Source organism: Micromonospora sp. GCM10011541 (genome assembly GCF_042650725.1).
Lineage (GTDB): Bacteria > Actinomycetota > Actinomycetes > Mycobacteriales > Micromonosporaceae > Micromonospora > Micromonospora sicca.
This window is the reverse complement of sequence record NZ_JBHSBP010000077.1, coordinates 56,457-114,127: the sequence shown is the minus strand read 5'-3', so window position 1 is coordinate 114,127 and position 57,671 is coordinate 56,457. Positions and strand designations below refer to the sequence as shown.

The window sequence follows — 57,671 nt, the reverse complement described above, 5'->3', positions numbered from 1 at the left end:
TGTAATCAGCCGCGTCGCCGAGGGGCATCACCCGGACGGTCCACTGGGGAGGGGTCAGAGACCGGGCCGGAAGCTCTGCCGGATCATCAGGAAATATGTCGCGTCGACCTGCCAGTCGAACTCCTTTGTCAGCCATGAGACGGTGTACGCGCGGCCCGGCGCGACGGTCAGCAGCAGCCGGGCGGTGTGCACCTTGTCGCCGGCCGCGGTGACCCAGCCGCACTCCCAGAGCGCGCCGCCCCGGAACATGTCGATCGGCCCGATCTCGACCCGCCGGTAGTCGGCCAGCCCGCCGTCGCCGGTGAGCCGCCGCTCCTCCGCCCGCCAGTACGCCACCGGGTCGGCCGGCGCCGCCGTCGCGCCCACGCTCAGCAGCCGGGACCCCGCGGGCTCCCGGAAGCAGGTCACCCCGCCGTCGGTCCAGCGCAGCCAGTCCACCGGCACGGCGATCCGGAACCCGGTCGGGTCGACGTACCAGGTCCAGGCGGGAAGCAGGTCGAAGCGCTCCCCGGCCGGGGCGGGCGCGGAGCGGACCGGGGTGGCCCCGGCCGGCGGAGCGGTGGCGCAGGCGAAGCCCGCCGGCCGCGCCGCCGGGCTGCCGGCGGCCGTCCCGGCGACCGGCGGCCGGTCCTCCGGCAGGCGCAGCACCAGCGCCGTGCCGGCCGCGGCGAGCAGGGCCACCGCCGCCCCGAGCGCGGCCCACCGCCGCCGTACGCCCCGCACCGCCCGCCAGAGCGGACCCGCCCGGCCCGCCGTCCGACCTGCCGTGCCTGCGCGCTCCCTCGCCCGCCCGGGCCGTCCGGCGCCCGGCGTCCGCCCCGGCCGACCGGCGCCCTCCGGCACCCGACGCGGCTCGTTCGGGCCGTCCGCCGTCCCCGGTGGAGCGTCCGGGACGGTCGCAGCCGCGCGCAGCAGCGGCTCCACCTCGGCCGCCGTCAGCCGGCGCCACGGTTCCCGCTGCAACAGCCCCGCCAGCGCCGGCCGCAGCGGGCCGGCCCGGCGCATCGGGTCGGGCGGATCGGTGGCCAGGGCACTCAGCGTCGCCATCGCGCTGGCCCGGGCGTACGGGGACCGCCCCTCCACCGCCGCGTAGAGCGTCGCCCCGAGCGACCACAGGTCGGTACGCGGGTCGGAGATCCCGTCCCGGGCCCGCTCCGGGGCGACGAAGTGCGGTGAGCCGAGCACCATCCCGGGCCCGGTCATCGCCCCGTCCCCGCCGACGAACGTGGCCAGCCCGAAGTCGGTCAGCACCACCCGGCCGTCGTGGGCGACGAGGACGTTGTGCGGCTTGACGTCGCGGTGCAGCACGCCGGCGGCGTGTGCGGCGCGCAGCGCGGCCAGCACCGCCAGCCCGATCTCGGCGGTCCGCCGGGGCGGCAGCGGGCCATCGGTGTCCAGCAGCTCCTGCAGCGAACGGGACGGCACGTACTCCATGACGATCCAGGGGCTGCCCCGGTCGTGCACCACGTCGTAGATGCGGACCACGTTCGGGTGGTTCAGCCGGGCGGCGGTACGCGCCTCGCGCAGCGTCCGCAGCCGCAACTCGTCCCGTTCCGATTCGGTCAGCCAGCCGGGTGGGACGACCTCCTTCACCGCCACGTCCCGGTGCAGCATCTCGTCGCGGGCCCGCCAGACCCGGCCCATGCCACCGGACCCGACCTGGTCGAGCAGCCGGTAACGCCCGGCGACCAGCAACTGCAGCACCTCGGCGCCCCCTCGGCCACTCCCCGTACACGATAGTCAGCGGTCGGTGTTTTCTCATCCGTGGTGGGCGAGCGGCAGGCGGTCAGCCCGGCGAGCCGGTCGGGCCGGCTGGAAGCTCTGCCGGACGCGGGTCAGGTCGGCGCCCGCCGCGGCCCAGTCACCGTCCAGGGTGGTCCAGCCGAACGTCCAGGCGCCGGCCTTCGCCCGGAGGAGCCGCAGGGCGTGCAGGTTCTCCCCGTTCGGCGCGGGTGAGTCGGGACGCGGTCAGCGCGCTGCACCTCGCAGGTGAACGCCACGTACCAGCGTCCGCCGTCACGGCGCACCGTCGCGGACAGGATCCGCGCCGCGCCCGCCTCGATGTGGCGGGCCAGCGCAGCCCGCTCCTGCGACGGCGTCAGGTCCAGGGCGAACCGGTACGCCTGCATGGTCTTCACGCCGACGCATCTGCGGCGGTGGCGGCTTCAACCGCGCGGTTCACCGCCACCTCGCGGTGCGGCATCTCGTCCCGGGCGAGCCGGACCCGCCCCATTCCGCCGCGGCCGACCAGCTCGAGCAGGCGGTACCGGCCGGCGATCACTACCTGCTGCACGGTTCTCCTCACCGCTGGTCGACGTCCACCATAGCCAACGGATCGGATCCGACCTGTCGGTCGTCAGGGCCGCGCCGGGTCAGCTGGCGGCCCCGGTCAGCAGATTTCCATCCGGGATGGCGACGGCGGGCCGGCCACCGGCCAGCAGGGCGGCGGCCCGCCGGGCCTGGAACGCCCCGTGCTCCCGGCGGGCGGCCGCGTAGCTGGTCGCGGTGTGCGCGGCGATGGTCGACCAGCCGTACCGCTCGGCGACCATGGTGCGGGCGCGGCGGGCGACCCGGCGGGCGAAGACCTCGTCGCCGAGGAGTTGGCCGACCGCGCCGGCGAGCGCGCCGGGGTCGCTGTGCGGGAAGGTCACCCCGGTGACGCCGGGCTCGACGATCTCGGCCAGCCCGCCGGTGCTCGCCACCGCGAGGGGGGCTCCGGCGGCCGCCGCCTCCAGGGCGATCATGCCGAACGGTTCGTAGAGGCTGGGGATCACGGTCGCGTCGGTCGCGGCGAGCACCGCTGGCAGCTGGGTGGCGTCCATGAAGCCCGCGAAGCGCACGGTGTCGCCGAGGTGCAGCCGCCGCGCCTCGGCGGCCAGCTCCTCCCGGTACGGCCCGTCCCCGGCGATGACCACCCGCAGCCCCGGGTGCCGGTCCCGCAGGTACGGCACCGCGTGCACCAGGTGCTGCACGCCCTTCTCGTAGACCAGCCGGCCGGCGTACCCGATCAGCGGGCCGTCGCCGGCGTAGCGGGCCCGGGCGGAGGCGACCGTCCGCGGGCGGGCGTGCCAGGCCCGGTGGTCGACCCCGTTGGGGACCACGTCGATCCGCCCGGTCGGCACGTCGAAGAGCCGGGCCACCTGGTCCCGCATGTAACCGGAGCAGGCGATCACCCGGGCCGAGGCGTTGCTCAGCCAGTGTTCGACGCCGTGGATGGTGCGGTTCAGCTCCGCCGGCAGCCAGCCCTGGTGCCGGCCGGCCTCGGTGGCGTGGATGGTGGTGACGAGCGGCAGGTCGAGGTGTTCGGCGAGGGTGACCGCGGAGTGCGCGACCAGCCAGTCGTGGGCGTGGATCACGTCGTACCCGCCGGACCCGGCGGCCCGCAGGGCGGTGCGGGTGAGGGTGTGGTTGAACGCCATCGTCCAGGCCAGCAGGGAGCCGGTGGCGAGCGGGAAGGCGACCGGGTCCTCGGCGGCCCGGAGGATCCGGACGCCGTCGGCGTACTCCTCCAGCGGGGCGCCCTCGGCGTGCCGGGTGACCACGGTGACCTCGTGTCCGGCGGCGGCCAGAGCGACGGAGAGGGCGTGCACGTGGCGGCCGAGTCCACCGACGAGCACGGGCGGGTATTCCCAGGAGAGGATCAGCACCCGCTGGTGCCGGGCCGGGTGGATGTCGATCACGTCGGCGTCAGGTGACATGCTGCCCCCTTTGAGTTGTTCCCGCACCGCGCGGCGGCGGGCACCACACCGGGTGCCGGCCGTCTCGGGTGGGTCGGGGCCAATCCTGCCGACCGGTCGATAACCAGCGGAGACGCGCTGGTTGCCGGTGTGTAACGCGTGCCTATCCGGCCCGCCGGACGCGCAACAGCTCGGCGACCGACCACGCCTGGAACGGGCAGCCGGTCGCGCCGTGCGGGGCGAGGGCGTCGGCCGTCTCGCTCACCGATCCCAGCCCGTACTCGCCCAGATGCCCCTCGAGTCCGACCAGAAGATCGTCGGTGGGCAGCCCGGCCCGCCGGTACGCGTCGACCAGCGGCCCGATCAGCCACGGCCACACGGTGCCCTGGTGGTAGGCCCCGTCCCGCTCCGCCGGACCGCCCCGGTGCCGGCCGACGAAACCCGGTGAGTCGGGGGAGAGGCTGCGCGGCCCGAGCGGGGTGACCAGCGCGGCGGTGATCGGGCGCAGCGTCGCCTCGTCCGGCTCCAGCGGGGCGTACGGCAGCGACCAGGCGAGCAGCTGGTTCGGGCGGAGCAGGTCGTCGTCGTGGTGCGGGGCCCCGCCCAGCGGGTACGCCGGGGCGGGCGCGTCCACCACGTCGTGCAGCCAGCCCACCGGCGCCGGGAACCGCTTCCGGAACGCCGTGGTCGCCTTCGTGTGCAGCCCCCACAGCGCGGTGGCGTCCCGGCCGACCAGCTCGGTCAGCTCGGCCAGACCGGCCAGCCCGTTCACCCAGAGCGCGTTGACCTCCACCGGCTTGCCGGTACGCGGCGTCACCGGCACCCCGTACACCCGGGCGTCCATCCAGGTCAGCGCGGTGTCCGGCGGGCCGCCCTGGGTGAGCAGCCCGTCGGCCGGGTCGACCGCGATGCCGTACCGGGTGCCGGCCAGGTGCGCCTCGACCACGGCGTGCAGCGCGGGCAGCAGCTCTTCGGCGAGGTCGGTGTCGCCGGTGGCGGTGACGTGCCGGCTCACCGCGTGCAGGAACCACAGCGTCGCGTCGACCGTGTTGTACTCCACCCGGCCGGTGTCGGCGGTGTTCGCCAGCATCCCCTCGGACAGCGTCGCCGCGTACGCCCGCAACAGCTCCCGCCCCTCGTCGGCCCGGTTGGTGTGGAGGAACAGCCCCTCGTACGAGGTCATGGTGTCCCGTGACCAGGCGCCGAACCACGGGTAGCCGGCGACCACGTCGGGGCCGGCGGCCGTGCGCACCACGAACGCGTCGGCGGCCAGGGCGAGGGTCGCCGCCGCCGGGTCGGCCGGCTTCGCCGCCCCCACCACCTCCCGGTTGCGCCGCCGCGCCGCCTCGACCAGCGCGGTCGCCGCGGGCGGGTGGTCGGTCAGGTCGTCGGCCCAGGCCAGCACCGACACCGTGTCGCCCGGGCGGTCCAGCGCGCCGGCGAAGCGGCCCGCGTACCAGAGGTCCTCGTCCGGGTTGAGCCCGCGGGCCGCCTCCTCGCGGTGGCGCACCCCCAGCCACCACTGCCCCTCAGGCGCCCAGTCCGGCCCGACCAGCCGGAACGCCCCCTCGACCACCGCCCCGCCGGCGGCCGGCTCCAGCCGGGGCGTCGGGCCGTCGGCCCGCCGCTCGCCGTGCGCGTCCCGCCAGGTGCAGGCCGCCGCCAGGTCCAGCCGGACCGGGCCGCCCGACACCAGCCGGTGCACCACCGCCACGCAGGACCGGCCGTACGCCATGGCGATCTCCCGCTCGATCACCACGTCGCCGATCCGCCAGCGCCAGCGCGGCACCCCGTCGACCAGGGCGAACTGCTCCAGCAGCTCGAAGCCGCGCGGGTCGACGTCGCCGGAGGCCCACTCGTGCGCGCCGAGGCGCACCCGCGCCCCCGACGGTAGGGTGACCGCCGGGTCGAGGCTGACCAGCCCCATCCGGCGGGTCGCCGGCGTTTCCCCGGCCGCCACCAGCAGCCCGTGGTAGCGGCGGGTGCGCAGCCCGCTGACCGTGCCCATGGCATAGCCGCCCCGCCCGTCGGTGAGCAGCCACTCCCGGGTCGACCCGGCGTCGAGGTCGCCGCAGACCTGCGGACCGAAGCGAATCTCGATCATCTTTCCTCCACCCGGGGCGGCGTGCCGCACGCCACGACGAGAATGGCCGCTGTGGTGAAGTACCCCGGCGGCGTCGAAGATGTGCAGGTGATCACTGACCGTCCGACCTCCGCTGCCCCCGACCCCGAGCGGCTCCGGCTCGCCCAGGCCGATGCCGGCGAGCAGGACTGGCGCGCATGGGGTCCCTATCTGTCCGAGCGGGCGTGGGGGACGGTACGGGAGGACTACAGCGAACACGGCACGGCGTGGGACTACTTCCCCCACGATCACGCGCGGTCCCGAGCCTACCGGTGGAACGAGGACGGCATGGCCGGCGTCTGCGACGACCGGCAGACATTCTGCTTCGCCCTCGCCCTCTGGAACGGGAAGGACCCGATCCTCAAGGAGCGGATGTTCGGCCTCGGCGGCGACGGGGGCAACCACGGCGAGGACGTGAAGGAGTACTGGTGGTACGAGGACTCCACCCCCACCCACTCCTTCATGCGCTGGCGCTACCACTACCCGCAGGCCGCCTTCCCGTACGACGAGCTGGTGGCGGTCAACGCGCTGCGCGGCCGGGACGACACCGAGTACGAGCTGGTCGACACCGGGATCTTCGACGACGACCGGTACTGGGCGGTGACCGTCGACTACGCCAAGGCGTCCCCGAGCGACATGTGCATCCTGGTGACGGTGGCCAACCGGGGCGACCGGGCCGAGCGGCTGCACGTGCTGCCCACGCTGTGGTTCCGCAACACCTGGGCGTGGGGGCTGCCCGGCGGCGACCGGGTGCCGAAGCTGGTGGGTGACGGCGCCCGGCTGGTCGGCGAGCACTGGGTGCTCGGCCAGGTCCTGCTGGAGGGCGACGGCGCGCCGACCCCGCTGCTCTGCGACAACGACACCAACGCCGAGCGGCTCTGGGGACTGCCGGGCCGGTCGGCGTACCCGAAGGACGGGATCAACGACCACGTGGTGGCCGGCGCGGCCACGGTCAACCCGGACCGGGAGGGGACCAAGGGCGCGCTGCACTACGTGTTCGACGTGCCGGCCGGGGGCCAGCGGCAGATCCGGCTGCGGCTGACCAGGACCGCTCCGCCGCCGGCATCCGCCCCGCCGCCGCCGGCCGAGCTGGGCGACGGTTTCGACGCGGTGCTCTGGGCCCGGCGGGCCGAGGCGAACCGGTTCTTCGACAGCGTCGTCCCGGCCGCCGCGAGCGCCGACGAGGCGCTGGTGGCCCGGCAGGCCATCGCCGGGCTGATGTGGGGCAAGCAGTTCTACCACTTCGACGTCAAGCGGTGGCTGGCGGGCGACCCCGGCTCCACGCCACCGCCGGCCGGTCGGCGGCACGGGCGCAACAGCCACTGGTGGCACATGACCAGCTTCGACGTGATCTCCATGCCGGACCCGTGGGAGTACCCCTGGTACGCGGCCTGGGACCTGGCCTTCCACTGCGTCACCATCGCCCGGGTCGACCCCGGCTTCGCGAAGGAGCAGCTGCTGCTCCTGCTGCGTGAGTGGTACCTGCACCCCAACGGGCAGATCCCGGCGTACGAGTGGGCGTTCGGCGACGTGAACCCGCCGGTGCACGCCTGGGCGGCGCTGAAGGTCTTCGAGATCGACGGCTCCCGCGACCACGAGTTCCTCGCCCGGGTGATGCACAAGCTGCTGCTCAACTTCACCTGGTGGGTGAACCGCAAGGACACCGGCGGCAACAACGTCTTCGAGGGCGGCTTCCTCGGGCTGGACAACGTCGGCCCGTTCGACCGCTCCGCCGCGCTGCCGGTGGCCGGGGTGCTTGAGCAGTCCGACGGCACCGGCTGGATGGCCATGTACGCGCTGAACCTGCTCGACATGGCCATCGTGCTGGCCGAGCACGACCGGGCGTACGTGGACACCGCGACGAAGTTCTTCGAGCACTTCGCGTACATCGCCGCGGCCGCGTACGACCAGGGGCTCTGGGACGACGAGGACGCCTTCTTCTACGACGTGCTGCGGCTGGCCGACGGCAGCCAGGTGCCGCTGAAGGTCCGCTCGGTGGTCGGGCTGCTGCCGCTCGCGGCGACCACCCGGCTCACCGCGAAGACCCTGCACCGGCTGCCCGAGCTGGGTGCCCGGCTGCGCTGGTTCCTCACCAACCGCCCCGAGTACGCCGACGTGATCGGCGCCCGCCGGCTCGGCCCGGACGGGCGGCAGCAGCGGCTGCTCTCCATGGTCGGTCCGGACCAGGTGGTCCGGCTGCTCGCCCGGATGCTGGACACCGACGAGTTCCTCTCCGAGTACGGCCTGCGTACGCTCAGCCGCGCCCACCTGGACAAGCCGTTCACGGTGACCCTCGGCGGCCAGGAGTTCAGCGTCGGCTACGAGCCGGCCGAGTCGACCAGCGGCCTGTTCGGCGGCAACTCCAACTGGCGCGGCCCGATCTGGATGCCGACCAACTTCCTGTTGATCAGCGCGCTGCGCGACTACGCGGCCTTCTTCGGCGACGACCTCCAGGTCGAGTACCCGACCCGGTCCGGCCGCAAGTGCACCCTCGACGAGATCGCCGACGACCTCTCCGCGCGGCTGATCTCGCTGTTCACCCGGGACGGCTGGGGCCGGCGGCCGATCTACGGCGCCGCCCAGCTCTTCCAGACCCACCCGGACTGGCGGGACCTGATCTGCTTCCCGGAGTACTTCCACGGCGACAACGGCGCCGGGCTGGGGGCCTGGCACCAGACCGGCTGGACGGCGCTGGTCGCCGACCTGATCCTCACCCGGCGCCGCTGAGCCGGGGCGCGACGGCCGCCCGGCCGCCGCGCCCCGCCCGCTCAGGGCAGCGGGAAGAAGGCCACCCGCGCGTGGTACTCGCCGGCCACCATGGTGGTGTCGCTGCCGACGAAGAGGCCCCGGTCGGTGGCGTACAGCTCGCCGGTGCCGACGCCCCGGTCCTTCGTCGGGTTCCAGGCGAGGGCCCGGCCGGTGACCGGGTGGATCGCGCCGATGCCGGGGCGGGAGACCGCACCGGCGCCGGCCGAGTTGCGGCCGAGCGGGTTGTCCAGCCAGCGCTGGTGCCCGCCGACGTAGACCGCGGAGCCGGTGATCGCCACCGAGAGCAGGGTGTCCCCGCCGGTGTAGTTCACCCAGGTCGGCTGCTTGCCGCCGGTCTCCGCGCCGAACTCGAAGCGGGAGGCCGCGTCGCAGAGTGTGCCCGGGAACGCGGCGCCGGTGGTGACCGCGACGAACCAGGAGCCGTCCGGCGAGATGTCCACCCCCCGCAGATAGGTGGGCATGCTCGCCGCGCACTGCGGCTGGTACCGGGTGGTCGTCCACCCGGAGAGGGTGACGCCGGCGGCGGTCAGCCCCGCCACGGCGAGCTGGTGGCGGGGCTGGCCGGCGACCGAGCTGAAGTTGCCCACGAAGACCAGCCGGCTGCCGTCCGCGGAGACGTCCAGCGCCTCGACCTTCACCGGCGCGGTGACCCCGCTGGTGGTGACCCGCGGCCCCTCCAGGCGCAGGTTCACCGTCGGGTCGGCGGCGCCGGTGGTCGCGTTCAGCGCGGCCAGGCCTCGGCGGGTCACCCCGGCCACGGTCTGGAACGCGCCGCCCACGATCAGCCGACCGCCGACCAGCCGCATGTCGTTGACCTGGTTGTTGAGCGCGGCCGGGGCGAAGCCGGCGACCCGGGCCCCGGTGGCCACGTCGAGCCGGGCCACCCGCGGTGCGGCCACCCCGTTCACCGTCGTGAACGCTCCGCCGATGTAGAGCGACCGGCCGTCGGCCGACGCGGCGAGCGCCTTCACGGTCCCGTTGACCACGGGCCGGAAGGTGGTGTCGATCCGGCCCGTGGTGGCGTCGAAGGCCACCAGCCGGGGCATGGCGAGCTGCGCGGTGTTGTTCGCGTTGCGGACCTTGGTGAAGGACCCGGCGAGATACACCCGGTTGCCGATCTGGAGGATCCGGTAGACGGTGCCGTCGAGCGCGTGCGGCGTCCAGTTCGCCGGGTCGGCGCTGACCACGGTGGCGTGCGTGGCGTTGACCGCGTGGGCCGGGGTCGCGGGAAGGGCGCTGCCGGCCGCGACGAGCGCGGCGAGCACTCCGGTGGCCGCTCTCCGGCGACGCCGGCGCCGGCCCTCCGGCCGGCCCCGGGTCTGGTGTGGATGATCACGAGAGGTCGTCATGGCCGAAGCATGCCGCGCCCAGCCGGGTACGCGCAGTCGGGTTCCCGCCGTCCGCGCCTCGGCGTTCGGCCACTTCGCACCGGCCGTCCGGCCGGCCCGGTGATCCTTCCCGCCCGCCCGGCACCGTCCGCGCGCCGCGCCGGAAACTGGGCTGTCCCGGCCGCCCGGGGCGCAGTAGCGTGTCCCGGTCCAGCACACGGAAGGGGAACGCGATGCGGCAGCGCCGGGAGGCGACGGTGCTCATCTTCGACGCCGACGACACGCTCTGGGAGAACAACGTCCTCTTCGAGCGGGTGATCGACGACTTCCTCGCCTGGCTGGACCACCCCACGCTGGACCGGACCGAGATCCGGGCCGTGCTCGACGACATCGAGCGGGCCAACGCGGTGGCGCACGGGTACGGCAGCAAGGTCTTCCTGCGCAGCCTGGGGGACTGCCTGGAGCGGCTGCGGGAGCGGCCGGCCACGGAGCGGGAGCGCCGGGAGCTGGACGAGCTGGCCGCGGCGCTGGTCGGGCACACCGTCGAGCTGATGCCGGGGGTCGCGGAGACGCTGGACGACCTCGCCACCCGCCACGAGCTGCTGCTGCTCACCAAGGGGGAACGGGAGGAGCAGCAGCGCAAGCTCGACGCCTCGGGTCTGCTGCGCCACTTCCGGGCCGCGCACATCGTCCGGGAGAAGGACGTCGACACGTACCGCTGGCTGGTCGCCGAGCACGGGTTCGACCCGGCCGACGGGTGGATGATCGGGAACTCCCCGCGGTCGGACATCCTGCCGGCCCGGGCCGCCGGCCTGAACGCGGTGTTCATCCCCAACGAGAACACCTGGGTGCTGGAGCACGACGAGCTGGACCCGACCGACACCGGGGTGGTCCGGCTGGCCGCCTTCCCCGACCTGCTCCGGCATTTCTGATCCGCCGGTAACGTCCGGGTCGTGCCGCTGACGTTCCCCTCGCACCTGGCTCCGGTGCTGCCGTTGAAGCTGTGGCGCCCGCACTGGTTCGACGGGGTGGCGCTGGCCACCGGCGCGGTGTCGCCGGACGTGGCCTACCTGTTCACCGGCACCCGGTACGACCTCGGGCTGCGGACCCACACGCTGGGCGGGCTGCTCTGGTGGTGCCTGCCGGTGGCGCTCGGCTACACCTGGATCGTCCGCCGGACGATCGCCGGGATCGCGGTGCACCTGCCCGGCGAGCGGGCCTTCGCCTGGCGGGATCATGCCGCGCTCGGCGGTGTCCGGCATCCCTGGCAGGTCACGGTCTGCTCGGCGCTGATCGGCGCGGCCAGCCACGTCGCCTGGGACCGGGTCACCCACAGCGACCGCTGGCTGCGCGCCCTCGGCGTGGACTGGCACGCGCTCACCGGCATGTACTGGTGGTTCTTCGCCGACCTGCTCAGCACTCTGGTCGGCGCGGTCGTCGTGGTCGGCCTGGCGCTGCGCGCCGCCAGCCGGCATGAGATCTTTGACGGCGTACGACCGCCGGCGCCACCGGCGCGCCCCACGGTCTTCTGGGGGGTGGCGCTGATCGTCACGGCCGTCGGCGCGGCGGTGCTGCCGGCGCTGCCGTATCCGACGATGCCGGCCCCCGGTGGGGTACGACTGCTGCATCTGGGCGCGCTCGCGCTGATCGCCGGGGCCGTGGCAGCGGGCCGGTCCGAGGCTCGACGGGCCGGTGGGCGGACCGGTCGCTTCGATGAGAAACAGCGACAATCCGGCTGACCCTGTTACGTCGACATGCCGTATTTCAACGTTGGTATCAATCACATTCTCGCGGGCCCGCAAAAGCTTGTCCGACCTGCGGCGGGATGCCTAACCTGGGCCCGCGTTCACGGCTCTTCGGGGTGAGTCGGGGACGCGCCGAAGTCCGGTAGTTGGGCACCGTGGAGCTGAGTGCATGCGGGCCGGCTCGCCGTGTTGAGCCCGGCGTTGGCGGCGTGCCACGCCTGCCGCGCTCGCAACGGCGAATTCCGCTACCACGCCGGACGGCTGGGGGTCAGGACCGGGGAGTTGCGGACCCGGTCCTGACCCGTCCCCGGCGCCGGCTGCCATGATCAGCGGCATGACCGCGGAATCCCGTACCCGTGCACCGGTCGCCAACCGGGCCCACCTGCTGACCACGCTGCCGTGCGACAGCACCCAGGTCGTCATCGTCACCGACGACGACCGGAGCCCGAGCCACGCCACCCTGGAGACGTTGGTCAGGACGGGCGACCGGTGGGAGCGGGTGTCCGAGCTGCCCGCCCGGATCGGCCGCGACGGGTTCAGCGACCGGCACGTGGAGGGGGTACCCACCACCCCCACCGGCGTCTTCGCCTTCGGACCGACTATGTACGGCATCTCGCCGGACCCGGGCGTCCGCTACCCGTACCACCGGGTCGCGCCGGACGACTGGTGGAACGCCGCCCCCGAATCGCCGGCGTACAACACCTTCCAGCACACCGACCGGAATCCGGGCGGGGAGAGCGAGGCGCTCTGGCGGGAGGCGCCGGCCTACACCCACTTCGCGGTGATCACGTACAACATGCCGCCGACCGTCCCGGCGCCGGTGCCGTACGCGGGCAGCGGCATCTTCCTCCACGAGTTCTCCAGACCCGGTGGCAACGCCACGGCCGGCTGTGTGAGCCTCGCCCACGAGAACCTCGCCGGAGTGCTGCGCTGGCTCGATCCGGCCGCGTCGCCGCATATCGTGCTCGCCCCCCGGCAGTGGCTCGAGCGCGGCTGAACCCCGGCCACCGCCGACGTTTCCGCTGCCCTGCACCGCTTCCTTGGAGCAAACCTAGGAAGTAGCTGAGAGATATCCGGCTGAGTATCGCTCGTTTCTAGCCTTCACCCGTCGTGTCTCCAAGGGACCGGAGGGTAACGGGTGAAAAGGCGATCACGAGGCCCCCTGATCGGGGGCCTGGCGCTGGTCATGGTGGCCACGCTGGGCGGGATGACGCTCCTGCCGGACCAGGACCCCGCTCGCACCGGCCAGGCAGCCGGAGCGAAGGACGACCACCCCGGCGTGCTGTCGCGGATCGGCGATGCCGCGCGGGGTCTGGTCGACGGCGGGTCGGGCCGGGCGAAGCCGGAGGTCATCAGCGCGGGCCTGGCCCGCGACGAGAAGCCGCTGGCGGGGAAGAAGTGGCCGGAGCAGAAGCGGGTCCGGGAGCTGACCGGTAAGCGGACCGCGAACAGTCGGGTCTATCAGCTGTCGGACGGTCGGACGCAGGCGGAGATCTCGGCGGTGCCGCTGCACTACCGGGACGCGAAGGGCCGGTTCCAGGCCATCGACACCACCGTCCGCCCCACCTCTGACAAGGGGTACGTGCAGGGCAACCGCACGAACACCTTCACCAGCCTGTTCGGGGACAGCACGGACGACCTGGTCCGGTTCGAGGCCGACGGCCGGAGCATCGAGCTGGGTCTGGCGGGCGCGGCGAAGGCGGCGACGCCGAAGGTGTCGGGTTCCACGGTCACCTACGCGGGCCTGGCGGGCGGCGCGGACGTGGTGTACGACGTGAGCAGCACGGCGTTGAAGGAGAAGATCGTCCTTCGTCGGGCGCCGGGTGGTCCGGCGTCGTACACGTTCACGCTGGACACCGCCGGGCTGACCGCGCAGCAGCGGGAGGACGGCTCGATCGCGTTCGTCGGCAAGGGCGGCGGCGCGCCGGTGTTCGTGATGCCGGCGCCGTTCATGTACGACAGCAAGGACGACAAGGCGTCGCCGCACGGGAAGGTGTGGAGCGACAAGGTCACCCAGAAGGTGACGCAGTCCGGTGCCACGTCGACGATCACGATCACCGCGGACGCGGGCTGGCTGGCCGACCCGGCCCGGGTGTATCCGGTGGTGATCGACCCGACCATCAAGGTCCAGCCGGTGCCGACCGACGCCCAGGACGTGGCGATCTACTCGGGCGCGACCACCACCAACTACAACGACACCTACCAGCTGAAGGTCGGCACGGACGCCGCGCAGTCCTGGCGGTCGCTGGTCAAGTTCGACGTCAGCTCGATCCCGGCGAACACGCCGATCGACGACGCGCAGCTGCAGATGTACTACTCCCAGACCCACTACGCCTGGGGCTTCGACGTCGCGATGGAGGCCCGGCGGGTCACCCAGCCGTGGAGCGAGAGCACGGCGAACTGGTCGAACACCAACGCCAACATCGCCGCCCAGCCAGCCGGCAACATGGTGACGAAGGACGACGGCGACGCGGGCACCTCGGTCAGCGGCACCTGGTCCTACTCCGGGAACACCGCCCTGACGCCGCTGGCCATCAACGGCGACTACCGGTACAACAACGACACCACGACCGGCAACACCCACACCTGGGTGCCGACGATCACCGAGGCCGGTGACTACCAGGTCGAGGTCCACTACGTCTCGGAGGCCGACCGGCCGACGAACGCGCCGTACACGGTGTACTTCAACGGCGGCTCGAAGACCTACACGGTCGACCAGACCGGCAGTGGGCTCGGGGAGTGGAAGACCCTCGGCGTGCACCCGTTCGCGGCCGGCACCACCGGCAAGGTCGTCCTCGGCGACGTCTCCGGCAAGTCGGTGATCGCCGACGCGGTCCGCTTCACCCGCTGGGGCGTGACGACCAAGAAGGCGGCGGTCTCCAACGTCTGGAGCACGTTCCCGGTCCGCAACGTGGTCCAGGACTGGGTCAACGGCACGTACGCCAACAACGGCTTCATGGTCAAGGCGGTCGACGAGGCGAAGAAGGGCCGGGGCGGCCCGATCTTCGAGGCCTCCGAGTTCGCCTACAGCAACGCCCGGCGGGACTTCAACCTGCCGAAGCTGGTGGTCACCTACGGCCGGCCGGGCGTGACGGTGAACCCGCCGACCACCATCACCTCCACCGGTGCGGTCCTCGACTGGCCGGCGTACGTGGATCCGTCGACGAGCACCGCCGATGACGCGGTCGAGTACCAGGTGCACCGCAGCATCTACCAGAACTTCACCCCGTCGTCGGCGACGTTGATCGCGCCGGTGTCGACGGGGACGCGGACGTACCAGGACACCACGGCGGTGCCGACGGCGGCGGACAACACCGACCCGATGGCGCGGAAGTTCTACTACTACATGGTCGCGGTGAAGACCCGTGACGGGCAGGTTCTCGCGGGTCCGACGCAGGCGGCGATGCTGCCGAAGGCGGGTCAGATCACCCGGATCTACCGCACCGGTCAGACCGACACGACGCTGTCGGCGGCGCGTCCGACGGAGAACGTGGACGTCTACGACGGTGACCCGTACGTCAGTCCGGGCAACAACTCGTCGTACTACGGCGACACCCGGGGTCTGCTGAAGTTCCCGACGCTGACCGGCATCCCGGCCAACGCCCAGGTGGTCGACGCCGAGCTGCGGATGTACAACACGGGTCTCTACCCGGGCACGGACACCGACGAGTACGTCGACGTCTACCGGATGACCAAGGCCTTCACCGAGACGAAGGCGACCTGGAACACCTCCGACGGGGTCACGGCGTGGACCACGCCGGGTGGTGACTACGACACCACCTGGAAGGCCGGTTTCAACGGGTTCACCAACGACCCGGAGTGGGAGACCTGGGACGTCACCAGCCCGGTGAAGGGCTGGGTGGCCACCCCGACCAGCAACTACGGTCTGCTGCTGCGGCAGCGCGACGAGGTCAACCAGACCGCGCGGGCGATGCTGCTGTCGTCGGAGGGTCAGGAGCCGCTGCTGCGGCCGACGCTGGAGGTGACCTACCTCGAGCAGACCGCGGAGTCGACGTACTACGCGGCCTCGACGCCGCCGCTGGCCACCGCGGACTCGACGTACACGGTGCCGGTGACGCTGTCGAACCCGACCCTGGCGGCCTGGAACCCGACCGACTGGGAGCTGGCGTACGACTGGAAGCGGGCCGACGGGGTCACGGACGGCGCGGACGCCACCTACGAGCTGAAGACCGCGCTGCCGAAGAGCGTCCCGGCCGGTGGCACGGTCGACGTGGCGGCGCAGGTGAAGACCCCGCCGTCGTCGACGGAGGGGAACAAGCGCACCGACTACGTGCTGCAGTGGGATCTGCGGAACAAGCTGACCGGTAAGAAGCTGTCGGAGACCACGCCGGCGATCCAGCCGCTGCCGCAGAACGTGGCGGTGGAGGAGCCGACCTCCGACCAGCTGGGTCTGGAGAAGTTCTACTCGTACGCGGGGAAGAACACCGGCGCCGGCGGCACCATGATGAACAACCTGTACTCCGGCAACACCGTCTGGTCGTACAACGCGATCAACAACCCCTCCCGGGGCCTGTCGACGTTCGTGCGGATGTCCTACAACTCGCTGGACACCACCGACAGTGTGGCCGGGTACGGCTGGTCGTTGCAGGCCAGCTCGATGATGCGGCTCGGCACTCCGCTGGACTTCCACCCGAACCCGAACCCCACCAAGGTCACCCTGACCGACGGTGACGGCACCAGCCACTGGTTCACCTGGGACGCCGCGGCCAACGAGTGGAAGAGCCCCAAGGGTGTGCACCTCTACCTGCAGAAGTACAGCAGCGTGGAGTGCAAGCCCAACACGCAGGAGCGCAAGGCGTGGGTGCTCACCCGACCGGACCGCACGCAGTTCTTCTACGACTGCGAGGGCTTCCTGTCGAGCATCGTCGACAACAACGGCAACGAGATGCTCTTCACCTACGAGGAGCGCAAGTCCAACAACAAGCCGACCAAGTTCCTGCGCTACATCACCGACCCGACCGGCCGGATCACCCTGACCATCGACTACTACGCCAAGGGTCAGACGTTCGACTACATCGACGACACCACCTGGAACCGGGTGTCGGGTGCGACGAACCTGACCAACCCGAAGATCATCGACCACGTCTCGCAGATCACCGACATCTCGGGACGCAAGCTCACCTTCACCTACACCGACAAGGGCCTGCTCGGTGAGCTGATCGACGGTGCCGGCTCCACCAACGGCGCGCCGAAGACGTTCAAGTTCGCCTACGACATGACCCAGGGCAACAAGAACGTCAAGCTGGTCAAGGTCACCGACCCGCGGGGCAACGCCAGCAGCCTGGTCTACAACTACCCGCAGACCGGCGACGACCCCAAGTTCCACTGGACGACCAAGTCCTACACCGACCGGCTCGGCTACCTGACCCAGTTCGGCTACGTCGACCCGGACGGCCCGCAGGGCAACAACATCAACGCCACGGTCACGGACGCGGAGAACCACGCCACCGCGTACCAGCTGGACGGCTACGGCCGCTCGTACCAGACGACCAACGCGAAGAACGAGGTCACCAAGCTCGGCTGGGACGACGACCACAACGTCGTCCGGCTGGAGGAGGCCAACGGCGCCGTCGCCACCTGGGCGTACGACCCGAAGACCGGCTACCCGACCGAGACGAAGAACGCCGAGGCGGTCAAGAACGGCTGGCCGGGCACGGTGCTGACCTACCAGCGGCAGCTCAACGGCTACGTGGCCGAGGTCATCACCAAGACCAGCTCGGAGGGCCGCAAGTGGACCTTCGGCTACACCGCCGAGGGTGACATCGAAACCGTCACCGACCCGCTCGGCAACACCACGGCGACCGCCGGCGACTACACGAGCACCAACACCTACGACGAGTGGGGCCAGCTGCTCAGCGCCAAGGACGCCAACGGCAACGTCACGGCGTACGGCCCCTTCCACGCGAGCGGTTACCCGACGACCATCACGGACGCCGGCACCGGCAAGTCGTACTTCACCTACGACGACCGGGGCAACGTCACCGAGGTCAAGAACGGCAAGAACGCCAAGGTGACGCAGGCGTACGACACCTTCGGCCGGCCGACCACCAAGGTGGAGCCGATGGACGCGGCCAACAACCGCTACATCACCACCAAGGCCCCGGTGTACGACCTCAACGACAACATCACCACGGCGTACGCGGCCAACGGCGCGGTGTCGACCTCCGTCTACGACAAGGCGGACCAGGTCGTCGAGACCCTCGCGCCGACGGACGAGGCGACGGACCCGGAGCGGAAGACCACCACGACGTACGACAAGGTCGGCAACGTCCTGACCGTCACGGAGCCCCAGGGCAACCTGACCTCCACGGCCGGCGACTACACCACGACCACGAAGTACGACGCGATCTACCAGCCGATCGAGGTCACCAACGGCCTCGGCCAGAAAGTGACGTCGGAGTACGACAACGTCGGCAACGTCACGGTCCTGTACGACGCGAAGAAGACCGCCAGCGCGGCGGACGATTTCACCACGAAGTACGAGTACGACCTGAACCACCGGGTCGTGAAGACCGTCGACGCCCTCGGCAAGTTCACCTCCGCGCGGTACGACAAGGACGGCCTGACCCTCGGGTCCACCGACGCGGACGGCAACGAGTCGCTGGCGGTCTACGACGCCCGCGGCGCGCTGGTCGAGTCGAAGGTGCCGCACGACAAGGACGGCGCCGGCACCGTCACCTACCGGACCACGAAGTACGAGTACGACCAGGTCGGCAACCAGACGAAGGCGATCACTCCGCGCGGTGTGAACACCAGCGACGACGCCGACGACTTCGCCGTGGTGACCGTCTACGACGCGCTCAACCGCAAGAAGGAGGAGTGGTCGTCCTACGACAAGGACGACAGCCGCTACAACACGCCGGACAAGACCTTCTACGAGTACGACGAGATCGGCAACCTCAAGAAGGTCAGCGCGCCCCCGTCGGACGGGCAGACGGTCCGTAACGACACCGAGTACACCTACTACGACAACGGGTGGACCAGGACGTCCAAGGACCCGTGGGACATCGTCAACTCCTTCGACTACAACGACCTGGGCCAGCAGATCAAGAACACGCTGACCTCGGCCGGCGGGTCGACCAGCCGGACGATGACCTGGGACTACTACCCGTCGGGCAACGAGAAGGGGCGGTCGGAGGACGGCTTGCCGGTCGGCAAGGACGTGGTCCTGGTCGACAACACCGACTCGAACAACACCGCCGCCCAGGGCACCTGGACGAGCGGCGCCGCCACCGGGCAGTGGGGCTACGACGTGGCCACCGCGCCGGCGGGCAGCGGGTCGGCGCAGTTCAACTGGCAGCTGAACATCCCGCGGGACGGCAGCTACGAGGTGTTCGTCCGGCATCCGCAGGTCAGCGGCGCCGCGACGGACGCGAAGTTCACCATCACCTACGACGGCGGCAGCGTCACCAAGACGGTGAACCAGACGCAGAACACCGGCGCGTGGATCAGCCTGGGCAGCTACTCCTTCGTCGAGGACGGCGTCCAGAAGATCACCGTCACCGACCAGGCGACGGGCAAGGTGCTCGCTGACGCGGTCAAGCTGGTGCGGGACAACACCGGTGACGTCGACAACGAGAAGAAGGAGTTCACCTACCGGTACAACCCGAACGGGCTGATGGTCGAGGTCAAGGACCTCAGCCCGGGCGCGAAGATCGACCGGTACGACATCGCGTACGACGAGCTCAGCCAGATCTCCTCGGTGAAGGAGTACGCCGGGTCGACGCTGAAGAACACCACGGCGCTGACCTACGACGAGAACGGCAACCCGCTCACCTCGACCCACGACCTCACCTGGTCGAAGATCGAGTACGACGCGCGGGACATGGTCGCCAAGGTGACCAACGCCGACTCGCCGACGGCGGGCAACCAGCAGATCTCGACGTTCACGTACACCGCTCGCGGGCAGCTGCTCAAGCAGACGAAGCCCAACGGCAACACCGTGGACTTCGAGTACTACCTCGACGGCGCCACCAGGCACCAGCTGGAGAAGACCTCCGGCGGAACCACCGTCGCCGAGCACACGCTGGAGTACCAGGCCAACGGTCACCCGTCGCGGGACGTGCTCAAGTTGATGAACGCCGACAACTCGTCGGACTACATCGACAACACGTACGTCTTCAGCTACGACCCGCAGGACCGGATCGCCAAGCTCGACAAGACCGGCGACAGCACCTCGACGGAGTCGTACACCTACGACGCCAACGGCAACACCGTCGCCCAGACCGTCGAGGGCGCGACGAGCACCAGCAAGTACGACCGGAACCGGCTGCACTCCACCACCGCCGGTGGGGTGACGTCGACGTACAACTACGACCCGCTCGGTCGCCTCGACACGGTGTCGATCGGTGGTCAGCGGGCGCAGAAGTACTACTACGACGGATTCGACCGCACGGCGAAGACCACCGCGGGCATCGGTGCGACGGCGAAGTCGACGACCTACGCCTACGACCCGTTCGACCGGACGGTGTCGCAGACGGTGGGCTCGAAGACGACGGCCTTCACCTACCTGGGGATGGACAACCAGGTGCTGCGGGAGGAGGTCGCGGGCAAGGCGACCAAGTCCTACCAGTACGCGCCGTGGGGTCAGCAGCTCACCCAGATCAAGCACAAGGACGACGGCAGCCGGGAGTACTCGCAGTTCATCTACCGGCCGCGTGGTGACGTCGTCGGCATCACGAAGGAGGACGGCAAGACCCGGGCGACGTACGGCTACACGGCGTACGGCAAGGACGACGAGTCGCAGTTCACCGGTGTGGACAAGCCGGGTGCGACGCCGGAGGGTGAGGAGCCGTACAACGCGTTCCGATTCAACGCCTCCCGGTGGGACGCGTCCTCGGGCACGTACGACATGGGTTTCCGCAACTACGACCCGGGCCTGAACCGGTTCCTGACGCGGGACTCCTACGGCGGCGCCCTGGCGGACATGGGTCTGGCGATGGACCCGTTCACCGGCAACCGGTACGCGTTCGCCGGCGGTAACCCGATCAGCTTCGTGGAGCTGGACGGGCACCTGTTCGGGATGTCGTGGTCGGACATCGGCCACGCCGCCCTGGATGTCGCCGGCATGGTGCCGGTGATCGGTGAGGTCGCCGACGTCGCCAACGGCATCTGGTACGCGGCCGAGGGCAACTACGTCGACGCGGCTCTGTCCATGGCGTCCGCGATCCCGCTGGCCGGGAACGCGGTGGCCGCGGCCAAGCTGGCCAAAACGGGTAAGAAGATCGCCGACGGCATCGACACCGCCCGAGACCTGGAGAAGGCGGCCGAGAACGCCAAGGCGGTGGAGAACGGTGTAAGTGCCACCACCGACGCCACCAGGGCACCTACCACCTCGCCAAAGCCCAAGACCGACAACCCGACACCGGCGAAGTGCAACAGCTTCGTGCCGGGTACGAGGGTGCTCCTCGCCGACGGTGGAACCAAGGCGATCGAGGACCTGAAGGTCGGGGACCAGGTTCTCGGCACCGACGTCGAGTCGGGTCAGAACCAGGGCCGCACCGTCACCAACGTCCGCAGCCACGAGGGCAGCAAGACGCTGGTGACGATCACGGTCGACGTGGACGGCAAGGACGGGTCGAAGACCGGCTCGATCACCTCCACCGCGGCGCACCTGATCTGGCTGCCCGATGCTGGACAGTGGGTTACCGGTGGTGACCTCAAGCCCGGCATGTGGCTCCAGACGGCGGCCGGCACCTGGGTGCAGATCACCGCGATCACCCGCACCGTCCGGCACGAACGGGTCCACAACCTCACCGTCGAGGGCATCCACACCTACTACGTCCTTGCCGGCGACAGCCCCGTCCTCGTCCACAACTGCCCGGACGGTGTTGACGCAAGCGGCAACGCCTGCGCGTGTACCGCGCCGACGGGTGGGCCGAGCGCGGCGGGACACCTCGCCAACAACCCGGGCGCGGATGTGGGTGTTCGGTTCCAGGCGGGCAACGGTACCGTCACCCACGGCGTGAACGGCGGTGCCAACAACTACGCCCGGCCGCCCGGTGTGATGCCGCAGGCAATGGGTCATGCCGAGACAAATGCCATGCTCGCCGCGAAGAGTCAGGGTGCGACGGGCGGTGTGGCCACGCTCTTCACAACCAAGGTCCCATGCTCGTGGTGCAGGTCCAGCCTGAGGAACCTGTCCAAGCACCTCGATCTGGACGAACTGCATGTGTACGGCCCAGGTGGATACTATGGGCGCTACGTCAGGGGTGGTGGATATCGCACGATAAACAAGGGCAGCGAGTGGTGAATCAACCTGAGTTCGATGTTGTGGACAGCCTGGGAGCATCTCGTGGAGCAGAGATTTCCAGCCTCTCGGTGATCGCGGATTTCCTCGCCGCCTGGGACAAGTCGATCGGCCCGTCCGACGGCATCCACGAGGATGTCCTTAACGAGGTGCAGCGGCAGCTCGGGATCGTGCTTCCACGGCCACTCCACGAGTTCTATCAGCTACTCGGCGGATGGGCCGGCCAGAGACGGCACCAGGACACCATGCTCGGGCCGGAGGACCTTCGAGTGGTGCAGGACGCCCTCGTGTTCCGTGAGGAGAACCAGCGATTGGCGTACTGGGGAGTTCCGATGGGCGAGTTGACGCACGACGACCCGTCGGTGGTCTGGTCGCCCGGACCCGGAGAGCCGGCCGGGCCATGGCAGCCCTACTCCCGCAGCCTGTCCATGGATCTTGTGGAATATGTGATAGGCGAGACGATGCTGATGCCGGGCGCGCGAACCTACTTCAGTGATGTCGAGGGAGTAGACGTGGCGCAGGCACTGGATCGCCTTGAGCCGCTCGCCATACCGGAGCATGTGTTGTGGGCTCAGCCGGATGCCGGAAAGGTGCGGTGGTTCGGTCTGCGCGACGCAATAGTCCGAGATGATGGGGGCTTGTTTCTGTGGGCTTCCTGCCGGTCGGATTCTGCCGTCGATGAGTTGCGAAGCCTGATTCCTGTTGAATGGGAACCCATGGCGGAGTAGCCGGCGGAGTACGGAAAGTGTCAAGCTTTTCGAGGCGGCTGGTTCGGTTTTCGTTGAGTGAGTTGGGTTTGCGGTAGTGGTGTTCTGGGGGCGCTGCCCCCAGACCCCCGGCCCTTCCTCGGAGATCCGGGGTGGTGGTCTCCAAGTGTGAGGGCCCTCGCCGGGTTCACCCGGCGGGGGTCCTCATCGCATCTGAGAGTGCCTCGGGGATCGCAAATCGACCATCCGGAGAAGTTGGCCCGGACTTCCACGATGTGATGAGCAATGGGTGGTGGGGCATTACGATCCGAGCAAAGTGGAAGGACCACACAAACTCTGTACATCCCGGACCATGAACGATATTCAGCTACGGCATCGACGGTGACGATGTGATGATCGTTTCGATGCACGACGAGTTCTGTACCGTCTCACTGCTGCACGACCGCACGTGGTACTGGCTTGAGGAGTCACCGGACACGGATCTTGTTGAGATCCGGTTGTGGTTCCGCTCTTCCTCGGGGGAGACGACGAGGTGCAGAACCTCGAGGTCGTGCCCTACGACGTGTACTGGGAGTTGTGCGTCCAGCTGCGCACGGGCACTCGCCACATGCCAGCGGGTACCACCATCCAGAGAATCATCGTGGCCGACGATGTGGAGCACTGAGCCACGGACGACGGTGGTCGGTGCCGCGAGACTCGCGGTTGCGGCAGGAGAAGAATGTCGCGGACGGTAGGCCGGGCGCGACGCCGTGGGCCCGCCGATGTGTACCGGCGGGCCCACGACGTTGCCCTCACCGTTCGGCTGGTCGGCCCCGGCCCGGATCGCGGTTCAGACGAAGATGGTGGGATGTTGCCTGACCTGACTTCTCCGTTCGAGGTTGGTCCCTCGCTGTGGACCGGCCCCCCGCTGACCGAGGACATGGTCCGGCGGGCTGAGGAGACCCTCGGGGTTCGGTTGCCGCGGAGTTACGTGGAGCTGATGTATCGGCAGAACGGCGGTGTTCTGAAGAACACCTGCTATCCCACGAGCTTCCGGACGTCCTGGGCTGCCGACCACTTCGGGTTGGACGTCATCATGGGCATCGGATATGAGGACGGTATCGACGCGCAGTCGGCTGAGCTGATCTCCGAATGGGACTACCCGAATGTCGGGGTAGTGCTCGGTGTGACGCCCATGGCGGGCCCCGACACGGTCATGCTGGAGTACTCCAAGTCCGGACCGGACGGGGAGCCGGCGGTCGTATACGTCGGCGAAGACCGGATTCCCCGACGGGTCGCCGACTCGTTCGGGGAATTCATGGATGGCCTGGTCTCGAGCGAGGTCTTTGAGGATGAAGACGAGGACCAGTGACCGTTGGTTCAGTGCGGGGCCCATCCCTGGCAACAGGGGTGGGCCCCTTCACTTGCGAGCGGCTGATGCTGCTTGGTTGTGCAACCGGCCCCGGCTCGATCGCACCGGTCCATACGCGCACGCGCGTTCGTGAGCGCGGTTCTATGATCGGCTGGTGGCGTATGAGATGGAGACGTATCAGCCGTATGCGGCGGCCCGGGTCATCACGATCGATGAGTTGCCCAGCCTGTACGTCCCGGACCATGAACCGATATTCAGCTACGGCATCGACGGTGACGATGTCATGATCGTTTCGGTGCACGACGAGTTCAGTACCGTTTCACTGCTGCACGACCGCACGTGGTACTGGCTTGAGGAGTCACCCAACACGGATCTTGTTGAGATCCTGTTGTGCGGGCAAGAGGCGTGGGTCCCGGCCGGCGCAAAGGTGCGGCACGAGACCGGACTGGCTGCACTGCGGCTGGCCCACGACGTGCCGCGGCTCATGACCGAGTTCATGTGGCGTGAGCAGTAAGCCCTTCTCCGGCGTCGTGGCTCGTCACCTCAAGGCGGAGGCCTCGGACGTCGCCGGGCCCCCTACCACTGTCTTTGGAGTCGGCTGTGTGGGATAAGTTTCTGAGTCAGTATCGGATCACCAGTCGCTTGAACCATGTCGCGGACGGTGCTGGCGCTGCGGTTCCGCCAACTCTGTCCGAACTCTTCGCCAGGTTTTCCGGCACCACTTTCAGCGATGGCCTGTATCGAATTCACACGCCGGAATCCGCGGCGGCCTCGAACGACTTCTGCGCGCGGCTGATTCGCGGCTTCGCCGGTCGGATGTATTGTTTCGGCTTCGACTGGCTCGGCCGGAACCTTGCTGTCGACCTCCGGGGCGGCGACGGAGAGGCACTTGTCGTCCTCGTGGAGCCGGGCGCGGGTGAGCTTCTCGAGAGTGAAGTCGAGCTGACGCCCTTCCACGACGAGGTTCTCGTGGCGGACCCGACCGGGCTCGCCGCCGGATTCTTCGACGAGTGGCGATCGGCGAACCCGGGCTTCGACAGGCTCGCCTTCGACCAGTGCGTCGGCTACAAGGTTCCGCTCTTCCTCGGGGGAGACGACGAGGTGCACAACCTCGAGGTCGTGCCCTACGACGTGTACTGGGAGTTGTGCGTCCAGCTGCGCACGGGCACTCGCCACATGCCGGCGGGTACCACCATCCAGAGAATCATCGTGGCCGACGATGTGGAGCACTGAGCCGCGGACGACGGTGGTCGGTGCCGCGAGACCCGCGGTTGCGGCAGGAGAAGGATGTCGCGGACGGTACGCCGGGCGCGAGGCCGTGGGCCCGCTGGTGCGGGTACCGGCAGGCCCAGGGCGTAGCCTCCTTCGTTCGGCTAGGCGGCACCCAGGGTTGGCCACGGGAATCGAGAGGTCAGGGTGATGATCAGGCGTGAGGTCTCAGCACTCGTCCGGCTCGGACCACTGCCGTCCGAGGAAGATGATTCCGAGAGTGACGAGAAGTTCAAGGAGCGGACGCGGCTGCTTCACCTGATCCAGCCGCCGGTCAGCGACGAGGAAGCCCAGCTTCTGATCAGGTTGTTCGGAGTCGACAACTGCTTCGGGCTGTCGTGGACCCTGCTGCATCTGGTCGAGTCAGCACCGTCGCCGGTGGTGACCTCCCCGCCCGCACCGGGAGCGAACCAGTGGCTCGGCATGCTCTGGCAGCGCTATCACGCCTGACCCTTCACTGGTGGCTGCCGTTGGCGTGAGGCAGTTCTCTGCTGACCCTACGTTTCTGCCCGGGCCGGATCGAAGGAGTTCCGCTCGATCCTCACGGAGCTGGCGCGGAAGCTCGACGTCAGCGATCCGGCGGTCGCGAAGTTCGTTCGACGGATCCCCTTCAGCCTCGGCTGGGATGAGCACCCCGGCGCCTAGGAGTTGTCGGGAAGGCCACGGACGGAGGTGTGCCGGGTCAGCCGTTCGGCTGGCCGTCGCAGAACTCGTGGTTGCCCGGTTCGGTCGAGTGGATCACCGCCGCCGCCGCGCGGGGCCTCGTGACAGACCGGAGTGGCGCGCCCTGCGGCCGTCCGGCCGCTATGCCGGACGGTCGAGCCCGTGTGGACTGATCCCGGTCGCTGTCTCCACTGTTTCACCCAGCGAGAAGCGGGGTAACGGTCCCATGATGGCCGAAGAGGACGCCACCGGTATTGCTCACTGAGCGTCACGGATGGCGGGGAGCGCTCTCGGTGACAATTTCGTTACGCCGACACGCCGGCCATTAACATTGATGTTCGTCACCTTCTGCCGGTGGTCATCTGCCTTGTTGTCCCCGCAAGCGCCCGCTTAGCCTGAGCGCGCTCGAGGTTCAACGGGGGAGCGGCGGGATGAAACTGCGGATTCGGCTTCTGGGCACTGTGGAGCTGCGCGTCGACGGCCAGGTCGCGACGCCCGGCGCAGCGAAGCGACGAGCGGTCCTCGCCGGTCTCGCAATCGAAGCGAACCGATCGGTCTCGCTGCACCGACTGGCCGAGATGGTCTGGTCCGATGTTCCGCCGGCGTCCGCCGTGGCGAACCTGCGGTCCCACGTCGCGGTGCTGCGGCGCACCCTCGGCGACCGGTTGGTCGCCCGCCCGAACGCGTACGAGCTGCGGCTGGCGCCGGACGAACTGGACGTGGCCGAGTTCCAGCGGCTGGCGGGGGAGGGGCGGGCGCTGCTGGCCACCGCCGAGCCCGCCGGCGCCATCGCCACGCTCACCGCCGCCTTGGAGCAGTGGCGCGGGGCCTCCGGCGACGGCCTGCCCCGGGGCACCGCGCTGGACAATCGCTGGGCCAGCCTCGACGAGCAGCGGCTCCAGGTCTTCGAGGAGTTGGCCGAGGCGCGGCTGGCCGCCGGTCAGCACGGTGATCTGCTGCCCGAGTTGCGCGGGCACCTCGCCGCCCACCCGCTGCGGGAGCGGGCCTGGGGGCAGCTCATGCTCGCCCTCTATCGCTGCGGCGACGTGCCGGCCGCGCTCACCGTCTACCGGGACGCCCGGGCCGTCCTGGACGAGCAGCTCGGCATCGAGCCCGGCGAGGACCTGGCCACCCTGCACCGCGCCATGCTGGACCGGGCGCCGGAGCTGTCGTTCGCCCCGGTCGTCGCCGCGCCGACGCCACCACCCACCGTCGAGGTGCGGCCCGCCGTCGGCTGGACGGTGCCCCGGGAGCTGCCGGCGGACCTGGTCACCTTCGTCGGGCGTACCCGGGAGACCGCCGACGTGGTGGACACGGTGGCCGGCGCGAAGGCGGGCGCCGTGGTCGTCACCGGGGCGGCCGGCAGCGGCAAGACCGCCCTCGCGGTACGGGCCGCGCACGCCGTGGCCAGCGGCTTTCCGGACGGGCAGGTCTTCGTCGACCTCGGCTACCGGAACTCGGTGACGCCGGGTGAGGTGCTGGCCCGGGTGCTGCGCGCGCTCGGCGTCGCCCCGGCGGACGTCCCCGGCAACACCGACGAGCGGGCGGGGTGGTTCCGCTCGCTGGCCGCCGGCCGACGGTTCCTGCTGGTCGTGGACGGGGTCACCCGGGCCGCGCAGGTGCGGCCGCTGCTGCCGGCCGGGCCGGGCCCCGCCCTGATCGTCGTCGGTCAGCGGCGCCTCGGCAGCCTCGACGGCGTCCGCCGGGTGGCGCTGCGCCCGCTGGGCGCCGCGCAGGGACGCGACGTGTTGGCCGCTTTCGCCGGGCCGGAGCGGCTGGCCGCGGATCCGGCGGCCACCGCGAAGCTGGTCCGGCTCTGCGCCGGTTCGGCGCTGGCGCTGCGGATCGCCGGCACCCGCCTGGCCCGGTGCCCCGCCCTGTCGGTGGCCGCCCTGGTCGCCCAGGTCGGTGACGGTCAGGACCGGTTGGATCTGCTCGCCTACGAGGACCTGTCGGTGCGGGAGAGCCTGGCGACCGGGGTCGCCGCCGTCCGCTCCGACGACGAGGTGGCCGGCCGGCTCCTGGAGCTGCTCGGCGCGTCCCCAGACGCCCCGGCCCGGGTGGACCGGGCCGCCGCACAGCTCGGCGTCTCCGCCCACCGGGTACGGCGGGCGCTGGAGGAGCTGGCGGACGCGCACCTGATCCAGTGCGAGGGGCCCGGCGGCTACCGCCTGCCGACGCTGGTCCGCGAGTACGCGGCCGAGCTGGCGGCCGTGCCGTCCGCCCCGACGCACCCGTTGCCCGGCTGGCGGGTCGACCCGGTGGCCGCCTGACCCTCGGCGACCCGCCGAGCGTGGACGAACGGCTCTGTCCAGGGCGCCCGGCCGGGCGTCAGACTGAGTCATGAGACCTCAGCGCGTACCACTGCTCGCCAGCCTGGTCGTGCTGCTCGCGGCGGCCTGCGCGACCGACCACGACGGCGCGGCGTCCCCACCCTCGACGGCACCCACGCCCGGCGCGTCCACCGCCGTCACCGCGCCGGCCACCACCCCGCCGCCGACCGACGTCGCGCCGAGCCAGACCATCGGCGACTGGCGGGTGACCTACGGCTGGGCCGTGCCCGACGCGCCGGCCCAGGTGACGCACGACGTCCGGGTGCCGGTCACCCCGGCGCCGGGGGAGCCGCTGCCGGTCCTGGTCGGCATCCAGGTCGGTGACCATCCGGCCGAGGGGTTCAGCCGGATCACCTTCGCCTTCCGCGGCCCCACCCCCGGCTACCAGATCGGCTACGTCGACCGGGTGGAGTCCGACGGCAGCGGCACGCCGGTCGACCTGCCCGGCACCGCGTTCCTCGCGCTCCGCTTCCACCCGGCCCAGGGGCACGACAGCAGCGGCCGGAGCACGGTGACAACCCCGGCCCGGGCCATCGGCCACCCCACGCTGCGCGGCTGGGCCCCGGCCGGCGACTTCGAGGGGTACCTCAGCTTCGGCCTCGGCCTCCAGCCGCCCGCCGGCAGTCCCCTGCCGGTGCGGCTTGGGGAATCCACCCGGCCGGACGGCACCCACGTCGTCTCCGTGGACGTGCGCCGCGGTTGAGCTGCCCGGAAGGGTGAGACGCGCACCGACCGCGCCGACCCGGTGGCCGGCGCGGTCGGGTCACGCGTGCCTCAGGACGCCCCACCCCGGACGATCGCCACGGCCACCCGGCAGAACTCGTCCATGTCGGGGTTGAAGCCGGCGGCGATGTCCGGGTGCAGGCCGGCCCGCGTCTCGTCGAGCAGCCGGCGGCAGACCTCCTCGACCGGCTCGCCCGCGTAGCTGGACCGGACCCGTTCGGTGGCCGCCTGCAGGGCCGAGGTCAGCTGATCCTCCAGCGGGCCGCGCAGCTTCTGTTGCACTGCGTCGAGCCCCCTCGGGTCGAGCGTGACATGTGGCTCCGACATCGGCGCTCCCTTCGTCGGCGTCCGCGGTACCCCACCGCGGACGTCGGTCAAACCACGGTGGGTACGGCGGCCACCCGGACCTGATACGAGAAGTCCTCGGCCGGCTCCTCGACGTACGACAGCTGGCGGATCTGCCGGTCGTCGTCGTAGAGGGCGACGTCGACCAGGACGCCGAGGTGGGCCAGCCCGATGTTGGACACCCGCTTCTTGTCCTGCAGCACCGCGCAGACCCCGCCCAGCAACGTGCTGGCGTCGGAGGTGCGGTGCCCGGGCGGGCAGCGCAGGGTGACGTCCACCTCGATCGGCCCGGTGAGCGGGGTCCAGCCGGTGCGCTGGGCGGCCGCGCAGGCCGCCTCGAGCAGGGCGCGGACCCGCGTCGCCTGCCGATGGCCGGCGGCGAAGATGGACAGAGCCTCGGTCTTGACCGGGGGCAGGCCGCTCACCTCGAACGTCAGGGCGAGAGCGCGGGTGTCCTGCACGACAACCTCCTCGTTGGGGACGATCCTGCCCAACCGGTGACGCGGCAGAGGGGGGTTCCCGCGATTACCAACCGATCGGACGGGTCGGGGGTCGGCCGGAGGCGTATCGACTTCGACGGCGACGCGCTGGCTGCGGAGCTACCGAAACGCTAGTGCACCGGGCGCACGCTCGGTAGCCTCGCCGTTCACTGAGTGGGACGCGGCGGGAAGGCGCAGAACTCGTTGCCCTCCGGATCGGCCAGCACCCACCAGCCGACCCGGTCGTCGGGCTCGCGCAGCAGCACGGCGCCGGCGGCGATCAGCGCGCCGGGGTCCGGGTCGGTCAGGTCGACGTCCCAGTGCACCCGGTTCTTCACCCGCTTGCGCTCCGGCACCGGGTCGAAGATCCACGACTGCCACGGGAAACCCGTGGCACCCGTCACCCAGGCGGACTCCTCGCCGCCGCCGACCTGACCGCCGACCACTCCCGCCCACCACGCCGCCTGCGCGGCCGGGTCGGCGCTGTCCACCACCAGCTCGAAGACGCCCGGCTGCTTGTCCGTCCCGGGCGGGTACGCGCAGAACTGGTTGCCGTCCGGATCGGCCAGCACCCACCAGTCGACCTCCGCGTCCGGCTCCCGGACCAGCCGGGCACCGGCGGCCAGCAGCGCGGCCGGATCGGCGTCGGGGAGGCGCAGGTCCAGGTGTACCCGGGTCTTGCCGGTACGCGGCTCGGGCACCTGGTTGACCCAGATCGACTCCGGTCCGGCCCCGCCGGGGCGGACGTCCACCCGGGCATCGCCGTCACCGGTGTCGACCACCTCGCCGTGGAGGATCCGGGCCCAGAACCCGGCCAGGGCCGGGGCGTCGGCGGCGTCCATGCAGAGATCCTTGAAGCGCGCGATCATCCCGCCATCATGCCCCGTCGGGCCCGACAGCCGGCGCGCCAGCCGGCGGGCGGAACCACGGTCAGTGGCGGGCGCGCTTGATCTCGTGGAAGGCCGGCAGCCGCATCAGCGGCAGCAGCGAGTCCCAGACGGTCAGGGCGTCGGCGGTGCCGGGCACCTCGGTGAGGATCGGCCCGTGGATGCCCCGCTCCGCGCCCGGGACCATCAGCACCGGCGAGCCGACGTCCGGGCCCACCGAGGCGTACGACAGGTCATGCGACTCGCGTACCGCCCGGTCCCACCGCCCGTCGTCGAGGGCCGGCGCGGCCGCGGCCAGGCCGGCCGCCTCGACGGCCGAGTCCACGATCTCGTCCGACGGCGGGTTGCCGGCGTCGTGGGTGCGGGCGCCCAACTCGGCGTAGAAGCGGCCGGCGTCGTCGTGGCGGCCCTCGGCGCGCAGCGCCTCCACCAGCCGCAACGCCCGGCCGGAGGCGGCCAGCGCGTCGGCGTACTCCGGGGCGATCCGGTCCTCGTTGAGGATGGCCAGGCTGAACGCCCGCCACTCGACGCGCAGCCCGCGCGCCTCGGCCACGGCGACCAGCCAGCGGGAGGTGCGCCAGGTCCACGGGCAGGCCGGATCGAAGAAGTAGGTGGCGTCCATCCGCCGAGCGTAAGGGCAGTCCGGTGGGCGCGCACGGTGGTGATCCGGCCCACCCCAGGCCCTGTCATTCCCGTCTCATGACGCTCAGGTTTCGCAGCGTGGCCGGTCGGGCACTGTTTGTCGCACGAAACGTCCGGGGCCGGGCGGATTTGCCGCCCGACGCCCCGATCGTCTCGCCGTGCGCCGGGGCACGGGCGCCTCTCCCCGGCTCTCGCCGAAGAAAGGGGGAGGGCGATGACGACAGACCCCGACGAGGCCGCGGACCGGCGGCGGCCACGATTCCGCGCGGCGGCCGCGGCCGCCGCGCTGGCGTTGGTGGCGCCGCTGGCGGCCTGCGGGTCCGGCGGTGACGGTGGTACGCCGACGATCAACCTGTACTACCCGCCGGAACAGAACCTGCAGAAGGTCGTCGACGACTGCAACGCGCAGGCCCAGGGGCGCTACCAGATCGTCTACCGGGTGCTGCCGCGGCAGGCCGACGAGCAGCGGGTGCAGCTGGTGCGCAGGCTGGCCGCGCAGGATCCCGGGATGGACGTGCTCGGCCTCGACGTCACCTGGACCCAGGAGTTCGCCAGCGCGCACTGGATCCGCGAGTGGACCGGCCAGGACAAGGCGGAGGTGGAGCAGGGCACCCTCGCCGGGCCGCTGGACACCGCCCGCTACGAGGGCAGGCTCTACGCCGCGCCGAAGAACACCAACGTCCAGCTGCTGTGGTACCGCACCGACCTGGTGCAGCAGCCGCCGAAGACCTGGGACGAGATGATCTCGGCCGCGCAGCAGCTCAAGCAAAAGGGCAAGCCGTACCAGGTGCTCACCATGGGCGCCCAGTACGAGGGTCTGGTCGTCCTCTACAACACCCTGGCCGAGAGCGCCGGCGGGAAGATCCTCAGCGACGACGGCAAGCAGGCCGTGATGGACGAGGGCACCGTGAAGGCGCTCGACCAGCTGAAGAAGTTCGCCACGTCGGGCGTGACGTCGCCGTCGTTCAGCAACGCCATCGAGGACCCGGTCCGGCTGGAGTTCCAGTCCGGCACGGGTGCCTTCCAGGTCAACTGGCCCTTCGTCTATCCGGCCATGCAGGAGGCCAACCCGGAGCTGGCGAAGCAGGTGAAGTGGGCCCGGGTGCCGGGGATCGACCCGAACACCCCGAGCAAGGTCACCATCGGCGGCGTCAACATGGCCGTCAGCGCCTACTCCAAGCACCCGGCGGAGTCATTCGAGGCGGCCAGCTGCATCCGCAACGCGAAGAACCAGAAGTTCTCGGCGGTCAACGACGGCGTGCCGCCGACCATCGAGCAGGTCTACGACGACCCGGAGATGGACAAGGCGTACCCGATGAAGGACACCATCCTGGAAGAGCTGAAGGAGCCGGCCGTCCGCCCGCTGACCCCCGCCTACCAGAGCATCTCCACGGTCATGTCGGCGATCCTGTCGCCGCCGTCGGGCATCCGGCCCGAGCAGACCGCGAACGAGCTGCGCGACGCCATCGCCGACGCCCTCGAGTCGAAGGGGGTCCTCCCGTGAGCATCAACGCCACCCCGACCGGTGCGGGAGTCGCGGCCGACGAGACCGCCCCCCGGTCCACCGGCCGGCACGCGGCGGTGCCCGCCCAGCGGGCCGGCCGCCGGGCGAAGGCGCCGCTGAGCGAGAACAAGCGGGCCGAGCGCCGGCTCGGCTGGCTGCTCTGCGCGCCGGCCGCGCTGGTCATGGTGCTGGTCACCGCGTACCCGATCCTCTACTCGGTCTGGCTGTCACTCCAGCGCTTCGACCTGCGCTTCCCCGACCAGCGCGAGTTCATCGGGCTGGACAACTACGTCACCGTGCTGAGCAACCAGTTCTGGTGGACCGCGTTCGGGGTCACCGCGCTGATCACCGTGGTCACCGTCGCGATCGAGCTGGTGCTCGGCATGGGACTCGCGCTGATCATGCACCGCACGCTGGTCGGCCGGGGCATCGTCCGCACCGCGGCGCTGATCCCGTACGGCATCGTCACGGTCGTCGCGGCCTTCTCCTGGCGGTACGCCTGGACGCCCGGCACCGGCTACCTGGCGAACGTCTTCGACGGCAGCGCGCCGCTGACCGAGCGGGCGAGCTCGCTGGCGATCATCATGCTGGCGGAGATCTGGAAGACCACGCCGTTCATGGCGCTGCTGCTGATGGCCGGCCTGGCCCTGGTCCCGGAGGACCTGCTCAAGGCGGCCTCCACCGACGGCGCGACCTCCTGGCAGCGGTTCACCAAGGTGATGCTGCCGGTGATGAAGCCGGCGATCCTGGTCGCCCTGCTGTTCCGCACGCTGGACGCGTTCCGGGTCTTCGACAACATCTTCGTGCTCACCGCGGGCGGCAACGAGACCTCGTCCGTGTCGATGCTCGCCTACAACAACCTGATCCGGGGGCTGAACCTCGGCATCGGCTCGACGATGTCGGTGCTGATCTTCATCGCGGTGGCGACCATCGCCTTCGTCTTCGTGAAGCTGTTCGGTACCGCTGCCCCCGGCAGCGACGACGGGGAGAGGCGCTGACATGGCCACCGAAACCACCACGCGGGCGAAGCTGCGCTGGGGTCTGCTGGACGTGATCGTCGTCGTGTTCGCGCTGATCCCGGTGCTCTGGATCGCCTCGCTGTCGTTCAAGACCCCGGCCACCCTCACCGACGGGAAGTTCTGGCCGCGGGAGTGGACGCTGGACAACTACCGGACGATCTTCGACACCGACCAGTTCGTCCGGGCCCTGGCCAACTCGATCGGCATCGCGCTGATCGCCACGTTGATCGCGGTGGTGCTCGGCGCGATGGCCGCGTACGCGATCTCGCGGCTGGACTTCCCCGGTAAGAAGCTGCTGGTCGGGGTCTCCCTGCTGATCGCGATGTTCCCGCAGGTGTCGCTGGTGTCGCCGCTGTTCGAGATCGAGCGGCAGCTCGGCCTGTTCGACACCTGGCCGGGGCTGATCCTGCCGTACATCACCTTCGCCCTGCCGCTGGCCATCTACACGCTGTCGGCGTTCTTCAAGCAGATCCCGTGGGATCTGGAAAAGGCGGCGAAGATGGACGGCGCCACGCAGGGCCAGGCGTTCCGGCGGGTCATCGCCCCGCTGGCCGCGCCCGGGTTGTTCACCACGGCGATCCTGGTCTTCATCTTCTGCTGGAACGACTTCCTGTTCGCGATCTCGCTGACCTCCACCGAGCGGTCCCGCACGGTGCCGGTGGCGCTGTCGTTCTTCACCGGCGAGTCGCAGTTCGAGGACCCCACCGGGGCGATCTGCGCGGCCGCCGTGGTGATCACCATTCCGATCATCCTGTTCGTGCTCTTCTTCCAGCGCCGCATCGTCTCCGGTCTGACCTCCGGCGCAGTCAAGGGATAGGTGGTAGTCATGGCCGACATCGTGCTGGACAAGGTGAGCAAGCGGTTCCCGGACGGGACCGTCGCGGTGCAGGACGTCGACCTGGAGATCGCCGACGGCGAGTTCGTGATCCTGGTCGGCCCGTCGGGCTGCGGGAAGTCCACCACCCTCAACATGATCGCCGGGCTGGAGGACATCAGCTCCGGCGAGCTGCGGATCGCGGGGCAGCGGGTCAACGACAAGGCGCCCCGGGACCGCGACATCGCCATGGTCTTCCAGTCGTACGCGCTCTACCCGAACATGACCGTGCGGGAGAACATGGCCTTCCCGCTGCGGCTGGCGAAGCTGGACCGGGCCACCATCGACGCCAAGGTTGACGAGGCGGCGAAGGTCCTGGAGCTGACCCCGCTGCTGGACCGCAAGCCGGCCAACCTCTCCGGCGGCCAGCGGCAGCGGGTGGCGATGGGCCGGGCGATCGTCCGGCAGCCGAAGGCGTTCCTGATGGACGAGCCGCTCTCCAACCTGGACGCCAAGCTGCGGGTGCAGATGCGCACGGTGGTGTCTCGGCTGCAGAAGCAGCTCGGCACCACCACCGTCTACGTCACCCACGACCAGACCGAGGCGATGACCCTCGGTGACCGGGTGGTCATCATGCGGGGCGGCGCGGTGCAGCAGGTCGGTCCGCCGCAGGAGCTGTACGACCACCCGCGCAACCTCTTCGTCGCCGGCTTCATCGGCTCCCCGTCGATGAACTTCCTGCACGCCGCCGTCTCCGAGGGGTGGCTGCGCACGGCGCTCGGCGACGTGGCGATCGGGGACCGGCTGCGCCGGCAGCTCGAGGGCGCGGACGCCCCGCGCGAGCTGATCCTCGGCATCCGCCCCGAGCACTTCGAGGACGCCGAGCTGATCGACGAGGAGACCCGCCGCCGGGGCATGGAGTTCGACGCGCCGGTGGACATCGTCGAGTCGATGGGCTCGGACAAGTACGTCTACTTCACCGTCGAGGGGGAGCGGGCCACCGCCGCCGAGCTGGAGGAGTTGGCCGCCGACGCGGGCGCGGCGGACTTCGCCGGAGCCGGGTCCAGCCTGGTCACCCGGCTCTCCGCCGAGTCGGCGGCGCGGGAGGGAGAAAACCGGCGGGTCTGGTTCAACCTGGACAAGATCCACCTGTTCGACCCGTCCACCGGCCGGAACCTCACCCTGCACGAGGGCCGGGCGGCCGACGCGCTCGCCGACTGATCGGACGCGAACGGGGGCCGGCGACAGCAGCCGCCGGCCCCCGTTCGCATTGAGGGGTCAGGGATTCGAATCCCCTCAGCTCCACCAGTAACATCGCTGAGCAGCGGTAACGCTGCTCCAAGATCACGGACCAGATCGGGTACAAGTCAGATCGGATCTTGCTGATCTGGACCCCGGCACGCTGCGAGTCGATGGCGCCGACCGACAACGTCACCAAGGTGGCCACTCGATGTCCAGCGCTGCGCGCGTAGCAGTTGAAGGCGCCGGGCTGATAAGCCGTCCGAACAGCCAGCACCGCTCACCGAACTTGAGGTGCGCCTCCCGAGGGTTGGGGCGCCGGCGAACTTTGTCATCAGCCGCGAACGGCATCGTCTTACCCATACCCATTGTCCCTCACGAGGGTGAGCCTGGGGCCATACGGCTGTGGGGCGCGACGCTCGCCTGGATGATCAACGATCGTGGCCCGTACTCCATCGGGCCCAGAACGTCTCGAACGCGCATCCGTGGCAAGTCCTTCGCGGGCCCAGTGGCGACCGTCAGGGAGTGGATCAGACATGTCGATGACCCCGTACACCGATGCTGCTGAACGGGCGCGGAAGATGCCGGCAGCTCCCGTGCCGCAGGCTGCCCAAGGGCCCGAGATTTCCAAGGCCGGCTATGCCGTGGAGGAGATCGCCGACGGTGTCTTCTTCCTCGGTGAGGGCATGTACAACATGATGTTCGTGGTCACGGACGAGGGCGTCATCGCCGTCGACGCGCCACCGACCCTCGGCCACAACATCCTCCGAGCGATCCGTAGCGTGACCAGCCGCTCAATCACCCACGTGGTCTACAGCCACCAGCATTCAGACCACGTCGGAGCGATCTCGGTCTACCCCGATGACGTGCCACGCTATGCCCAACGCATCACGGCGGAGCGGCTTGCAGCGCTCGGCGACCCGAACCGCCCCCTGCCGACACATGTGTTCGACGACACCCTGACAATCGACGCAGGAGATCACAGCCTGCAGCTCGACTACAAGGGGCCCAACCACGCCGAGGGAAACATCTTCATCTTCGCCCCGAAGCAACGCGTCTTGATGCTCGTAGACGTGATCTTCCCCGGCTGGGTTCCGTTCTCGAACCTCGCGGTCTCCGCGAACATCCCGGGCTTCGTCAACGCCCACGAGCAGGCACTCGGCTACCCGTTCGAGAAGCTAGTCGGCGGACACGTCAACCGACCTGGCACTCCGGACGACATAAGGACCCAGATCGAGTACATGAATGACCTGCGTTCCACCACTGAGGCAGCGCTCTCCTCGGTCGATCTGAATGAGATCATGGCCCCAGTCGACACCGCCAATGCCTGGGCCGTTTTCAAAGCCTACCTAGACGCCGTCGCCGCGCAGGCCGCCGACGAACTCGTTCCACGATGGACAGAGCGCTTAGGCGGCGCCGACATGTTCACACTGCCGAACGCATGGGCGATGGCAGAAGCCTTGCGCCTGGACTATGGCAGAATGGGCCCATTCGGCATCGCGCCTTGAGTTTGGCTCTCGCACAAATTGATCGGTACGGCAGAGGGCACCTCCAGGCTTACTCATTTTTGCCGCTGGTCGGGCGTGGTAGCCAGCGGGTGAGGCCCGACCCTGCCGATGGTTGGATGCCTAGCCGCTACAGAACAGTGGGTGCTTGAAACGTTGCCCGGACTACCCTCATTGGCGTGCCCGTTGATGATCTTCCGTTGCCTCCCGCGTTCGAAGCGGTCACGGCCTGGGCCGGGGCTGGGCGGGTGGTGCGTGCCGCCGAGCTGGACGTGGCAACGTGGCGGCTTCCCGAGCCGCAGAAAGCCGCGCTGGTCTCCTGTGGCGTACCGCTGATCGATGACCTCGTGGGTGCGGTGTCATTCCAGGCAGAGCCGACAAGGTACCGGTTGGCGCACTTCGACGACCTGGACTGGGTGTACGGCGCCGCGCCGGGGACCGGCGAGGTGCGGGTATGGGCGTCGGACGGCAGCACCAGGTTCGTCAACTCGACGATCAACCACTGGCTGTGTTCGCTGCACCTGGTCGGTAGCTGGCTGACCAGCTCGACCGTCATCGGCCGCTGGGACGAAGACGGACAGGCCGAAGAGGCAGCACTCGCGGAGCTCGCGGACCTGTTGGAGCGGATCAGGGCCCTTGACCCGCCCGCGTTCGGGGACGGTGACCATCGAACCCACTTCTGGCCCGCGGTGCTCGACCGGTGGCTCTACTGATCGACCCAGACATCCTCTTCTGCCGCCCACCGTGCGCTATGCAGCGTCACGGCAAGCGGATCGAGCGGGCGCCCGGCCGCGCCGACGAGAGGACGCTTGGTATACGGGTTCACGCGCCTCGCCGCCACGGTTGGGGGCCCACATGGTGCAAGGGGTAGCCCCGCTTCGGCGGCGGTCGCCATAGGTAGTCCTTGGTCGGCCAGGCCGATGAACCCGATCCCGGGTTGCGCGGTGGTCGTGCTCATGAGGCGATGCTGTTCAGCTCGGTCAGCTCGTCCTCGGGAAGGGTCAGCGCAGCACCGGTGACGTTCTCGCGCAGGTGCGCGACGGATGAGGTACCTGGGATGAGCAGGATGTTCGGCGAGCGCTGTAGCAGCCACGCGAGCGCGACGGCCATCGGTGTGGCGTCGAGACGGGTGGCGACTGCGTTCAGTTCCTCGGACTGGAGTGGGGAGAAGCCGCCGAGCGGGAAGTAGGGCACGTAGGCGATGCCCTGTGCGGCGAGGGAATCGATCAGGCCGTCGTCGGCCCGGTTCGCGATGTTGTAGAAGTTTTGCACACACACGATCGGCGCGATGGACTGTGCCTCGGCGATCTGCTCGGCGTTGACGGTGCTGAGACCGAGATGCTTGATCAGTCCCTCCTGCTGCAGCTGGGCGAGCACGGTGAACGGCTCGGAGATCGAGCCGGGAGTGGGTCTGTCCAACCCGCCGACGCGCAGGTTGACGACGTCGAGCACGTCCAGTCCGAGCCGATCCAGGTTGTCGGACACGGCTTGGCGCAGCTGCTCGGGTGCTAGCGCCGGCGGCCAGTTCCCCTCGGCATCTCGCAACGCTCCGACCTTCGTCACGATGTGCAGATCGTCGGGATAAGGGTGCAGGGCTTCCTTGATGATCTGGTTGGTGACGTACGGGCCGTAGTAGTCGGCCGTGTCGATGTGGTTGATTCCCAGGCGCACGGCCTCGCGGAGCACGGCCACGGCAGCGTCGCGGTCGGCCGGTGGGCCGAATACATGCGGGCCGGCCAACTGCATCGCGCCGTACCCCATCCGGGTGACCGTCAGGTCGTCGGCCATGGTGAACGTTCCACCCGGAAGTGCCTTCGCCGCCATGAGAATTCCCATCCTTGTTGTCGCCAGTCCCGGGCTTCCCGCCGACGCGGGCGCCAAACGCGGCGGCGTCAGCACGTGATGGCTGCACACTCCGCGCACCGTGGCCCCGGGCGTCGGCGGGCCACACAAGGCGCTCTTGTTTGCCGCCGACCGGGCGTCACGATGCGTGACGGGCGTGCGGTGGCGCTCGATGCGCGGTCTTGCCGAGCTGAGTTCATGGGGGCGTGCCACGTCTACCAGGGCAGCCGTACTTCGTGACCTGATTATGTGAGTCGGGCCCAGTGGTGATACCAGCAGGTGATACCAGCGGGCGCGGGCATGGTGGTGGCGTTGCCAGGATGACCAGTGCGGGTAGTGCTCGACGGGCCGCCAGAGGCGGGTGAGCAGGTTGCACGGTCGTTTGACCTCAAGAAGTAGGCCAGGTCGGTGGGCTTGGTCAGGCTGCGGCGGATCAGCAGGAAGTGCCGCGTCGCGGGGCGGTCCCGGTTGGTGAGGGTCGTGGTGGCGGTGACAGACCGAGAGGGCCCCCGAACGGTCATAACCGAGGCCCGCCAGCGAGCCGCTCTTCTCCCAATCGAGTAACGTTGCGTGTGACTGCACGGCGCTGGCGTACGCCATGATGGGTACGTGGAGTTCGAGCCTTACCGGGGTGAACTGGTGGCGTACTGCTACCGGATGCTGGGCTCGTTCCACGACGCCGAGGATTGGTGCAGGAACCGATGTTGCGCGCGTGGAAGGCCCGCGACCGGTACGACCGCACGCCGCGTCTGTCCGGACCTGGCTGTACCGGATCGCCACCAACGCCTGCCTGACCGCACCGGAGGGGCGTGCGCGACGGGCGTTGCCTTCCGGCCTGGGCGCGCCGAGCGACGATCCTGGCGCACCGTTCACGCCGGCGTTCGACATCCCCTGGCTACAGCCATTTCCCGACGCGCGGATCGACCTGGAGTCGCGGACGGACATGCGGCTCGCGCTGGTGGCGGGTGATGCGGGTCCTGCCAGCACGTCAGCGGGCCGTGCTCCTGCTCCGCGAGGTACTGGAGTTCAGTGCCGCCGAGGTCGCCGCGCAGCTGGGGACCACGGTCACGGCCGTCAACAGCGCGCAGTTGGCTGGCCGGTGGTAAAGGCAAACCGGCCAGCCTGCTGCACTTGAAGCTGGCAAGCGAGGCCAGGCGGTCAAGATTTTGGGATGGTCACGCGATGCTGGGCGCGGGCAGCGGCCGCTCCTTGGGGTTGGCGCCGAAACGGTTCGTCCCGGGCGTGCTGTCCAACACAAAGAACACCAGCAGGACGATGGCGCCGACGATCGGCACCAGTCCGATCAGCAGCCACCACCCCGACCGGTCGGTGTCGTGCAAGCGCCGCATCGCGACCGCCAGCGCCGGCAGCAGCAGCGCCAGGTTGACGATGATGCCGATGACACCGGTGGACCCGTCCGACCCGAGAGTTGTTCCCAGCACACTATCCAGGATGGCAGCGGCAAGACCAACAAGGACGGTGAACAGGGCAAACCACCAGTACTCAGACCGGCGGGCCCGACCCGTGAAGCCGACGTACTGAGTAAGAACCGACCTGATCGCGGCAGTGAAGGACATAACTGTCTCCGGTCTCTCAAGTGGGAGTTGCAAGGTCGTCGCGGACGCAGCCAAGCAGATCGCCCCACCGGGGGTCAATGGCCGAGCAGCCGCCGACGAATAGAAGCCGCCACGCCAACAAGACGAACATCCGCAACTGCCGCTGGTCCTGCATCGGAGTCCGGGACGCCATCACTGACCGTGCCGGCCGCCCACCCGCCGAGAAAACCGTGTCAGCCTGCCCTGGTGCCGGAACTCCAAGATGGCACAGTCCTGGCACACTCACCGTTGTGACGAGGTTCGAGTTCCGGGTCACCGATGTGTTCGACATCCGGGGACGCCGCGGGCTGCTCGTCGTCGGCACGGTGCTGCAGGGCATCGCTCGATCGAGTACAAGGCTCCGTGATGTCTCGACCGGGCACTCATTCGGCCTGCTGGGCATTGACCTGCACTGTTCACGAGGCCCGGACATGAGCGGGTTCGCCTTGCTGGTGGACCGAGCCGAGCGCGACTACGCCCAGCCCGGCCGCGTGTGGGTCGCAGACGTCGAACCATGATCAGGCGTACTGATCTGCCGCTTACCGCGCTTCACGTGCACGCTTCTGCCGCTGATAGCGCACACGGCTCTGCCGATGAGGGCACCTGCGGAGGACCATCCGTGTTTCCTGCGCACGATTGGGCCGGACGCGCGTGTTTGGCACGCAAGCGATGCGGCAGGCCTGTCACACCGATGGGCGGGTCGTCGACATCGCCGTCATGGGGGTGGACCTTTTCGGTCAGACATAGCTGAACAACGGAGGGAAGAGGAGGACCACGATCCAGGCCCACACGGCGTACACGGGTAGGTAGCCGGTCTGCCAGCGCTCGAGCGCCGCGAACGGTGTGCGCCGCCGGATGAACCTCAGCAACAGCCACGCCGAGTAGGCGAGGTTGGCCAGCAGGATGACGTTCTCGCCGAGCGCGGCAGCCCTGTTGGGTGTGGTGCCGTACTCGTCGGTGATGCGTCCGGTGATCGCGAGCAGTACCAGTACGTCGATGGCCAACGCGCTGACCACGAGAGCGAGCTGAAGTTTGTCGAACAGGCCGGTCGGGGCCAGCGGATCGCGGGCTGAGATCGAGTAGAGCAGTAGGCCCAGCACCACGACCAGTAGGAGGTCGAACAGGATCAGCGCTTCGCGCTCCACGTTGATGCCATGGCTGGTCCAGACGACGGCGACGAGGAAGGCCAGCAGGGCTGCCGTGAACAGCGGAGTGAATAGCCGCGTGAGCACCGGGGCGATATTTTCGACCACGCTCTGCTTGGCCTCGACCAGCCACCCGGCCACGACAGCCCCGGCCACGGCGCCGCAGGGAAGGAGCCACTGCGAGATGAACTCCTGCGGGATGATCCCGATGGCATTGAAGGTGTGGAACAGGAACAAGCTGAGCACACCGCCGCCGAGGGCGATGAGGACCAAGTAGATGAACCACTCGCCGGTGAAGCGGATGAAGTCCATGCGTCGGCGCGAGGAGCGCCAGTCGTCGGCAACGTAGGCCAGACCCACCACAAGCCACAGGGCGATGGGGAGGTGGATGCTGGTGAGGACCAGCGACTTTGACTCCTCGGCCAGGGGGTAGGCGTTGGCCGCCACCGCGCCGAGCCCGAACAGCGCCACCAGTGTCCCGATCAGCGGGCGTCGGGCCTGTCGGCGCCAGGCCAGGAAGACCGCCAGCCAGGGCAGGGCGAACAGGGTGAAGTTCCGCGCGTAGAACGCGCCGTCGTCCGCCAACCTCAACCCGAACAGCTCCGGCACCTTGATGGACACCGCCGCGCCCGCCCCGCAGAGGACCATCGCCCACATGTCACGCCGTGAGTGCGTGTCCGCCGCCGGGCTGTCAGGGTCGCCGGTCAGCACCAACTGCTTCCACAATCGTTCCGAATGCTCCCGGGCGAACTCGCGCGACAGCTCGTCGAGGCTGCCCATCCGCTTCACCGCGACGAGGAACGCCTCGTCCGGGCTCAGGCCTGCAGCTATGAGCTCGTCGACGGATCCGCGGAGATGGTCTTCGAGTTCGTCGACGTCGGACGGCTGCAGTCCCCTACGGCGGAGCACGTAGCGACGCCACTGCTCGAACTGCGCCTCCAACTCCTCCTGACCCTCCCGCGCCGTCATGCCCGGCACCCCAGCGGGATCGCCGTCAGCGGCCTGCGGTCGCCGAGGCCGAGCCAGATCTCCTTGAGCGCGTCGGTGACCGTGTCCCACTGGCGGCGTTGCTCGGCCAACTCAGCCAGGCCCTTGTCAGTGATGCGGTAGTACTTGCGCCGCCGCTCGCCGGCTACCGACTGCCAGCTCGACTCCGAATAACCGAGGCGCTCAAGCCGGTGCAGCAACGGGTAGAGCAGCCCCTCGGTCCAGTCCAGCTCGCCACCGGACAGCTCGTTGATCCGCCTGAGGATGGCGTAGCCGTAGCTCTCCCCCTCGGCCAGGATGCCGAGCACCATCGGTGTCGCCGAGGCGGCCACCAGATCCTTGGCGACCTTCACGAGAACTCACCCCGTTTCATACCTAGAAGTGTTGTGCATAGTACTGCTAGGTATTGTGTGGCACAACGGCCCGGTCACGCGTCCCTGGCGGTACCCGCGATCCCGCCGCAGCCAGATGACCTCCCGTAGCCGAGATCCGGGCGTGACGCGGTCGCCGAGGTGACGATTTCGTTCGCAGTCGTTCGTCTAGGAGGTGACTGGCCGCCGGAGGGCGGCACGCAGCATGGAAGGGAGCAGGTTTATGCGTTCGATCATGGTCACGATGTGGATCACCCTCGACGGTGTCGTGCAGGGCCTCGGCCGCCCGGAGGAGGACACCCGCGGCGGCTTCACGCATGGTGGTTGGGGCCAGCGGTACAACGACGAGGTGATGGGCCGCGAGATGGCCAAGGCCATGACCAGGCCGGGGGAGATGCTGTTCGGCCGCCGCACCTGGCAGGACTTCATCACCGCATGGGGACGCTTGACCGACGGCAACCCGGTCACCACGCACATGAACGCGGCTACGAAATACGTCGTGTCGCGGACCCTGGAGGATGCCGATGCCTGGCAGAACTCCATCCTGCTGCGCGGCGACGCGGTCGGCACGGTGGCCGACCTGAAGAGCCAGCCGGGCAGGGATCTGTCGATCATCGGCAGCACATCGCTGGTGCAAGACCTGCACGCCGCCGGCCTGATCGACCACTACACCCTGCTCATCCACCCGCTGACCCTGGGCACCGGCACCCGACTGTTCGAGGGCCCCGCCCCACTGACCGAGTTCGACCTGACCGACAGCGTCACGACCACAAAGGGTGTGATCATCGCCCACTACACCCGCCGTTGAGCGGGGATCGTCGAATATCTAGTCATGCCGCTGGTCAGCCGCAGCAGATCATGCCGCCCTCGCGGGGACCCGATACTCGGTGCTGGCGCGACGGTTCAGGTCAAGGTGCCGCTGGTCTCGCCGGTCCCTGTCAGCCGTTCGCTGAACCGGATCAACAACAGACCAGCGCCGAGGACGAGGCCCGGTCCCATCACGAGGACCACGGCCTGGGTGGGTCGCGACAGCACCGGCACGGTCGACAGACCAAGTGGCTGTGGCAGGCCGAGCTGGATCGCGACGAACCCAGCCACGCCCGCCCCCAACAGGGTGTACACCCGAGGTCGGACGGCACGGTCGACCTCGCTGACCGCGGCCAGGGCGAGGGCCAGCACGACCCCGGAAGTTGCGCCGGCGACAGCGTTGGCGAGTTCCGATGAGACGACGAAGGAGACGTGGAACCCCGGGTCGATAGAGCTTGCGGGGGGGCGGCCCGTGGTACCCACTTGAGGCCCTCCAGACGTTCGCTGTCACTGGTACTGACAGCGGCGGAGGACCGAACTCATCGCGGCGATGAGTTCGGGGTGTTGGCGCGGTCAGAAGAAGTGACAACCAACGACTGAGGAGAACCGTGATGACCGCAGCAGTGATCCGCTACCAGACCAAGCCCGAGGCCGCCGACGAGAACCAGCGTCTGATCGAGAACGTCTTCGCAGAGCTGGCGAGCACGGCACCACCCGGCCTGCACTACAGCTCCTTCCGGCTGGCCGATGGCGTCACCTTCGTCCACGTGGTCGACGGTGAGGGCCTGCCAGAATTGGCTGCCTTCCAGGAGTTCCAACGCGCCCTCGGCGACCGGCTGGCCGTCGGACCCGCCCGCGACGACGCCACCCTGGTCGGCTCGTACTCCGCCGGGGTGGTGGCCGCGAACGGCTAGCGCGAAGGCCCGCGGCGAGTCAGGTTGGCAGGTGAAGCCTTCAGGCTGCGTCGAGTGAACTGAACTGGATGCCGGCGAGCCGCCATCCGTCGGGCAGTTCGATCCACACCTGACTCAGTCGGCCTGCCAGCGTCATCACCTCACCACGCCAGGTCGCCCGGCTGCGCTGAACGCAGCGCACGATCGCGGCGCGGTCGTAGTAGCGCACGTCCAACTCGGCTGTCTCCAGGGAGAGGTAAGCGAAGTCAGCTTGTCTCTCGATCCACTGCCGCTTGTCAAGCTGGAAGCCCCGCTCGCCGATAGACATGAAGTCATCCGCCAGCAGGGTGTGCAAGCGATCGGTATCGGCGTGCAACTCGGCGTCGTCGAAGGCTTGTCGGAGTTGGCGGATGTCGGTTGTCACGTGGTGATCCTGTCGCTGGTGGTGTCGGACGGTTGGACTGCCAGGAAAAGGCACAGGACAGCCGGTTTCACATCGTGACGACCAGCTTGCCGGTCGTGTGCAGGCGGACGAAGTCGATGCATGCTTGAACGCCATCGTCAAGGGTGTAGCGGCGGCCGATGGTGGCCGGCAGGTCGCCGCGGATCGCCAGTTCACCGACCTCGCGCATCCCGCCGAAGGTGCCGTCCATGTCCAGCACGAAAGCCAGACCGACGTCGTCGCGCCCGATCCACTCCTGCTGCGGTACCGGATAGGTGATCGTGAGGAGGCGCCCGCCGGGGCGGATGGCGCTGGCAACTCCGGCAAGGTGGTCGCCCGGCAGGGTCAGGTTGAACGCGACGTCAACGTCGCGGGGGTACTCGGACTCCGCGTACCCGATGGTCACGTCAGCGCCGAGAGCACGCAGGATGTCGGCATCAGCGGCGGTCGCGGTAGCGATCACCCGCGCCTTCGCGCGAGCGAGTAGCGGGACCACCGCCGTACCGACACCGCCGGTAGCGCCGACGACCAGGACGGTCTCGCCGGGCTGCACCTCGGCGGTGGCCATCAGCACCCGTGCGGTCAGGCCGATGGTGGGCAGGGCCGCCGCCTGCTCTACGTTGAGGCCGGCCGGGCGGCGCGCCAGAAACGGGGTGTCGGCCTCGAAGACCGCGTACTCGGCCAGCGAGCCGGTGCTCAGCGACGGCCGGGTAGCACCGGCCATCGCGCGCAGTACCCGAGGCACGGCCTGGCCGAAGATCTCGTCACCTACGCGGTACGCGGTCACGCCGGCGCCGACCTCGCTGACCGTGCCGGCGAAGTCGTTGCCGGGCACGTGAGGAAACCGCAGTGGCACGGTGTCACGGAACTCCCCGCTGGGCAGCCGGACGTCCGCCGGGTTGATCGACGCGGCGGCGATCCGGACCTGGATCTGCCCCGGCCCGGGCTGGGGCACCGGCACGTCGGCCACCGTGTACTCCTCGGGTGGTCCGTAGCCGGTCGCGACAACTGCCTTCATGCACTTCCTCCAAAAACGGACCGCGCGGTCATGTTCTCCGGCGGCAAGCTAGCAATAAGCGGACCGGCCGGTCAACTTGCTAGGGTGGCGACGTGACTCGTCCCCTGCGTGCCGACGCCGCCCGCAACCGGCGGCTGCTGCTGGCCGCGGCTGCCGACGAGTTCGCAGAGCGGGGTCTGGACGCCTCGGTCGCCGACATCGCCCGCCGAGCCGGTGTCGGGAAGGGCACGGTGTTCCGCCATTTCGCCACGAAGGACGACCTGCTCGCCGCGATCGTCCTCGACCGCATTGACGCGCTCAACGCGGCCGGCGAGAGACTGCTCGAAGCGGCGGATCCGGGCGCTGCGCTGCTGGAGTTCCTCACCGTCGCCGCGCATCAGAGACAGCAGCGCGACCTGTCGTTCCTGCAGGAGGCCGGCGAGCTGACCGAGGAGGTCACCAAAGTCCGCGCGCAGATGTTCCACACCGTGCACAGGCTGGTCGATCGGGCCCGTGAGCACGGCGCCGTCCGGGCCGACGTCACCGGCGCGGACGTCATCCTGCTGATGTGCGCGCCGAACTACGTCACCAGCTACGTGCCAGGCGCCTCGCCCGACCTGTGGCAGCGCTACCTCGCCATCATCTTCGACGGCCTACGCCCAGAAGGCGCCCACCCGCTGCCCCACCCGCCGCCGCTAACTCCTTGACGCCGCGAAACAGGGTCTGACCACGGGTACCTGGTAACAGCTCCGGAGGGCGCTCGGCTGAACGTCCTCATTTAGCCGCTGTCCGCGCGTTGGTAGCGCCTGGCGTGCGCTGTCTCTTAAGAGTTCCTAACAGAAGTGATCTATGCCTCTTACGTCCTTTGTAGGCGGTGATCTACGATGTCTGGCCGTGAGGCGTGGTGAGCAGCCGCCGTGGATCGTGCCGGACGGACTGTGGCAGCGCATTGAGCCGTTGCTGCCCAAGCCTGTGCTCCGCGATCCCCGGCGTCCGGGACGGAAACGGATCCCGGATCGGCAGGTGTTGTCCGGGATCCTGTTCGTGCTGCACACCGGCATCCAGTGGGAGTTCCTGCCCCGGGAGCTCGGGTTCGGGTCCGGGATGACCTGCTGGCGGCGGCTCGCGGAGTGGAACCGGGTCGGGGTGTGGCAGCAGCTGCACGAACTGCTGCTCGCCGAGCTGCAGGCCGCGGGAAAGCTGGACTGGTCCCGGGCGGTCATCGACTCCTCCCACGTCCGTGCCGCCAGACGCGGCCCAAAAGCGGACCGAGCCCGGTCGACCGCGCCCGAGCGGGCTCGAAGCACCACGTCCTGACCGAGGGCCAACAGCGCGCTGATTCCGGAGGCTGAGGCGCAGCGTTTCACGGCATCCGCAAATGCCGCGAGTCGTGCGGTCTTGCCGACCCGACCGGATCTGCCGAGAAGAGTAAACAGGCTGAGCGGATGCAAGGCGGGCCGGTTGTCAAAGGTGGCACCAGCGGAACCCTTCGACGGTGCTGAGCAGGCCGGGCCGCCGAGGTGGCGGGTTGCCGCGCCAGGTGTACGTCCCCTCCGGCGCTGGGGCGGTAGGCCACGCCGGTGACTATACGAAGGCTGTAACGCCCTCGTATTCCGCCATCGGGGCGGCGCCGACACGCTCGTACTCGAGCAGGAGCAGGCCGTTCGCCGTCACCTCGTGGCGAACGAGTCGCAGGCCGACGGGTGCGCTCGGGTGATCGAGCAGCCGCCGCCCGGAACCGATCACGGTCGGGGCGACGACGAGTCGGAGCGCGTCGACGAGGCCGGCCGACAGCAGGGCCTTGCCGAGTCGCGCACTCCCGTGGATCTGAAGTTCCCGTCCCGGCTGCGCCTTGAGCTTGCCGACGGTCTGGATCGGGTCGCCCTGGAGCAGCGTCGTCGGCTGCCAACTGCCCGCCGTGAGGGTGTTGGTCACGACGTACTTCGGTAGTGAGTTCATCCGTTCGGAAAACGGGTCGTTCGGGTCGGTGATCCGCGGCCAGTCTCGAGCGAACGCCTCGTAGGTCCGCCGCCCTAGCAGCAGACCGTCGGCGAGACCTAGCCAGTCAGAGGTGCGCCGGACGAAGAGCTTGTCCAGGTAGGGCACGAGCCAGCCGCCCCGAGTGAAGTCGTCGCTCGTATCCTCGGTCGGCGAACCAGGCCCCTGGCTGACGCCGTCGAGGGTTACGAACTCGATAAGGGCGATCTTCATCGCCCGCCCTGGCTTTCGGCGACCCCAGCGAGTTGCTCGGTGACCGAGCCGAAGCCTTCCGCGAAGCCGAGTTCGTCGTGACGGGCGCGAGCGGCGGGATCACCATGGCGGACGATGACCCGGTAGTCCGTGCCGTCCGGATGATCAGTCAGAATGATCTCGGTGGTCATGGGGACCGGGGAAGGGTTCGTGGGCCGCCAAGCGCTGTCAATCGCGTTCGTGAACACGATCCGCTCGAGCTCGTCGACGACGAGGAAGGTGGCGTCGACGTGCGGGACGAACTCCACCCCGTCGTCGCTTAGTCGGGTCACGAGCGCGCCACCGGGCCGGACTTCCAAGCGGTCGACGCGGCACAGGGTCGGAGCCGGGACCCACCATTTCTCGAAGCGGGACGGGTCGGTCCACGCCCTCCAGACGGCGGCGCGGGGAGCGCGGATGACGCGATCCAGGGTCAGATCAAGGTCGGGATTCACTGGTTCTCCTCAGGGTCGGTGACGAGGCGTTCGAGGCGATCGGTGCGCTCTTCCCAGATCCGGCGCTGCTCCGCGAGCCAGTCGTCGATGACGGCGAGGCACTCGCGGTTGAGCACACAGGTGCGCACCCGGCCCGACTTGACCGTGCGGATCAGCCCGTTCGACTCGAGCGTCCGTACGTGCTTCATGAACGAGGGAAGGGTCATCGGAAACTCGCGGGCGAGATCGCCGACGCTCGTCGGACCGTGACCGAGACGTCGGATGACCGCGCGCCGGGTCGGGTCGGCGAGGGCGACGAACAGGCCGTCGAGCTGCGCCGAATACTGTGCCACGCGGCTAAGTATTGCCTGCAACGACACTTAGCGCAAGGGCAAAGTATTTGACCCGCCGCCGGGGAGTGCCCAGCCGTGACGGCGGCAGTTAGCGGGCCGGCTGCCAGGAAATGGGGCAGGACAACTCTCCGGGCAGGGGTCCTAGCCGCGCTCAGCCGGGCCGCGCGACGCGTTCGCTGCCGACCGACCGCGCTCAGCGGGCTAGATCGTCCGCATCATCGGCTTGGCGCATGCCCGCGTGGCACCCAGACCATCCGGGCACCGCACCAGGGCGGTCGGGTCTCGACGCCGCTGGCGGGCCGTCTCAGCGGGACCCAAAGGCAGCCACGGCATGGAAACGTCCGGATCTGCCGCGATCCGCGCGCTACGCAGCCTCACGCCGAGCTGACCTGGTTGCCGTCCGGACGTCCCGATGAGCGGTAAACCATTTATCGTTCCCCACGACCGACTGACAGGATGCCGGGATGGTGTCTAGCCCCTGGCCGATGCGCGTCGGTCTTCTCCATCTTCGGGAAGCACGCGAGAGCGACATCGAGCAGCTGCTGTCCTTCCGCAACGATCCCGCAGTCAACCGGTTCATGCTCCGCACGAGTGTCGACCCGGGGACGTTCCGCCAGGAATGGCTGGCTGTGCCAACGAGTGATACGGACTTCTCCTGCGTTGCCGAGGTCGACGGGACTGTTGTCGCGATGGGCTTCCTCGATGTCGTAGACGGCATGGGTCAGCCGGGGATGCCGAAGCGCACAGAAGGGGTCATCGGATACATCGTCGAGCCGGGCTCCACGGGGAAGGGCGTGGCGAGTGATCTCGCCCGCGGCCTTCTCGCGGCGGCGTTCGACCGCCTGGGACTTCGGCGTGTCACCGCAAGCTGTAACGCCGACAATCCTGCCTCTGCACGGGTGCTCGAGAAGGCGGGGATGCGGCGTGAGCAACACGGAATCGAGGACTCGTGGCATGCCGAGCTGGGCTGGGTCGACGGCTACCAGTACGCGACGCTCGCGCGCGAATGGCATGCCATGCACAGCCCAGATTGAACCCTGACTGAAGTCTTCCAACGGGTCTCGCGATCCTGCCGAGCCGTTGCCCGCCTCCAACAGTGCGGCGCGACGTCCGCATCTGCGGCTCCGGGCGTGCTGGCGTTCATCGCCGCTGGTGACGCACCGTGATGTCGCGTCCATACCGAGTCCGACCTGCGAGTCTTCCTACGCTGGTGCACCGGCCAGGACCTCGACCCGCTGGTGGCGGCACGGGTGGACATCGAGCGGTGCGTGCGTTGGCTGCAGGACGTACGCGGTACCAGCCCTCGACGGTGTCGCGGCGCCTGTCCGTCGTGGTCGGGTTCTATCGGGTCTGCGTCATCGACGCCATCCTGGACCACTCGCCGGCCGACTACGTCCGCCGGCCCACGGTGCCGGCCGAGTCGCCGACTCTCGGGCTGGGTCACCTGCAGTTCGAGGCCCTGATCACCACCGCCCGGCTGTCGACCAACCCGAACGACTTCGCCCTGGTCGCGCTTCTGGGCCTGCTCGGCCTGCGGATCTTCGAAGCCTGCGGGGCCAGCATCACCGACCTGGGCGAGGAGCACGGCCCACCGGGTACTGCGCGTGCGCGGCAAGGGTGGCAAGGTCGTGCTCGTCCCGCTGCCACCCGCAGGGCCCGAGCCATCGACCGGGCCGTCGACGACCGCACCAGCGGGCCGATCCTGCGCAACACCCTCGGCGTGCGGATGGACCGGCACGCCGCCACCCGCCGGCTCAAGCACCTGGCCGCAGGGCTTCGGATGCCGAGGAGGCATCCCCACATGCCGCGCCACACGTTCGTGACGACCATGCTCGACGCCGGCGTCAGCCTGCGCGACGTGCAAATCGCCGCCCGCCACGCCGACCCGCGAACCATGCGCTACGACCGGGCCCGCAAGAACCTCGACCGGCACCCCAACTACATCCTGGCCGCGTACATGCCCTCCGGGACATAGCCGGCCGCTCGCGGCTTGCCGATGATCGCGTACTTGATCAAGCGCCGAGCATGGGCTCAGTCGATTGGTGGTCCAGACGCGACCCGGCGTCTGGACCACCATTCACGGAATGTCTTTCACCCAAGACGTTTGGGTCCGAGGTAGCTGCCGCCGGTGGCGTCGATGAGGTTGGCGGTGAGCCAGGCGCTGTCATCGCTGGCGAGGAACGCGACGACGTTGGCGATGTCGGCGGGTGTGCCGACGCGTTCGATCGCCTGACCTGCCGCGACCATGGCCTGCGCCTGCGGCCGGTCGAGGAAGAACGCGGTCTTGTCGGTGCGGGTCGGGCCGGGGGCGACGGTGTTGATGGTGATGCCCCGTGAGCCGACCTGGTTGGCCACGTTGCGGGTGAGGGTTTCGATCGCGGCCTTGGTCATGGCGTACGCCAGCTCGCCGGGTAGGGCGATGCGGGTGACCCCGGAGCCGATGTTGATGATGCGTCCACCCTGGCCCATCAGGGGCAGCGCCTTTTGGATGAGGAAGAACGGCGCGCGCACGTTGACCGCGAAGAGCCGGTCGAATGCTTGCGGGGTCTCAGTGTCGATGCCGCCGTCGGAGTCGTTGATGCCCGCGTTGTTGACCAGGATGTCCAAGCGGGTCCGCCCGGTCCGCTCTCGCAACCCCGCCTGCACTGCGTGGATCACGGTGTCGGCGTCGCCGTCGATGCCTAGCTCGGCCTGGATGGCGAAGGCTCGGCCTCCGGCCGCCTCGATCGTGGCCACCGTGTCCTTGGCGGCGGTGTCGTTGCTTGCGTAGTGCACCACAACCAAGGCGCCATCTGCCGCCAGGCGCTCGCAGATCCCCCGGCCGATGCCCCGGGAGCCCCCGGTGACCAGCGCGGTCTTGCCCATGAGTGCTGTCATGCCCCCACTCCTCCAACTGTTTATCCCGTAAGCAGTACGGTTTATGTTATACACAGTTAGGTGGCCGGGCGTCAACGCCGGCCATGAGCCGCATGTTGAGAGGCACCGATGAAGGCTGAAGTCAGCGCCATGGATCTGCTGTGGGGACGCAGCGCACGACGCAGCCGCGGACCGCGGCCGGTGCTCAGCGTGGCGCAGATCGCCGAGGCCGCCGTCGAGATCGCCGACGCCGAAGGGCTGGCCACGGTGACGATGCAGCGGGTGGCCGACCGGTTCGGCTTCACCGCCATGTCTCTGTACCGGTACGTGCCCGGCCGCGCGGAGTTGATCGCCCTGATGATCGACACCGCGTTGGGTGTCGCCCCGCCCATCGACACCCCGGAGGGTTGGCGCCCGGCGCTGCGCCAATGGGCTCGGCACCTGTGCGACGTGTTCCGGCGCCACCCCTGGGTGACCCAAGCCACCACCCAGGCCCGGCCCATCGGACCCAACGAGCTGGGCTGGCTGGAACGTGCGGTCGCGGCCCTGGCCGGCACCGGACTGACCGGAGCGGAACGGGTGGACGCGGTGGTGGTCCTCACCGGCCATGTCCGCAACCAGATCCAGGCCGAAATGGGCATCGCCGCCGATGGCGGGGTCCACCTCGCCGTCGCGCTGGCCGAGACGCTACGCGAGCATGCCGCCGACTATCCCGCCCTCACCGAAGCCGCCGACAGCGGCGCGTTCGGCCCTGGCGACAACGACGGCTTCGAGTTTGGGCTGGAATGCATCCTCAACGGCATCGCCGCGACCATCGCCACGCGGCCAAGGGGTGCAATGCGGGGCTCAGGTGGCGACAGACGCCCGGCCGCGCAACGCGTCGCGCAGAGCCGCTCCGACCGTGGCATACAGCGCCGCACCCGAACCGACCCCGGCCACCAGCCCTACGATCGCGGCAGTGCCGCCGAGCGCGTAGATCAAGAACCCGGCGAGGCCGAGGACGGTCATCGCCGCCCCGAGCCAGTGGTAGAGCGGCATACGCCAGATCCGGGCGAGTCCGAAGAAATGCACGCCGACCACCAGCGCCACCCACGCGACCGACACCGCCGTATGGTGCAGGACGCCGTTGACCACGGCTAGGCCTCCGAACAGCGCTCCCGCCTCCAGGGCGACGATGAGCCAGTAGCGACGGTCCATGTAGTCGGACGCCGGCGCCTGCGTCGCAGGCGGTGCCCCGCGGACCACGAGCACGAGTCCAACGATGAGCAGCGCCGCCACGACCAGTCCGACTGCGCGGATGACGAGGGGCCACGGAGCGGGCAGGCCAGCGCTGTTGACCAGCACGAAGACGGTGCCGAACGCGATGGCGACCATCGATCCGACCACGATTCCGGCAGGCCGCCCCCTGCTCTCTGGCATCGTCATGCGCCGCAGCTTACCGACGTCATCCATACAACGTCGAATGATCTTCTCGTCTGTCCACCGTGGCATCAGCGCATCCGCTTCTGCCGCGATCCGCGCGGCTGCGCCGCTTGGCCGAGGTTGCAGAGGAATGTGGTTAGGTTCGGCCGGTGAGATTCGACTTCGAAGACTGGATGCGCCGGACGTTTTCACGGTGGAACGCCGTCACGATTGCTGCCACCATCCTCGGCTTGCTCCTCCAGCAGCTTGTCGAGCCGGACCGGCAGGTCGCGGACCCGTACCCCGGTCGCGTGGTGCACGGCGCTCGTGATCGCGGCGGCCGCGCCCACGATGCCGATCTCGCCCAGCCCCTTCACCCCGGCCGGGTTGAGGTCGGGGTCCTCCTCCGGCAGCCAGTACGCCTCGATCCGCTCCACGTCCGCGCAGCCGCTGATGTGGTACATGGCGAAGTCGTGGTTGACCCAGTCGCCGTACCGCTCGTCAAGCACGCCCTCCTCGTGCAGCGCCATCGACATCCCCATCGTCATGCCGCCGATGAGCTGGCCGCGGGCGGTGGTCGGGTTCACCACCCGACCGGCGGCGAAGACGCCGAGCAGGCGGGGCACCCGGACCTCGCCGGTGTCCGCGTCCACCCGCACCTCGCAGAAGTGGGCGCCGTAGGCGTACCGGGGCAGGGGGCGTTGGGCGCGGACCTCGTCGGCCGTGCTCACCTCGACCGTCAGCCCGTCGGCCGGCACCGCCCCGCCCGGGGCCTGCCGGAGCCGGTCGCGCAGCCCCTCGCAGGCCCGGATCACCGCCCAGCTCCACGAGGCGGTGCCCATCGAGCCGCCGGCCACGCCCGCGGCCGGCAGGTCGCTGTCGCCCACCCGGATCGCCACCCGGTCCACGGGTACGCCCAGCGCGTCGGCGGCCACCTGCCACAGCGCGGTCCGCGCGCCGGTGCCGATGTCGGTCGCGTTGATCCGTACCTCGAAGGTGCCGTCCGGTGCGGCGGTGGCCGCCGCCGCGGCGGCCCGGGCGCGGGCCGGGTAGCTGGCGCCCGCGACGCCGGTGCCGACCAGCCAGCGGCCGTCGCGCCGGACCCCCGGCGTCGGGTCGCGATCCGCCCAGCCGAACCGGCGTGCCCCGTCACGCAGGCAGGCCACCAGGTTCCGGCTGGTGAACGGCTGCTTTTGCTCGGGATCGACGGTCGGGTCGTTGCGGATCCGCAGCTCGACCGGGTCGACGCCGCACGCCGTCGCCAGCTCGTCCATTGCGGACTCCAGGGCGTACGCGCCCGGGCACTCGCCCGGCGCTCGCATCCAGAACGGGGTCGGCACGTCCAGCCGGACCACCCGGTGGGTGGTGCGTCGGTGGCGGCCGGCGTACATGCTGCGGGTGTAGACGGCGGCCTGCTCGGTGAACTCGGTCAGCGTCGAGGTCTGGCTGATGGCGTCGTGGCAGACCGCGGCGATCCGGCCGTCGGCGTCGGCGCCGAGCCGGACCCGCTGGATGGTGGGGGTGCGGTACCCGATCGGGCCGAAGAGCTGTTGCCGGGTCAGGGCCAGCCGGACGGGCCGGTCCACCTGCCGGGCGGCCAGCGCGGCGAGCACCACGGCCGCCTTGGCGTACCCCTTGCTGCCGAATCCGCCGCCGACGTGCTCGGCGACCACCCGGACCGCCTCCCGGGGCAGCGCGAACAGCTCGGCGAGGGTGGCCTGCACCGGGGAGGAACCCTGGTTGGAGTCGTGCACCAGCAGCCGCCCGTCCTGCCACCGTGCGGTGGTGGCGTGCGGCTCCATCGGGTTGTTGTGGTAGGCCGGGGTCCGGTAGGTGGCGTCGATCCGGACCTCGGCGGCGGCGAAGCCGGCGTCGAAGTCGCCGTCCTCCGTGTCGGCCGGATAGCTCGGGTTGACCTTGTCCGGCCGGTACAGTCCCGGGTGGTGTTCGGAGAGCACGGTGCTGTGCGGCTCGGTGTCGTAGTCGATCCGGACCAGCCGGGCCGCCTCCCGGGCCGCCTCGATGCTCTCCGCCACCACGACGGCGACGAACTGTCCCCGGTAGTGCACGGTCGGCTCCTGGAGCAGGAACAGGTCCGCGTCCACCCCGGGCGTCAGGCGGGGCGCGTTGCCGTGGTGCAGCACGTCGAGCACCCCGGGCAGGGCCAGCGCCGGGGCCGCGTCGACCCGGACGATCCGGCCGCGGGTCGCGGCCGCCGGCACCGCCCAGCCGTACGTGACGTCCTCGACCGGGTACTCGACCGCGTACCGGGCCGCCCCGGTGACCTTGTCCCGGCCCTCCAGCCGCGGATGTTCCCGGCCCACCGCGCCGACCGGCGGCGCGCTCACGGCCGCACCGATCCGGCCAGTCCGGTCAGCGCGCGGACGGTGAGGTTGCGGATCAGTGGCACCTTGAACCCGTTGTGCCGCAACGGCCGGGCCGCGGCGAGCTCGGCGTCCGCCGCCTGGGCGGCGAGCTCGGCGGTGAACGGTCGGCCGCGCAGCAGCTCCTCCGCCCGGTACGCCCGCCACGGCCGGTGCGCGACCGCGCCGTAGGCCAGCCGGACGTCGCGGACCACGTCCCCGTCCAGGTCCAGCGCCGCCGCGACCGAGCCGACGGCGAACGCGAACGCGGCCCGGTCGCGCACCTTGAGGTAGGTGGACCGCCGGGCGAACGGCAGCGGCGGGACCCGTACCGCGGTGATCAGCGCGCCGCGGGGGAGTGTGGTCTCCCGTTCGGGGTGGTGGCCGGGTGTCCGGTGCAGCTCGGTGAGCGGCACGTCGCGGGGGCCGTCCGGCTCGCGTACCTCCGCCACGGCGTCCAGCGCGACCAGGGCGACCGCCAGGTCCGACGGGTGGGTCGCCACGCAGCGCTCGGACCAGCCGAGGATGGCCAGCTCGCGGTTCTGCCCGTGCAGCGCCGCGCAGCCGGTGCCGGGCTCCCGCTTGTTGCACGCCTTCGCGGTGTCCTGGAAGTAGGCGCAGCGGGTGCGTTGCAGCAGGTTGCCACCGGTGGTCGCCATGTTGCGCACCTGCCCGGAGGCGGCGTCGAGCAGGGCCCGGGCGAGCAGCGGGTAGTCCCGCCGGACCAGCGGATGCGCCGCGAGGTCGCTGTTGCGCACGGTGGCCCCGATCCGCAACCCGCCGTCGGGCCCGGGCTCCACCGTGTCCAGCGGCAGCCCGGTGACGTCCACCAGCAGGCCCGGCCGTTGCACGCCGAGCTTCATCAGGTCCACCAGGTTGGTCCCGCCGCCCAGGTACGCCGCCTCCGGGTCCGCGTCCAGCAGTGCGACCGCGTCCGTGACGTCCGCCGGCCGGTGGTAGCGGAACGCTCTCACCGGGCCGCCGCCGCCGCGCGGATCGCGGTCACGATGTTCGGGTACGCGGCGCAGCGGCACAGGTTGCCGCTCATCCGTTCCCGGACCTCCGCGTCGGTCAGCTCCACCGGCCCGTCGAGGTCCCCGGTCACCGCGCTGGGCCAGTCCCGGGTCACCTCGTCGAGCATGCCCCGGGCGGAGCAGAGCTGGCCGGGGGTGCAGTAGCCGCACTGGAAGGCGTCGTGCGCGACGAAGGCGGCCTGGAGCGGGGAGAGCCCGTCCGGTCCGGCGAGTCCCTCCACGGTGGTCACCTCCCGGCCGTCCAGGGTGACGGCCAGGATCAGGCAGCTCTTCACCCGCCGGCCGTCGAGCAGCACCGTGCACGAGCCGCACTGGCCGTGGTCGCAGCCCTTCTTGCTGCCGGTCAGGCCGAGCCGTTCCCGCAACGCGTCCAGCAGGGTGGTCCGGTTGTCCAGGGTCAGGTCGTGGCCGCCGCCGTTGACGGTGAGGGCGATCCGGCTCGACCACTGGTCGTCCGCCGGATTCCCGCTCTCCCGCCCGCCCCGCACCGGGCCAGACTACCGTCGTTCCTACCGTTAACGGACAAAACCG

Annotated in this window: 50 protein-coding genes and 1 pseudogene; 28 read left to right on the top strand and 23 right to left on the bottom strand. The window is 69.8% G+C overall.

Features of this window, described 5'->3' with window-relative positions; all coding sequences use genetic code 11:
- Positions 1-54: 54 nt before the first annotated feature.
- The 4 genes from ACFOYX_RS29120 to ACFOYX_RS29105 form a co-directional block, all read right to left on the bottom strand.
- On the bottom strand, positions 55-1,704 hold the full coding sequence (locus ACFOYX_RS29120; protein ID WP_322441728.1) for a protein kinase: 1,650 nt from the start codon (positions 1,702-1,704) through the stop codon (positions 55-57).
- 430 nt (positions 1,705-2,134) lie between these two features.
- A complete protein-coding gene (locus tag ACFOYX_RS29115; protein WP_322441729.1) occupies positions 2,135-2,293 on the bottom strand; it encodes a hypothetical protein in 159 nt (52 codons plus the stop codon).
- A gap of 79 nt (positions 2,294-2,372) precedes the next feature.
- The gene (locus tag ACFOYX_RS29110; RefSeq protein WP_322441730.1) at positions 2,373-3,698 is read right to left on the bottom strand and encodes a glycosyltransferase family 4 protein; all 1,326 of its coding nucleotides are present in this window, start codon (positions 3,696-3,698) and stop codon (positions 2,373-2,375) included.
- Between the two features lie 142 nt (positions 3,699-3,840).
- Complete coding sequence (locus ACFOYX_RS29105; protein ID WP_322441731.1) at positions 3,841-5,781, bottom strand: amylo-alpha-1,6-glucosidase; 1,941 nt, start codon at positions 5,779-5,781, stop codon at positions 3,841-3,843.
- A 42-nt stretch (positions 5,782-5,823) separates the two neighbouring features.
- Between ACFOYX_RS29105 and ACFOYX_RS29100 the strand changes: the two genes are divergently transcribed.
- Positions 5,824-8,526 (top strand): glucosidase, encoded by a 2,703-nt coding sequence (locus tag ACFOYX_RS29100; protein WP_322441732.1) that lies wholly within the window; start codon positions 5,824-5,826, stop codon positions 8,524-8,526.
- 41 nt (positions 8,527-8,567) lie between these two features.
- Here ACFOYX_RS29100 and ACFOYX_RS29095 read toward each other — a convergent pair whose 3' ends face one another.
- Entirely contained in the window at positions 8,568-9,917 is a 1,350-nt protein-coding gene (locus ACFOYX_RS29095) for a hypothetical protein (protein WP_322441733.1), read from the bottom strand.
- Between the two features lie 212 nt (positions 9,918-10,129).
- On the opposite strand from ACFOYX_RS29095, the gene ACFOYX_RS29090 reads away from it, so the two are divergent.
- The 12 genes from ACFOYX_RS29090 (at position 10,130) to ACFOYX_RS29035 (ending at position 28,937) form a co-directional block, all read left to right on the top strand.
- Positions 10,130-10,828: an HAD family hydrolase gene (locus ACFOYX_RS29090; protein ID WP_322441734.1), complete on the top strand. Its 699-nt coding sequence runs from the start codon at positions 10,130-10,132 to the stop codon at positions 10,826-10,828.
- A gap of 21 nt (positions 10,829-10,849) precedes the next feature.
- Positions 10,850-11,635, top strand: a complete 786-nt coding sequence (locus ACFOYX_RS29085; protein WP_322441735.1) for a DUF4184 family protein — start codon at positions 10,850-10,852, stop codon at positions 11,633-11,635.
- Between the two features lie 340 nt (positions 11,636-11,975).
- Positions 11,976-12,638 carry a L,D-transpeptidase family protein gene (locus ACFOYX_RS29080; protein ID WP_322441736.1) on the top strand — a complete coding sequence of 221 codons (663 nt, stop codon included), beginning with the start codon at positions 11,976-11,978 and terminating at the stop codon, positions 12,636-12,638.
- Positions 12,639-12,848: 210 nt separating this feature from the next.
- Complete coding sequence (locus tag ACFOYX_RS29075) at positions 12,849-21,914, top strand: DNRLRE domain-containing protein (RefSeq protein WP_322441737.1); 9,066 nt, start codon at positions 12,849-12,851, stop codon at positions 21,912-21,914.
- Entirely contained in the window at positions 21,911-22,639 is a 729-nt protein-coding gene (locus tag ACFOYX_RS29070) for a hypothetical protein (RefSeq protein WP_322441738.1), read from the top strand. Before ACFOYX_RS29075 ends, ACFOYX_RS29070 begins: the two co-directional genes overlap by 4 nt.
- A gap of 511 nt (positions 22,640-23,150) precedes the next feature.
- Positions 23,151-23,282 (top strand): hypothetical protein, encoded by a 132-nt coding sequence (locus ACFOYX_RS29065; protein WP_322441739.1) that lies wholly within the window; start codon positions 23,151-23,153, stop codon positions 23,280-23,282.
- Between the two features lie 183 nt (positions 23,283-23,465).
- Positions 23,466-23,969 (top strand): SMI1/KNR4 family protein, encoded by a 504-nt coding sequence (locus ACFOYX_RS29060; RefSeq protein WP_322441740.1) that lies wholly within the window; start codon positions 23,466-23,468, stop codon positions 23,967-23,969.
- Positions 23,970-24,123: 154 nt separating this feature from the next.
- Positions 24,124-24,483, top strand: a complete 360-nt coding sequence (locus tag ACFOYX_RS29055) for a hypothetical protein (protein ID WP_322441741.1) — start codon at positions 24,124-24,126, stop codon at positions 24,481-24,483.
- A gap of 86 nt (positions 24,484-24,569) precedes the next feature.
- Positions 24,570-25,202 (top strand): T6SS immunity protein Tdi1 domain-containing protein, encoded by a 633-nt coding sequence (locus ACFOYX_RS29050; protein ID WP_322441742.1) that lies wholly within the window; start codon positions 24,570-24,572, stop codon positions 25,200-25,202.
- A 186-nt stretch (positions 25,203-25,388) separates the two neighbouring features.
- Entirely contained in the window at positions 25,389-25,688 is a 300-nt protein-coding gene (locus ACFOYX_RS29045) for a hypothetical protein (protein ID WP_322441743.1), read from the top strand.
- 644 nt (positions 25,689-26,332) lie between these two features.
- A complete protein-coding gene (locus ACFOYX_RS29040; protein ID WP_322441744.1) occupies positions 26,333-28,174 on the top strand; it encodes an AfsR/SARP family transcriptional regulator in 1,842 nt (613 codons plus the stop codon).
- Between the two features lie 70 nt (positions 28,175-28,244).
- Entirely contained in the window at positions 28,245-28,937 is a 693-nt protein-coding gene (locus tag ACFOYX_RS29035; RefSeq protein WP_322441745.1) for a hypothetical protein, read from the top strand.
- 71 nt (positions 28,938-29,008) lie between these two features.
- Here ACFOYX_RS29035 and ACFOYX_RS29030 read toward each other — a convergent pair whose 3' ends face one another.
- From ACFOYX_RS29030 to ACFOYX_RS29015, 4 genes are all read right to left on the bottom strand, one after another.
- Entirely contained in the window at positions 29,009-29,284 is a 276-nt protein-coding gene (locus ACFOYX_RS29030) for a hypothetical protein (protein WP_109801868.1), read from the bottom strand.
- A 47-nt stretch (positions 29,285-29,331) separates the two neighbouring features.
- Entirely contained in the window at positions 29,332-29,763 is a 432-nt protein-coding gene (locus ACFOYX_RS29025) for a hypothetical protein (RefSeq protein WP_322441746.1), read from the bottom strand.
- A gap of 185 nt (positions 29,764-29,948) precedes the next feature.
- Positions 29,949-30,650 carry a VOC family protein gene (locus tag ACFOYX_RS29020; protein WP_322441747.1) on the bottom strand — a complete coding sequence of 234 codons (702 nt, stop codon included), beginning with the start codon at positions 30,648-30,650 and terminating at the stop codon, positions 29,949-29,951.
- 61 nt (positions 30,651-30,711) lie between these two features.
- Positions 30,712-31,290 (bottom strand): DsbA family protein, encoded by a 579-nt coding sequence (locus ACFOYX_RS29015; protein ID WP_322441748.1) that lies wholly within the window; start codon positions 31,288-31,290, stop codon positions 30,712-30,714.
- Positions 31,291-31,524: 234 nt separating this feature from the next.
- Between ACFOYX_RS29015 and ACFOYX_RS29010 the strand changes: the two genes are divergently transcribed.
- From ACFOYX_RS29010 to ACFOYX_RS28985, 6 genes are all read left to right on the top strand, one after another.
- Positions 31,525-32,814 carry an ABC transporter substrate-binding protein gene (locus tag ACFOYX_RS29010; protein WP_322441749.1) on the top strand — a complete coding sequence of 430 codons (1,290 nt, stop codon included), beginning with the start codon at positions 31,525-31,527 and terminating at the stop codon, positions 32,812-32,814.
- A complete protein-coding gene (locus ACFOYX_RS29005; RefSeq protein WP_322441750.1) occupies positions 32,811-33,812 on the top strand; it encodes a sugar ABC transporter permease in 1,002 nt (333 codons plus the stop codon). The genes ACFOYX_RS29010 and ACFOYX_RS29005 overlap by 4 nt, the downstream gene beginning before the upstream one ends.
- 1 nt (position 33,813) lies before the next feature.
- Entirely contained in the window at positions 33,814-34,650 is an 837-nt protein-coding gene (locus ACFOYX_RS29000; protein WP_238453460.1) for a carbohydrate ABC transporter permease, read from the top strand.
- A gap of 9 nt (positions 34,651-34,659) precedes the next feature.
- The gene (locus ACFOYX_RS28995; protein WP_322441751.1) at positions 34,660-35,868 is read left to right on the top strand and encodes a sn-glycerol-3-phosphate ABC transporter ATP-binding protein UgpC; all 1,209 of its coding nucleotides are present in this window, start codon (positions 34,660-34,662) and stop codon (positions 35,866-35,868) included.
- 554 nt (positions 35,869-36,422) lie between these two features.
- Positions 36,423-37,394, top strand: coding sequence for an MBL fold metallo-hydrolase (locus ACFOYX_RS28990; RefSeq protein WP_322441752.1), 972 nt, complete (start codon positions 36,423-36,425; stop codon positions 37,392-37,394).
- A gap of 176 nt (positions 37,395-37,570) precedes the next feature.
- A complete protein-coding gene (locus tag ACFOYX_RS28985; protein WP_322441753.1) occupies positions 37,571-38,104 on the top strand; it encodes an SUKH-4 family immunity protein in 534 nt (177 codons plus the stop codon).
- 241 nt (positions 38,105-38,345) lie between these two features.
- Here the strand turns inward: ACFOYX_RS28985 and ACFOYX_RS28980 are convergent, their stop codons facing one another.
- The gene (locus tag ACFOYX_RS28980; RefSeq protein ID WP_109801858.1) at positions 38,346-39,215 is read right to left on the bottom strand and encodes an aldo/keto reductase family oxidoreductase; all 870 of its coding nucleotides are present in this window, start codon (positions 39,213-39,215) and stop codon (positions 38,346-38,348) included.
- A 986-nt stretch (positions 39,216-40,201) separates the two neighbouring features.
- On the opposite strand from ACFOYX_RS28980, the gene ACFOYX_RS28975 reads away from it, so the two are divergent.
- On the top strand, positions 40,202-40,339 hold the full coding sequence (locus ACFOYX_RS28975; RefSeq protein ID WP_322441754.1) for a sigma factor-like helix-turn-helix DNA-binding protein: 138 nt from the start codon (positions 40,202-40,204) through the stop codon (positions 40,337-40,339).
- 69 nt (positions 40,340-40,408) lie between these two features.
- Here the strand turns inward: ACFOYX_RS28975 and ACFOYX_RS28970 are convergent, their stop codons facing one another.
- Positions 40,409-40,810, bottom strand: coding sequence for a DUF805 domain-containing protein (locus ACFOYX_RS28970; protein ID WP_322441755.1), 402 nt, complete (start codon positions 40,808-40,810; stop codon positions 40,409-40,411).
- A 269-nt stretch (positions 40,811-41,079) separates the two neighbouring features.
- On the opposite strand from ACFOYX_RS28970, the gene ACFOYX_RS28965 reads away from it, so the two are divergent.
- Entirely contained in the window at positions 41,080-41,346 is a 267-nt protein-coding gene (locus tag ACFOYX_RS28965; RefSeq protein ID WP_322441756.1) for a hypothetical protein, read from the top strand.
- Positions 41,347-41,565: 219 nt separating this feature from the next.
- Here ACFOYX_RS28965 and ACFOYX_RS28960 read toward each other — a convergent pair whose 3' ends face one another.
- Both ACFOYX_RS28960 and ACFOYX_RS28955 read right to left on the bottom strand, forming a co-directional pair.
- Positions 41,566-42,942, bottom strand: a complete 1,377-nt coding sequence (locus tag ACFOYX_RS28960; RefSeq protein WP_322441757.1) for a permease prefix domain 1-containing protein — start codon at positions 42,940-42,942, stop codon at positions 41,566-41,568.
- On the bottom strand, positions 42,939-43,313 hold the full coding sequence (locus ACFOYX_RS28955) for a PadR family transcriptional regulator (RefSeq protein WP_109801855.1): 375 nt from the start codon (positions 43,311-43,313) through the stop codon (positions 42,939-42,941). Before ACFOYX_RS28955 ends, ACFOYX_RS28960 begins: the two co-directional genes overlap by 4 nt.
- 241 nt (positions 43,314-43,554) lie before the next feature.
- Here ACFOYX_RS28955 and ACFOYX_RS28950 point away from each other — a divergent pair, with 241 nt between their 5' ends.
- Positions 43,555-44,139, top strand: coding sequence for a dihydrofolate reductase family protein (locus tag ACFOYX_RS28950; protein ID WP_322441758.1), 585 nt, complete (start codon positions 43,555-43,557; stop codon positions 44,137-44,139).
- A 95-nt stretch (positions 44,140-44,234) separates the two neighbouring features.
- Here ACFOYX_RS28950 and ACFOYX_RS28945 read toward each other — a convergent pair whose 3' ends face one another.
- Positions 44,235-44,510, bottom strand: a complete 276-nt coding sequence (locus ACFOYX_RS28945; protein WP_322441759.1) for a hypothetical protein — start codon at positions 44,508-44,510, stop codon at positions 44,235-44,237.
- A gap of 239 nt (positions 44,511-44,749) precedes the next feature.
- Here ACFOYX_RS28945 and ACFOYX_RS28940 point away from each other — a divergent pair, with 239 nt between their 5' ends.
- Positions 44,750-45,052, top strand: a complete 303-nt coding sequence (locus ACFOYX_RS28940) for a hypothetical protein (protein ID WP_109801853.1) — start codon at positions 44,750-44,752, stop codon at positions 45,050-45,052.
- A gap of 40 nt (positions 45,053-45,092) precedes the next feature.
- Here the strand turns inward: ACFOYX_RS28940 and ACFOYX_RS28935 are convergent, their stop codons facing one another.
- Both ACFOYX_RS28935 and ACFOYX_RS28930 read right to left on the bottom strand, forming a co-directional pair.
- Positions 45,093-45,455 (bottom strand): nuclear transport factor 2 family protein, encoded by a 363-nt coding sequence (locus ACFOYX_RS28935; protein ID WP_322441760.1) that lies wholly within the window; start codon positions 45,453-45,455, stop codon positions 45,093-45,095.
- Between the two features lie 67 nt (positions 45,456-45,522).
- Positions 45,523-46,491: an NADP-dependent oxidoreductase gene (locus ACFOYX_RS28930; RefSeq protein ID WP_322441761.1), complete on the bottom strand. Its 969-nt coding sequence runs from the start codon at positions 46,489-46,491 to the stop codon at positions 45,523-45,525.
- A 92-nt stretch (positions 46,492-46,583) separates the two neighbouring features.
- Between ACFOYX_RS28930 and ACFOYX_RS28925 the strand changes: the two genes are divergently transcribed.
- Together ACFOYX_RS28925 and ACFOYX_RS28920 are read left to right on the top strand one after the other, a co-directional pair.
- The gene (locus ACFOYX_RS28925; RefSeq protein WP_322441762.1) at positions 46,584-47,177 is read left to right on the top strand and encodes a helix-turn-helix domain-containing protein; all 594 of its coding nucleotides are present in this window, start codon (positions 46,584-46,586) and stop codon (positions 47,175-47,177) included.
- Between the two features lie 214 nt (positions 47,178-47,391).
- Positions 47,392-47,792: pseudogene (locus tag ACFOYX_RS28920) on the top strand (IS5 family transposase); the annotation flags it as partial.
- A 262-nt stretch (positions 47,793-48,054) separates the two neighbouring features.
- On the opposite strand, the gene ACFOYX_RS28915 reads toward ACFOYX_RS28920, so the two are convergent.
- The 3 genes from ACFOYX_RS28915 to ACFOYX_RS28905 are packed head-to-tail and all read right to left on the bottom strand — an operon-like array spanning position 48,055 to position 49,486.
- Complete coding sequence (locus ACFOYX_RS28915) at positions 48,055-48,681, bottom strand: dihydrofolate reductase family protein (protein ID WP_322441763.1); 627 nt, start codon at positions 48,679-48,681, stop codon at positions 48,055-48,057.
- Positions 48,678-49,154: an SRPBCC domain-containing protein gene (locus tag ACFOYX_RS28910; protein WP_322441764.1), complete on the bottom strand. Its 477-nt coding sequence runs from the start codon at positions 49,152-49,154 to the stop codon at positions 48,678-48,680. Before ACFOYX_RS28910 ends, ACFOYX_RS28915 begins: the two co-directional genes overlap by 4 nt.
- On the bottom strand, positions 49,151-49,486 hold the full coding sequence (locus tag ACFOYX_RS28905) for a metalloregulator ArsR/SmtB family transcription factor (protein ID WP_322441765.1): 336 nt from the start codon (positions 49,484-49,486) through the stop codon (positions 49,151-49,153). Before ACFOYX_RS28905 ends, ACFOYX_RS28910 begins: the two co-directional genes overlap by 4 nt.
- 485 nt (positions 49,487-49,971) lie before the next feature.
- Here ACFOYX_RS28905 and ACFOYX_RS28900 point away from each other — a divergent pair, with 485 nt between their 5' ends.
- Both ACFOYX_RS28900 and ACFOYX_RS28895 read left to right on the top strand, forming a co-directional pair.
- On the top strand, positions 49,972-50,520 hold the full coding sequence (locus tag ACFOYX_RS28900; RefSeq protein ID WP_377534572.1) for a GNAT family N-acetyltransferase: 549 nt from the start codon (positions 49,972-49,974) through the stop codon (positions 50,518-50,520).
- Positions 50,521-50,795: 275 nt separating this feature from the next.
- On the top strand, positions 50,796-51,461 hold the full coding sequence (locus ACFOYX_RS28895) for a tyrosine-type recombinase/integrase (protein ID WP_322441767.1): 666 nt from the start codon (positions 50,796-50,798) through the stop codon (positions 51,459-51,461).
- A gap of 116 nt (positions 51,462-51,577) precedes the next feature.
- On the opposite strand, the gene ACFOYX_RS28890 is transcribed toward ACFOYX_RS28895, so the two are convergent.
- Positions 51,578-52,363 (bottom strand): SDR family oxidoreductase, encoded by a 786-nt coding sequence (locus ACFOYX_RS28890; RefSeq protein WP_322441768.1) that lies wholly within the window; start codon positions 52,361-52,363, stop codon positions 51,578-51,580.
- Positions 52,364-52,471: 108 nt separating this feature from the next.
- On the opposite strand from ACFOYX_RS28890, the gene ACFOYX_RS28885 reads away from it, so the two are divergent.
- Positions 52,472-53,482 (top strand): TetR/AcrR family transcriptional regulator C-terminal domain-containing protein, encoded by a 1,011-nt coding sequence (locus ACFOYX_RS28885; protein WP_322441769.1) that lies wholly within the window; start codon positions 52,472-52,474, stop codon positions 53,480-53,482.
- Between the two features lie 470 nt (positions 53,483-53,952).
- On the opposite strand, the gene ACFOYX_RS28880 is transcribed toward ACFOYX_RS28885, so the two are convergent.
- Genes ACFOYX_RS28880 through ACFOYX_RS28870 form a run of 3 tightly spaced genes read right to left on the bottom strand, consistent with a single transcriptional unit; the run spans position 53,953 to position 57,574 of the window.
- Positions 53,953-56,091 (bottom strand): xanthine dehydrogenase family protein molybdopterin-binding subunit, encoded by a 2,139-nt coding sequence (locus ACFOYX_RS28880; protein WP_322441770.1) that lies wholly within the window; start codon positions 56,089-56,091, stop codon positions 53,953-53,955.
- The gene (locus ACFOYX_RS28875) at positions 56,088-57,080 is read right to left on the bottom strand and encodes a xanthine dehydrogenase family protein subunit M (protein ID WP_322441771.1); all 993 of its coding nucleotides are present in this window, start codon (positions 57,078-57,080) and stop codon (positions 56,088-56,090) included. Before ACFOYX_RS28875 ends, ACFOYX_RS28880 begins: the two co-directional genes overlap by 4 nt.
- On the bottom strand, positions 57,077-57,574 hold the full coding sequence (locus ACFOYX_RS28870) for a 2Fe-2S iron-sulfur cluster-binding protein (RefSeq protein WP_322441787.1): 498 nt from the start codon (positions 57,572-57,574) through the stop codon (positions 57,077-57,079). The genes ACFOYX_RS28875 and ACFOYX_RS28870 overlap by 4 nt, the downstream gene beginning before the upstream one ends.
- Positions 57,575-57,671 lie beyond the last annotated feature (97 nt).

Coding starts and splice junctions, on each gene's coding strand:
- ACFOYX_RS28990 (WP_322441752.1), top strand. CDS start 36,423: ATGTCGATGACCCCGTACACCGATGCTGCTGAACGGGCGCGGAAGATG.
- ACFOYX_RS28885 (WP_322441769.1), top strand. CDS start 52,472: ATGAAGGCTGAAGTCAGCGCCATGGATCTGCTGTGGGGACGCAGCGCA.
- ACFOYX_RS29095 (WP_322441733.1), bottom strand. CDS start 9,917: ATGACGACCTCTCGTGATCATCCACACCAGACCCGGGGCCGGCCGGAG.
- ACFOYX_RS29000 (WP_238453460.1), top strand. CDS start 33,814: ATGGCCACCGAAACCACCACGCGGGCGAAGCTGCGCTGGGGTCTGCTG.
- ACFOYX_RS28900 (WP_377534572.1), top strand. CDS start 49,972: ATGCGCGTCGGTCTTCTCCATCTTCGGGAAGCACGCGAGAGCGACATC.
- ACFOYX_RS29110 (WP_322441730.1), bottom strand. CDS start 3,698: ATGTCACCTGACGCCGACGTGATCGACATCCACCCGGCCCGGCACCAG.
- ACFOYX_RS29090 (WP_322441734.1), top strand. CDS start 10,130: ATGCGGCAGCGCCGGGAGGCGACGGTGCTCATCTTCGACGCCGACGAC.
- ACFOYX_RS28995 (WP_322441751.1), top strand. CDS start 34,660: ATGGCCGACATCGTGCTGGACAAGGTGAGCAAGCGGTTCCCGGACGGG.
- ACFOYX_RS29030 (WP_109801868.1), bottom strand. CDS start 29,284: ATGTCGGAGCCACATGTCACGCTCGACCCGAGGGGGCTCGACGCAGTG.
- ACFOYX_RS29100 (WP_322441732.1), top strand. CDS start 5,824: ATGGCCGCTGTGGTGAAGTACCCCGGCGGCGTCGAAGATGTGCAGGTG.
- ACFOYX_RS29020 (WP_322441747.1), bottom strand. CDS start 30,650: ATGATCGCGCGCTTCAAGGATCTCTGCATGGACGCCGCCGACGCCCCG.
- ACFOYX_RS29035 (WP_322441745.1), top strand. CDS start 28,245: ATGAGACCTCAGCGCGTACCACTGCTCGCCAGCCTGGTCGTGCTGCTC.
- ACFOYX_RS28890 (WP_322441768.1), bottom strand. CDS start 52,363: ATGACAGCACTCATGGGCAAGACCGCGCTGGTCACCGGGGGCTCCCGG.
- ACFOYX_RS28980 (WP_109801858.1), bottom strand. CDS start 39,215: ATGGCGGCGAAGGCACTTCCGGGTGGAACGTTCACCATGGCCGACGAC.
- ACFOYX_RS29010 (WP_322441749.1), top strand. CDS start 31,525: ATGACGACAGACCCCGACGAGGCCGCGGACCGGCGGCGGCCACGATTC.
- ACFOYX_RS28975 (WP_322441754.1), top strand. CDS start 40,202: ATGCGGGTCCTGCCAGCACGTCAGCGGGCCGTGCTCCTGCTCCGCGAG.
- ACFOYX_RS28950 (WP_322441758.1), top strand. CDS start 43,555: ATGCGTTCGATCATGGTCACGATGTGGATCACCCTCGACGGTGTCGTG.
- ACFOYX_RS29060 (WP_322441740.1), top strand. CDS start 23,466: ATGTTGCCTGACCTGACTTCTCCGTTCGAGGTTGGTCCCTCGCTGTGG.
- ACFOYX_RS28960 (WP_322441757.1), bottom strand. CDS start 42,942: ATGACGGCGCGGGAGGGTCAGGAGGAGTTGGAGGCGCAGTTCGAGCAG.
- ACFOYX_RS28970 (WP_322441755.1), bottom strand. CDS start 40,810: ATGTCCTTCACTGCCGCGATCAGGTCGGTTCTTACTCAGTACGTCGGC.
- ACFOYX_RS29015 (WP_322441748.1), bottom strand. CDS start 31,290: ATGGACGCCACCTACTTCTTCGATCCGGCCTGCCCGTGGACCTGGCGC.
- ACFOYX_RS29040 (WP_322441744.1), top strand. CDS start 26,333: ATGAAACTGCGGATTCGGCTTCTGGGCACTGTGGAGCTGCGCGTCGAC.
- ACFOYX_RS28930 (WP_322441761.1), bottom strand. CDS start 46,491: ATGAAGGCAGTTGTCGCGACCGGCTACGGACCACCCGAGGAGTACACG.
- ACFOYX_RS29105 (WP_322441731.1), bottom strand. CDS start 5,781: ATGATCGAGATTCGCTTCGGTCCGCAGGTCTGCGGCGACCTCGACGCC.
- ACFOYX_RS29075 (WP_322441737.1), top strand. CDS start 12,849: ATGACGCTCCTGCCGGACCAGGACCCCGCTCGCACCGGCCAGGCAGCC.
- ACFOYX_RS28915 (WP_322441763.1), bottom strand. CDS start 48,681: ATGAAGATCGCCCTTATCGAGTTCGTAACCCTCGACGGCGTCAGCCAG.
- ACFOYX_RS29080 (WP_322441736.1), top strand. CDS start 11,976: ATGACCGCGGAATCCCGTACCCGTGCACCGGTCGCCAACCGGGCCCAC.
- ACFOYX_RS29045 (WP_322441743.1), top strand. CDS start 25,389: ATGATCAGGCGTGAGGTCTCAGCACTCGTCCGGCTCGGACCACTGCCG.
- ACFOYX_RS28940 (WP_109801853.1), top strand. CDS start 44,750: ATGACCGCAGCAGTGATCCGCTACCAGACCAAGCCCGAGGCCGCCGAC.